Origin of the sequence: Gilliamella sp. Occ4-3 (genome assembly GCF_001690675.1) — a bacterium.
GTDB classification, from domain to species: Bacteria; Pseudomonadota; Gammaproteobacteria; order Enterobacterales; family Orbaceae; genus Gilliamella; species Gilliamella bombi.
In genome coordinates this window covers 1-42442 of sequence record NZ_LZHR01000121.1, presented here as the reverse complement: position 1 = coordinate 42442, position 42442 = coordinate 1, and the positions used below count along the sequence as shown (strand labels likewise).

The 42442-nt window shown below is 34.6% G+C and carries 39 protein-coding genes, 3 tRNA genes and 3 pseudogenes; 28 read left to right on the top strand and 17 right to left on the bottom strand.

The window, feature by feature from the left end; translation table 11 throughout:
* Positions 1-186 precede the first annotated feature (186 nt).
* Both A9G44_RS12865 and A9G44_RS12860 read left to right on the top strand, forming a co-directional pair.
* Entirely contained in the window at positions 187-1818 is a 1632-nt protein-coding gene (locus A9G44_RS12865) for a hypothetical protein (RefSeq protein WP_065611517.1), read from the top strand.
* A gap of 14 nt (positions 1819-1832) precedes the next feature.
* Positions 1833-3965, top strand: coding sequence for an AAA family ATPase (locus A9G44_RS12860; RefSeq protein ID WP_065611516.1), 2133 nt, complete (start codon positions 1833-1835; stop codon positions 3963-3965).
* A gap of 143 nt (positions 3966-4108) precedes the next feature.
* On the opposite strand, the gene A9G44_RS12855 is transcribed toward A9G44_RS12860, so the two are convergent.
* From A9G44_RS12855 to A9G44_RS12845, 3 genes are all read right to left on the bottom strand, one after another.
* On the bottom strand, positions 4109-4684 hold the full coding sequence (locus tag A9G44_RS12855) for a manganese efflux pump MntP (protein ID WP_065611514.1): 576 nt from the start codon (positions 4682-4684) through the stop codon (positions 4109-4111).
* A 61-nt stretch (positions 4685-4745) separates the two neighbouring features.
* Positions 4746-5360, bottom strand: a complete 615-nt coding sequence (locus tag A9G44_RS12850; RefSeq protein ID WP_065611512.1) for a hypothetical protein — start codon at positions 5358-5360, stop codon at positions 4746-4748.
* A gap of 29 nt (positions 5361-5389) precedes the next feature.
* Positions 5390-6523, bottom strand: coding sequence for a bifunctional tRNA (adenosine(37)-C2)-methyltransferase TrmG/ribosomal RNA large subunit methyltransferase RlmN (locus A9G44_RS12845; RefSeq protein WP_065611523.1), 1134 nt, complete (start codon positions 6521-6523; stop codon positions 5390-5392).
* A gap of 160 nt (positions 6524-6683) precedes the next feature.
* On the opposite strand from A9G44_RS12845, the gene A9G44_RS12840 reads away from it, so the two are divergent.
* Complete coding sequence (locus tag A9G44_RS12840) at positions 6684-7433, top strand: M15 family metallopeptidase (protein ID WP_051634180.1); 750 nt, start codon at positions 6684-6686, stop codon at positions 7431-7433.
* A gap of 13 nt (positions 7434-7446) precedes the next feature.
* Here A9G44_RS12840 and A9G44_RS12835 read toward each other — a convergent pair whose 3' ends face one another.
* The gene (locus A9G44_RS12835; protein WP_218837606.1) at positions 7447-8616 is read right to left on the bottom strand and encodes an ATP-binding protein; all 1170 of its coding nucleotides are present in this window, start codon (positions 8614-8616) and stop codon (positions 7447-7449) included.
* Between the two features lie 144 nt (positions 8617-8760).
* Positions 8761-9441 carry a response regulator transcription factor gene (locus A9G44_RS12830; RefSeq protein WP_034910896.1) on the bottom strand — a complete coding sequence of 227 codons (681 nt, stop codon included), beginning with the start codon at positions 9439-9441 and terminating at the stop codon, positions 8761-8763.
* A 320-nt stretch (positions 9442-9761) separates the two neighbouring features.
* On the opposite strand from A9G44_RS12830, the pseudogene A9G44_RS12825 reads away from it, so the two are divergent.
* The 5 genes and pseudogenes from A9G44_RS12825 to asd form a co-directional block, all read left to right on the top strand.
* Positions 9762-10010 (top strand): annotated as a pseudogene (locus tag A9G44_RS12825) (serine dehydratase subunit alpha family protein); the annotation flags it as partial.
* A pseudogene (locus A9G44_RS12820) lies at positions 10006-10296 on the top strand (L-serine ammonia-lyase, iron-sulfur-dependent, subunit alpha); the annotation flags it as partial. The pseudogenes A9G44_RS12825 and A9G44_RS12820, both read left to right, overlap by 5 nt.
* A gap of 123 nt (positions 10297-10419) precedes the next feature.
* Positions 10420-10495: transfer RNA gene (locus tag A9G44_RS12815), tRNA-His, on the top strand.
* Between the two features lie 22 nt (positions 10496-10517).
* A tRNA-Pro gene (locus A9G44_RS12810) sits at positions 10518-10594 on the top strand.
* 205 nt (positions 10595-10799) lie between these two features.
* Positions 10800-11903 carry an aspartate-semialdehyde dehydrogenase gene (asd, locus tag A9G44_RS12805; RefSeq protein ID WP_065574984.1) on the top strand — a complete coding sequence of 368 codons (1104 nt, stop codon included), beginning with the start codon at positions 10800-10802 and terminating at the stop codon, positions 11901-11903.
* Positions 11904-11953: 50 nt separating this feature from the next.
* On the opposite strand, the gene A9G44_RS12800 is transcribed toward asd, so the two are convergent.
* Genes A9G44_RS12800 through nagB form a run of 3 tightly spaced genes read right to left on the bottom strand, consistent with a single transcriptional unit; the run spans position 11954 to position 15180 of the window.
* Entirely contained in the window at positions 11954-13183 is a 1230-nt protein-coding gene (locus A9G44_RS12800; protein WP_065611506.1) for an ROK family protein, read from the bottom strand.
* A 36-nt stretch (positions 13184-13219) separates the two neighbouring features.
* The gene (gene nagA, locus A9G44_RS12795) at positions 13220-14362 is read right to left on the bottom strand and encodes an N-acetylglucosamine-6-phosphate deacetylase (RefSeq protein ID WP_065611504.1); all 1143 of its coding nucleotides are present in this window, start codon (positions 14360-14362) and stop codon (positions 13220-13222) included.
* Positions 14363-14373: 11 nt separating this feature from the next.
* A complete protein-coding gene (gene nagB, locus A9G44_RS12790) occupies positions 14374-15180 on the bottom strand; it encodes a glucosamine-6-phosphate deaminase (protein ID WP_065611502.1) in 807 nt (268 codons plus the stop codon).
* Between the two features lie 249 nt (positions 15181-15429).
* Here nagB and nagE point away from each other — a divergent pair, with 249 nt between their 5' ends.
* On the top strand, positions 15430-16959 hold the full coding sequence (gene nagE / locus A9G44_RS12785; RefSeq protein ID WP_065611500.1) for an N-acetylglucosamine-specific PTS transporter subunit IIBC: 1530 nt from the start codon (positions 15430-15432) through the stop codon (positions 16957-16959).
* Between the two features lie 251 nt (positions 16960-17210).
* Here the strand turns inward: nagE and tusC are convergent, their stop codons facing one another.
* From tusC to fkpA, 3 genes are read right to left on the bottom strand one after another with little or no spacing between them, the layout of a single operon-like run.
* Entirely contained in the window at positions 17211-17564 is a 354-nt protein-coding gene (gene tusC, locus A9G44_RS12780; protein ID WP_065611498.1) for a sulfurtransferase complex subunit TusC, read from the bottom strand.
* Between the two features lie 14 nt (positions 17565-17578).
* On the bottom strand, positions 17579-17944 hold the full coding sequence (tusD, locus tag A9G44_RS12775) for a sulfurtransferase complex subunit TusD (protein WP_442902856.1): 366 nt from the start codon (positions 17942-17944) through the stop codon (positions 17579-17581).
* 4 nt (positions 17945-17948) lie between these two features.
* Positions 17949-18746 (bottom strand): FKBP-type peptidyl-prolyl cis-trans isomerase, encoded by a 798-nt coding sequence (gene fkpA / locus A9G44_RS12770; protein WP_065611496.1) that lies wholly within the window; start codon positions 18744-18746, stop codon positions 17949-17951.
* Between the two features lie 228 nt (positions 18747-18974).
* Between fkpA and fabZ the strand changes: the two genes are divergently transcribed.
* Genes fabZ through rnhB form a run of 4 tightly spaced genes read left to right on the top strand, consistent with a single transcriptional unit; the run spans position 18975 to position 21980 of the window.
* Positions 18975-19421, top strand: coding sequence for a 3-hydroxyacyl-ACP dehydratase FabZ (gene fabZ / locus A9G44_RS12765; RefSeq protein WP_034910827.1), 447 nt, complete (start codon positions 18975-18977; stop codon positions 19419-19421).
* A 44-nt stretch (positions 19422-19465) separates the two neighbouring features.
* A complete protein-coding gene (gene lpxA, locus A9G44_RS12760; protein WP_065611494.1) occupies positions 19466-20245 on the top strand; it encodes an acyl-ACP--UDP-N-acetylglucosamine O-acyltransferase in 780 nt (259 codons plus the stop codon).
* Positions 20245-21396 carry a lipid-A-disaccharide synthase gene (gene lpxB / locus A9G44_RS12755; RefSeq protein ID WP_034910820.1) on the top strand — a complete coding sequence of 384 codons (1152 nt, stop codon included), beginning with the start codon at positions 20245-20247 and terminating at the stop codon, positions 21394-21396. Before lpxA ends, lpxB begins: the two co-directional genes overlap by 1 nt.
* Positions 21390-21980 (top strand): ribonuclease HII, encoded by a 591-nt coding sequence (rnhB, locus tag A9G44_RS12750; RefSeq protein ID WP_034910816.1) that lies wholly within the window; start codon positions 21390-21392, stop codon positions 21978-21980. The genes lpxB and rnhB overlap by 7 nt, the downstream gene beginning before the upstream one ends.
* A 1-nt stretch (position 21981) precedes the next feature.
* Here the strand turns inward: rnhB and A9G44_RS13615 are convergent, their stop codons facing one another.
* Together A9G44_RS13615 and A9G44_RS13860 are read right to left on the bottom strand one after the other, a co-directional pair.
* A complete protein-coding gene (locus tag A9G44_RS13615; protein WP_081298353.1) occupies positions 21982-22152 on the bottom strand; it encodes a peptidoglycan peptidase in 171 nt (56 codons plus the stop codon).
* Positions 22153-22248: 96 nt separating this feature from the next.
* Positions 22249-22703: pseudogene (locus A9G44_RS13860) on the bottom strand (transposase); the annotation flags it as partial.
* A 161-nt stretch (positions 22704-22864) separates the two neighbouring features.
* Between A9G44_RS13860 and recC the strand changes: the two are divergent.
* The 13 genes from recC (at position 22865) to lysS (ending at position 36946) form a co-directional block, all read left to right on the top strand.
* The gene (gene recC / locus A9G44_RS12745; RefSeq protein ID WP_065611492.1) at positions 22865-26074 is read left to right on the top strand and encodes an exodeoxyribonuclease V subunit gamma; all 3210 of its coding nucleotides are present in this window, start codon (positions 22865-22867) and stop codon (positions 26072-26074) included.
* An 8-nt stretch (positions 26075-26082) separates the two neighbouring features.
* Complete coding sequence (locus tag A9G44_RS12740) at positions 26083-26862, top strand: TatD family hydrolase (RefSeq protein WP_065611490.1); 780 nt, start codon at positions 26083-26085, stop codon at positions 26860-26862.
* Positions 26863-26929: 67 nt separating this feature from the next.
* Complete coding sequence (panS, locus tag A9G44_RS12735) at positions 26930-27895, top strand: ketopantoate/pantoate/pantothenate transporter PanS (protein WP_065611488.1); 966 nt, start codon at positions 26930-26932, stop codon at positions 27893-27895.
* Between the two features lie 128 nt (positions 27896-28023).
* Positions 28024-29427 (top strand): DHA2 family efflux MFS transporter permease subunit, encoded by a 1404-nt coding sequence (locus A9G44_RS12730; RefSeq protein ID WP_065611521.1) that lies wholly within the window; start codon positions 28024-28026, stop codon positions 29425-29427.
* Positions 29428-29431: 4 nt separating this feature from the next.
* Entirely contained in the window at positions 29432-30064 is a 633-nt protein-coding gene (locus A9G44_RS12725; RefSeq protein WP_065611486.1) for an MBL fold metallo-hydrolase, read from the top strand.
* A 160-nt stretch (positions 30065-30224) separates the two neighbouring features.
* On the top strand, positions 30225-30812 hold the full coding sequence (locus A9G44_RS12720) for a biotin transporter BioY (protein WP_051634174.1): 588 nt from the start codon (positions 30225-30227) through the stop codon (positions 30810-30812).
* Positions 30796-31371, top strand: a complete 576-nt coding sequence (locus A9G44_RS12715; protein ID WP_034910810.1) for a YiiX/YebB-like N1pC/P60 family cysteine hydrolase — start codon at positions 30796-30798, stop codon at positions 31369-31371. Before A9G44_RS12720 ends, A9G44_RS12715 begins: the two co-directional genes overlap by 17 nt.
* Before the next feature lie 98 nt (positions 31372-31469).
* A tRNA-Asn gene (locus tag A9G44_RS12710) sits at positions 31470-31545 on the top strand.
* 211 nt (positions 31546-31756) lie between these two features.
* Positions 31757-32485: a type 1 glutamine amidotransferase gene (locus A9G44_RS12705; RefSeq protein ID WP_065611484.1), complete on the top strand. Its 729-nt coding sequence runs from the start codon at positions 31757-31759 to the stop codon at positions 32483-32485.
* Between the two features lie 25 nt (positions 32486-32510).
* Positions 32511-33362 carry a VanW family protein gene (locus tag A9G44_RS12700; protein WP_218837605.1) on the top strand — a complete coding sequence of 284 codons (852 nt, stop codon included), beginning with the start codon at positions 32511-32513 and terminating at the stop codon, positions 33360-33362.
* 121 nt (positions 33363-33483) lie between these two features.
* Positions 33484-34110: a Fe-Mn family superoxide dismutase gene (locus tag A9G44_RS12695; RefSeq protein WP_065611480.1), complete on the top strand. Its 627-nt coding sequence runs from the start codon at positions 33484-33486 to the stop codon at positions 34108-34110.
* A 189-nt stretch (positions 34111-34299) separates the two neighbouring features.
* Positions 34300-35398, top strand: a protein-coding gene (prfB, locus tag A9G44_RS12690; protein WP_143426420.1) for a peptide chain release factor 2 whose coding sequence is annotated in 2 segments (ribosomal slippage) — positions 34300-34374 and positions 34376-35398 — 1098 coding nt in all. Because the reading frame shifts where the segments join, the coding sequence is not laid out codon by codon here.
* A gap of 30 nt (positions 35399-35428) precedes the next feature.
* A complete protein-coding gene (gene lysS, locus A9G44_RS12685) occupies positions 35429-36946 on the top strand; it encodes a lysine--tRNA ligase (RefSeq protein ID WP_065561673.1) in 1518 nt (505 codons plus the stop codon).
* Between the two features lie 317 nt (positions 36947-37263).
* Here the strand turns inward: lysS and A9G44_RS12680 are convergent, their stop codons facing one another.
* Complete coding sequence (locus A9G44_RS12680) at positions 37264-38523, bottom strand: uracil-xanthine permease family protein (protein ID WP_081298355.1); 1260 nt, start codon at positions 38521-38523, stop codon at positions 37264-37266.
* 102 nt (positions 38524-38625) lie between these two features.
* Positions 38626-39252: a uracil phosphoribosyltransferase gene (gene upp, locus A9G44_RS12675; RefSeq protein WP_034910795.1), complete on the bottom strand. Its 627-nt coding sequence runs from the start codon at positions 39250-39252 to the stop codon at positions 38626-38628.
* A gap of 248 nt (positions 39253-39500) precedes the next feature.
* On the opposite strand from upp, the gene A9G44_RS12670 reads away from it, so the two are divergent.
* A complete protein-coding gene (locus tag A9G44_RS12670; RefSeq protein WP_065611476.1) occupies positions 39501-39851 on the top strand; it encodes a DUF805 domain-containing protein in 351 nt (116 codons plus the stop codon).
* A 66-nt stretch (positions 39852-39917) separates the two neighbouring features.
* Here A9G44_RS12670 and gntR read toward each other — a convergent pair whose 3' ends face one another.
* Positions 39918-40922, bottom strand: coding sequence for a gluconate operon transcriptional repressor GntR (gene gntR, locus A9G44_RS12665; protein WP_065611474.1), 1005 nt, complete (start codon positions 40920-40922; stop codon positions 39918-39920).
* Positions 40919-41608: a uracil-DNA glycosylase gene (ung, locus tag A9G44_RS12660; RefSeq protein ID WP_034910789.1), complete on the bottom strand. Its 690-nt coding sequence runs from the start codon at positions 41606-41608 to the stop codon at positions 40919-40921. The genes gntR and ung overlap by 4 nt, the downstream gene beginning before the upstream one ends.
* Before the next feature lie 204 nt (positions 41609-41812).
* Between ung and grcA the strand changes: the two genes are divergently transcribed.
* Positions 41813-42196, top strand: coding sequence for an autonomous glycyl radical cofactor GrcA (gene grcA, locus A9G44_RS12655; RefSeq protein ID WP_034910787.1), 384 nt, complete (start codon positions 41813-41815; stop codon positions 42194-42196).
* Positions 42197-42442: the final 246 nt, after the last annotated feature.

The window sequence follows — 42442 nt, the reverse complement described above, 5'->3', positions numbered from 1 at the left end:
GATTTTGTATGACTGTTTTACTTGTCAAAATCAGATGTTAAATAGATAATAACATTATGAAAAGATGAAATTTATCTTTTCTATAAGATCAAATTATTGTTCCAAACTTTATTTTTTATTTAAAATAGAATTCAAAGTAATTAAATAATAAGTGAATATAGAAATAAACAATTAAGGAAAGAAATAATGGGTGTAGCTCCAAGAAAAAAATTAGCCAGTACAGAAGAAAAAGACTATTCGGTTAGACAACGTGAAAAAAAAGCAAAAGTAGAAACTCCACTTGCTAATATTCAAGAAAATACTTTTTTTAAAGTTATTTTTTCAGATAGCCTTTCACTGGAACAAAAAGTAGAAGAAGTTACTAATATTTTAGAATTTTCTGACAATAAGGAAATTGATCGGGTAAAAATTCAAGAATTTGATACATTTAAAGAATATCTTCAATCAATTTCTGAAGAGATGTCTAAACAACGTATTGAGATGACTGATACCGAAGTATTTGCTGAATTACAACGAGTGTATGCTGATTTTAATAATGATCTTAATGATTTTATCGAAAAAATAAAACCACTTACCGAACTCACCGATGCTTTATATAACTTACGCCAAAATGGTGAAACCCGAAATGCATTAGCTCAAATTAAAGCCGATCAAGAATGGGACGAAGAAAAAGTAACGCAAAAAGCAAATGTGCAAAGTGAAATTGTTAGTATTGAAAAACAAATATCTGAATTAAAAAAAGAAATAGAGTTATTACAACAGGATAAAAAGTTTTTTGGCCTAGGGAAAATTAAAGCCGCATCAAAAGCTAAAATTGTGACTAATGAAGAAAAAATAGCTCAATTAAATCAACAAATAAAAAACAAAAATAAAGAATTAGATGATATTCAGATAGAAATTACAAAGCGTCACGAGCAACGCTCTGAATCAATCGATGTTGAAAAATTAAAAGAGTTGCTAAATTTAACTTCAGAACAGCATACATTACGTCAAGCAGATATGGTTGAATCGGCATTAAAATTTGTGAATCAAGGTAAAGAGCGTTTTGGTGCAATTCGTAATCATCTTGAAAAAATGGTTAAACAAATTGAAGGACTTAGTGACAATAATGGCAATATGATACAAATTTATGCCATTATGAACGAAGCGACCAAAAAAGTAGAGAAAGTCCATCGTGAACGTAGACAAGAGCTTGAGAGTAAAGATGTTGGTGATAATTTGTTAGAGTCAATGAAGCTTGATGAAACACGCCGTAATTTGGATGAACACATTGATACTGTATCCACAGCAACTGTCGATACTATGCAAACCTATGGTGAATTAACAACTGAAGCTATTAAAATTCGTAATATGCAAGCAGCAACCAAAAAACAAGTTGAAAGTGCAAGAGCAATGCATTCAAGAGGCATCGCATCGGTTGCTTCACAACTCAGTGTTGTTGTAACAGCAGTTAACTCAGCTGCAATTAATGAAGCACAATCAATGGCCGGTAATACTTTAGCCGAAATGACTCGAGTAACAAATGACATTGCTAAAAATGAAGCTATTCGAATTGCAACTGGTCGTGATGAAATTAATAATGATTTAGAAGCAATGCTACAAAATTTAGCGGAATTTGGTGATACCCAAAAAGAAGCGACGGAAATCACCCGTGCGGCACTAGAAACAATGCGAGCAAATTTGGAAGAAATTGAAAAAATGTCCAAAGATGTTCAAAGTGATACACGAGAATTTATTGCGGTGACAGGTGATGTTTTATCAGAAAAATCTGAAACCAAAAAAGATAGCTCACATACTACTTCACCCTTTAAACTATAACAAAGGAATGCACAATGTATTTAGTTAGAGGGCGTGAATATTTAGCGCAATACCCTAATTTTACTTTAGTAGGAAGAGAACATGATTTAGAGAGAATATCGTCTATTCTCATACGAAAATCATCAAATTCTCTTTTGTTGACAGGTCCCGCAGGTGTAGGTGTTTCAATGCTTACCCTTGGTTTACAAGCGGCTAAAAATAATCCAGATACGCCATTTGATTTGATTGTAAAAAAATTATTTTGGTTAAATTGTGATGCTCTTTTTTCTAGCGGTGATAGTACTAAAATAAATAATGAGTTTCAAAGTATTTTAAAAAAGCTAATGCAAACTCCTGAGTCAGTGCTGATTATTACTGATACGGCTAATTTTTTAGAAGCAGCACATAATACAGGTAATGCTCATTTTATTAATGCTCTAAATAACGCCGATAAATCAAATAATTTTCAAGTTATCCTCGAAGTTCGTGATGATAAACTTAGTAGTGTGCTAAAGGCTAGCACGAATATGCCTGAACTTTACACACTTTACGATGTCAAAGAACCTACTGGGGATAATTTAAATTCTATTGTTACTACTGTTGCAAAGGAGTTATCTGCATACCACAAAATTGAAGTGGATAAAGATGCTATTGATGAAGCGATACATTTAACCTGTAAATATCGTGATAGTTTAGGTTTAGGTGGGGCACAGCCTCAACGTGCTATTTCATTACTTGATCGTGCACTTGCTAGTTATCGTCAACTTACACATAAACAGCATCCAAAAATTGCTGAGTTAATGGGTAAGATCGAAAAAAGTAGCTGTGAAACAGAACAATATGATTTGCGACAGCAGCTTGAACAATGGCAGCAAGATTGGCTGAATTTAAAGTCTGAAATTAGCAAAACATATCAATATCAACGTGATGCTGAAACGTTACGCTTCAAACTGCAAGATGAAATTACCCAGTTACAAGAAGAAGAGGACAACAATAATAAAGATTCAGAATCAGTTGCTATAAAAACATTTGCACAGTTAACAGCTGGAGGATTTGACTCACCAGCAGTTGCTAAATTAAAGGAAAAAATTCGACAAATTGATGCAGAAATTGCACAAAATAATGAACAGCACCAAAAATTGGTGATGCTAGCCAATAAGGATTTGCGACTAAGTCGCCAAGAAGTGATCGCCGAATTTAGTAAAGTTTCAGGTATATCAGCAAACAAATTAGATGAGAATGAAGTTAAAAACTTGATTAATTTGGATGCAAATTTATTATCGCGAATCTTTGGCCAAGATAACATTGTAAAACATGTAGCCAATTCGGTGAAGGTTGCTAAAGTTGACACGCTTGAAGAATCAGGCCCTGCAATGTCTTACCTATTTTTAGGTCCATCTGGTGTAGGTAAAACTGAAATGGCCAAAGCTTTAGCGGAATATGTTTACGGTGACGAAAAATCGTTGGTTCGTTTTGATATGTCAGAATATATGGAAAAACATGCAGTTGCTAAATTAATTGGTGCACCTCCAGGATATGAGGGATTTGAAGCAGGTGGAATTTTAACAAACTCAGTTAGAAAAAAACCAGTTGGAATCTATTTATTTGATGAGATTGAAAAAGCACATCCTGATGTCTTTAATATCTTTTTACAGATCTTATCGGACGGACGATTAACCGATAATGTAGGTCGAACTGTCGATTTTTCTGATATTATGATTATTATGACCTCAAATATTGGACAATCTTACTATTTGGATCCTAATCTTTCTGACGAAGCTGCATGTGAATTAGCGACAAATGAACTGAATAATACTTATCGTTCAGAACTACTTAATCGTTTTAATGGACGAGAAAATATTCTTCATTTTAAACGCCTACCAATGGAAGTTATTGAACGGATTATTCGTCGAGAAATTGACAAATTAAATCAATCATATAGTCATCGTGGCTACACTATCGAAATAAAAGATTCTTGTATCAGTACATTCTGTCACGATCATTATGATATCATTCGTGGTGCCAGAGGATTGCCGGGTTATATAAAAACCAATGTTAGACCATTTATTGTTAATCATATTTTGCAGAATCCTCATGATCAAGGAGTGTTTAAAGCAATTTATAACCAGCAGACACATAGTTTTGATATGGAATTTTATAAAAATTAAAGGAAGATAAGATAGAGTTAGTTTTCTGTAACCTTTATTAAGTAAAGTAATTGGTTTCGGACGTTATTTAAATTTGGATAAAATATATCAATCAATAAAACGTTCGAAACCTAACAGTATAAAAAGTATTTTTATTTGAAACATTAAACAGAAAGATGTTGATAAAGAGTTATTACACCAACAAAAATAAGTACTAACCCGCCTAAAAGCTCAGCCTGTTTACCAATTAAACAGCCAATTTTATTACCCAATAATAACCCAATAGTAACCATTGTACAGGTAGCGAGTCCAATCATTGATGCAGCAAAAAAGATATTAACACTTGCTAATGCTAAGCCAACACCAACGGCAAATGCATCTATACTGGTTGAAATTGCTGTGAAAATTAGCATTAGAAAAGATTTTTTTGATGATGTTAATTCATCTTCTTGGCAATTTCCATCTGATTGTTTCTGGCTGTTATATATCATATTAATGCCTAAAAATAGCATGACAGCAAATACAACCCAATGATCCCATTGTTCAATATATTGCAATGCAATATAACCAACTAACCAGCCAAGCAATGGGGTAATAGCCTCAACAACACCAAATAGAATACCAATTTTGAATGCGCCTAAAATTGGTGTTGATTTAAGTGAAATCCCACGACAAACGGCGACAGCAAAGGCGTCGGTTGACATTGCTAGTGCTAATAATAAAATAGCCCAAAAATTCATGACATATACTCTTGCTTATAATTATTAAAAATTTATTACTATTATAATAATGGGTGATGATTTATTTATTTGTTACTGAAAATAGATAATTTGCTATTTTTTTATCACCTTTATTTTTATAAAGTTCAGCTGTTTTTATAACGTTGTCTCTACGATTAGCATCATATTGAAAAAGTTGCTTAAACATTAAGTCAGCTATTTTTTTATCATTATTTTGGATTGCACAATAACCATATTGTTCATAAGCATCAGCTTTCCAACGATGACGATCGAACTCAATACTCTGTTCAAATTGTTTTTTTGCTTCTTGATAACGATCTCGACCACATAAAAAAGAACCATAATGGACATGATATAATCCATTACCTGGTTGCATTAGAGTAATACGTTTGTAAATCATCTCGGCTTCGTTGTATTCACCAACATGTTGATCAAACATTGCCATGGCTAACATCACTTGGGGATTATTTGGAGAGTATTGTGCAGCTAATTTTAGATTATAATGCGCTATTTTAATATTTTCTTCTGACTCATTTGCTTTAGCAAGATATCCTAATCCAAGTCGCATTCTAGCCAAAGCGGCTTTTTCTGGATCAAATTCATTGTTGTTTTTCATTTGGCAACCTGCGAGTACTATCATCAAAAAATAGCTAGATATAACTAACAACTTCTTCATCTATCTTTCCTTTTTATAAAGTTTTATCCTTATGCTGTTTGTTTAACAAGGTTCTGCCTTTTATAAAGAGTCCTTTTAGTGCGGTCAACAACTTCACCAGCTAGCTGGCCACATGCAGCATCGATATCATCCCCCCGTGTTTTACGAACTATTACGGTAAATCCATATCCCATTAATGTTTTCATGAAGCGATCAATTCGTGTATTTGAACATCTTGAATAAGGCGCACCAGGGAACGGATTCCAAGGAATTAAATTAATTTTGCTAGGTACATTTTTTAGGAATTGAGCAAGCTCATGAGCATGTTCAACGCCATCGTTAATTTGATTAAGTAATACATATTCAATAGTTACTTTTCCGTGATTTGCGTTTGAAGACGAAAGATAACGCAGAATTGAATCACGTAGCATAGACATATTGTATTTTAGGTTAATTGGCATAATTTCACTACGAATTGTATCATTAGGTGCATGAAGTGATATCGCTAGCGCCACATCAATCATACCGGCTAGCTTATCTAAAGCGGGAACAACTCCTGATGTCGATAGTGTTACACGCCTTTTTGATAAACCATAGCCAAAATCATCTAACATAATTTCCATAGCTGGTGCAACATTAGATAAATTAAGTAGCGGTTCACCCATACCCATCATAACTACATTAGTAATGGGCCTATCTGCTAATTTTCCGGTGACACCAATTGCATTTGATGCACGCCATACTTGGCCAATAATTTCAGAAACGGTTAAATTACGATTAAATCCTTGTTGGGCAGTAGAACAAAATTTACACTCTAATGCGCAACCAACTTGAGATGAAACACATAATGTTGCACGATCACGTTCAGGAATATAAACAGACTCAATCAGTTGGTTATTACCAACATCAAGTGCCCATTTTATTGTGCCATCAGAAGAACGCTGTTCTATGGCAATCTTCGGAGCTTTAATTTCTGCTAAAGTCTTTAGTTGTTCACGTAGTTTTTTATTGATATCGGTCATTTGATCAAAATTATCTACACCAAAATGATAGATCCATTTCATTACTTGATCAGCTCGAAACGGTTTTTCACCAAGTGATATAAAAAACTCTCTTAATTGTTGGCGTGTGAAGTTTAGTAAATTTATTCTTTCGTTTATGGAATTAGTTGTATTAAGATTCATTGTATTGGCAGCGTCTAAACAATTTCCAGACGTATTAGATGTAGATGTTGTTAACATAAGGCCTCGTTTTTACACATTATGGCTATTTCATTTTTTAGGAAAAGGATTATACTGTTTTTAACTTAATCTGGCTATATAGAATATTGGCAATGCTTGAAAGATGAAAAAATCAACGATGTTAAAAAAAATAGGTGGTTTAACTTTAAACTTATCTTTACTTCTATTTCCTACTTTTACCATGGCACAACAGATCACATTAAATAAACTGATTGGACAGTTTGACGAAAAAAAAGATAATGGTTTTATTGCGTTAGACTCAACTATACTACCTGTTAATAAAAAAGGGATGTATCTACAAAAAGAGCCAACCGAACAACTTATAAAAGCCTACAATGATTTTAAAAAAGTTCATCCAGATGTTCCTTTTATCATAGTAAGTGCAACGCGGAATTACACTTACCAAAACGGTATTTGGCAGCGGAAATGGGATGCTTTATCAGCTAAAATAAATGATCCAGAAAAAATTGCTGAAGAAATTCTAAAATTTTCGTCAATGCCTGGCACATCAAGGCATCATTGGGGAACAGATATTGATATTACCAGCGTTTCATCAAAATATTTTAAGTATGATAAAAAAGGCATCATTTTATACAAATGGCTTCAAAAAAATCTGCCTAAATATGGATTTTGCCAAGCTTTTAATGAAGGACGCAAAGGAGGATATCAACCTGAAGAATGGCACTGGTCATATAAACCTATTGCTAGCCAATATATTGACCAATACAAAAATATATTGGAAAGTGATCCAGAAGTTATTATGAGATCTTTAAGTTTTATAGGGCGCGATAAAATCAAGCTGGAAAGCCTAGTTAAAGAGTATGTATTAACGGTGAATGCTGATTGTTATTAATATATTTTTATTATTAATGTTTTCTCCAATAAGGCAAACATATTGTTACAATAAGGCCTCCACCATCACGATTAGTTGCTTGGATAGTACCGTTATGCATAATGACGGTCTTTCTGGCAATTGCTAGTCCTAGACCATAACCTTTACCTAATTGTGGAGACTGAATACGGACAAATGGTTCAAAAATACTTGATAACTTATTTTCTTCAACACCAGGACCTCGATCTTTAACTTCAATTTGTAAATACTTACCTGTTTCTTTTAGTGAAACTTCTACGGCTTGCTCAGCTTTTGAAAAGCGAATAGCATTTCGGATAATGTTTTCAATAGCACGACGTATTTGTTCTGAATTACCTTTAACAATTGGATGAGTAATAGATGATAAAGTAAAATGTACTTCAATTAACTGGTGATTAGCTTCATAATTAGCATCATTGATTACTACACTTATTAAGTCTTTTAAATCAAAATATTCATCAGTGCGATTATTCATTTCAGCACGAGAATAATTTAGAATTTCGCCAATTAACTGATCTAAACGTTCTGACTCTAACTCTATTCTAGCTAAAGATGTATCAATATTTTGTTTATTTTGTTGAGCAAGTCCAATTGCTAGTTGCAATCGAGCAAGCGGAGTTCTAAGTTCATGAGAAACATCATGAAGGAGAGACTGACGATCAGAAAGTAATATATTAAGTTGCTCAACCATCATATCAAAATCTTTACCTAATTCGCTAAGTTCGTCACGCCTAGGTTTTAGTTTATTGAATAATCTGACAGAAAGATCTCCCTGAGATACCTTGAAAAAACCTTGCCTTAATAACCTCATCGGTCTAGTTAAATTCCATGCTAGAAAGAGGCTAAAAACAAGTCCAACACATATACCCATTAATACGATGGGCAAGGGCATGTTGAACAATGCCTTTTTAACATGATCCTCTTTATCCTCTTTAAATGAAACAGAATAAAGAGTTCCGTCAGGAGCGACGGTCATGCGTTGATAAGCATATGTAGGTGTTTCTAATTCATCGGTTAAAATATTAACTTGATCATTCAATGGAGAAACTAATTTTATTGACAGTAACGTTCTTTCTCGCTCAGGTAAATGTGCTATGAAATTAAGCGTTTCATCTTCACCAGCTACATGTAATAACTGGGCAATCATATCGACTTTCGTGGGCATATGATTGAGAAATCTTTGATTTTTATTTTCTACATAAATAGAAAACGCAATCCAAGTCAATTGGAAGGTAAGATAAAAGATTACCCCAAACGTAATAAGTATTTTCCAGAATAATCGATGATTCATGTCAAGCCTATTTGTTTGTTAACGAATACGGTAACCGACGGCTCTAATCGTCTCTATTGTCACATCATTTTGTGCAACTTGATGTAATTTTTGGCGAATATTGCTGATATGGACATCAACACTACGATCATAAAGTTCTCTTGCTCGACCAAGCCCAATTTCAGATAATTCTTCTTTAGTTACTACTCGCTCGCTATGTTTCACTAATAAAACTAATAAATTAAACTCGGTTGATGTCAAATCAATTACTTGTCCATTCCACGTACAAAGCCGTTGAGGTAGATCTAACATTAAACCATTAAAATGATATTTTTTATCATCAACCATTTCGACCGAACGTTCATCAAAACGTCGTAAAACTGCACGTAATCTTGCTAATAATTCACGCGGATAACATGGTTTTGGAATGTAATCATCAGCACCTAATTCCAAACCCAAAACGCGATCAATATTATCACCCTTAGCAGTTAACATAATAACAGGCATATTACATTGTTGACGGATGCTTTTCAGGACATCAATACCATTAATATCTGGTAACATCACGTCTAAGATTGCTGCACGATATTTACCTGATAGCGCTTCATCAATACCATCTTTACCTAAATAAACACTTTTGATATTAAAACCTTCATTAGTCAAATATTCGCTAAGCATTTGTGATAATTCAATATCATCATCTATTAATAAAATATTTATCATAATCGCAATCGCCATTGTTATCTAATTATAGGTTTTTATATTATTGCAATAATATAAAAAAAGTCAGGTTCTTTTACTAAAATATTACATATTTTAAACTATTCCTGATTATTTAATTTACTATTAAATAATGTAAAAAGGTTTAAGATATAACTATATGTTTTAATATATCTTTTGACAATAACTATCATATTACTTTCTAATGGTTGTAAATAGGCATTATTCAATTCTTAAGTAAGATAGACTAAAATAGTCTGCTTACTTAACATTAAATGTTTCACCATTTAACATTACTAAAGTTAATATGGAGATAAAAAATGGAACAACAAGTAATATGGCAGCAATTAATTCAATTGGTAAAACATGAAGTTTTACCTGCAGCTGGTTGTACTGAGCCCATATCTTTGGTTGCAACTATTGCGATGCAACATAGTAGCAACAAAATTATTGAAAAAATTGACGCTTATGTTTTGCCTAATTTAATGAAAAATGGTACGGAGGTAACTGTGTCAGGTACCGGTATGGTTGAGTTACCTATTGCGGCTGCCATTGGTGCAATCGGTGGTTGGGTATCATGAGCCTATTGGTATGGCTATTTGTAGTATGATTGGCGATTTATCTGGTATTATTTGTGATGGCGCTTCAAACAGTTGCGCAATGAAAGTATCAACTTCAGTATCTTCTGGATTTAAAGCAGTATTAATGGCATTAAGCCAAGTTAGAGTGACAGGTAAAGAAGGTATTGTTTGTGATAGCGTGGAAACATCAATCAATAATTTTGGTGCAATTGTTAGTCAAAGTATGAAAATAATTGACACACAGATTATTGATATCATGTCGCATAAAACATAAATATTTGCTTAACGCTAAAATATTAGGCTTTTAGCGATTTTAATATAAGCAATCAGCATATTTTTTAAAAAAATTACTGGACAATGTTATTTTTTATGCGTAATATTTCGTCCTGCTTCTATGGTGGCTATAGCTCAGTTGGTAGAGCCCTGGATTGTGATTCCAGTTGTCGTGGGTTCGAATCCCATTAGCCACCCCATTTTATGAAATATAAAATCTAACGGCGAGTAGCGCAGCTTGGTAGCGCAACTGGTTTGGGACCAGTGGGTCGGAGGTTCGAATCCTCTCTCGCCGACCATTTTTAAATAAAAAGCTCGTTCATTTAGTTGAGATTTTGTTTTTCTGTTCGTTATTGTGGTTGTTTTGTCTTTTTAATATATAACGGCATGTTATTATATTCCTACCTACAAAAATTATTCTTATCTTACTTGTTTTATGGTGATATTTTGTTTTAATAGATAAAAATATCTCTTTATATAACCTCTATTTATTGGGAATAAATTATGAAAAATGTTGGTTTTGTAGGATGGCGTGGAATGGTAGGTTCTGTTCTTATGCAACGTATGGTTGAAGAACACGATTTTGATTATATTAATCCTGTTTTCTTTTCTACTTCTCAAGCAGGTCAAGCAGCTCCTATCTTCGGTGGAAAAACAGGTATATTACAAAGCGCAGATAATATTGATGCTTTAAAGGCATTAGATATTATTGTCACTTGCCAAGGTGGTGATTATACCTCAGAGATTTACGCAAAATTACGTGCAACAGGTTGGCAGGGTTATTGGATTGATGCAGCATCGACTTTACGTATGGCAGATGACGCAATTATCGTGCTTGATCCAGTGAACAAAGATAACATTGATACTGCGTTAGATAAAGGCATTAAAACCTTTGTAGGTGGTAACTGTACTGTAAGCTTAATGTTAATGTCTCTTGGTGGTTTATTTGCTGAAAACCTTATTGATTGGATTTCCGTTTCAACTTATCAAGCTGCTTCTGGTGGTGGCGCACGTCATATGCGTGAATTGCTCACCCAAATGGGGATGCTAAATGCTGAGGTGGCAAAAGAGTTACAAGATCCCCATTCTTCTATTTTAGATATTGAGAGAAAAGTGACCCAAAAAATGCGTGATGGTAGTTTACCAACTGATAATTTCGGTGTGCCATTAGCAGGAAGTTTAATTCCTTGGATCGATAAAGCGCTAGATAATGGACAAAGTAAAGAAGAGTGGAAAGGGCAAGCCGAAACCAATAAAATTTTAGGTACCAATCAAGTTATTCCGGTTGATGGGCTTTGTATTCGTATTGGAGCACTACGTTGTCATAGCCAAGCTTTTACCATTAAATTGAAAAAAGATATCAGCGTTCCTGAAATTGAAAAACTGCTTGCAGTTCATAATGATTGGGTAAAAGTCGTGCCGAATGATCGTGATCTTTCGATGCGTGAACTTACCCCTGCAGCTGTAACAGGCACTTTAACAACACCTGTTGGGCGCTTACGTAAATTGAATATGGGCAAAGATTACCTTTCAGCTTTTACTGTTGGTGACCAATTATTATGGGGGGCGGCTGAACCATTACGTAGAATGTTATGCATTTTGGCCTAATTAAAAATAAAATATAAAAAACCGATTTATCGGTTTTTTATAACAATAGATTATGGTTCTTTATCATTCAACAACGCCACTAATAGTGATCCATTAAATAAAGCTTGCTGCACTAATGCAAATGCGCCAATTGCTGAGCTATCGTTAAGGGAAGAACAAGTGATAGTCAGGTTTTTCCGTAATCCCTCTAAACTTTGAGCATTTAATGCACTATTAACAGCAGTTAATAGTATTTCGGGCGACTTGGTAAGTTCTCCTGCTAACACAATTCGTTGAGGGTTAAAGATGTTAACCATAATTGCAACTGCTCTACCAAGATTTTCACCTGCATCCTTAACTAACTTAATAGCTAGTTCATCGCCTTGATTAGCATACTGACAGATATGATATATATCACAGTTTTCTAATGTTAACTTTGATGCATAACCTTGCTCAATCATCTGTTTAGCTCGGTATTCAATTGCTTTATTTACAACTCGGTTTTCCAAGCAGCCGAAGTTACCACAATGGCAACGTTCACCTAATGTATCTACTTGAATGTGCCCAACTTCACAAGCGCTTTGATTGTGGTTTGTAAGCAACTGTTGATTAACGATAACACCAGAGCCTACCCCGCGATGTACACGGATTAAAATAGAATCATCAACATGTTGTGTTGAACCAAAATAACTTTCAGCTAATGCTAGACTTTGAATATCATTTCCTACAAAAATAGATACATTGAATTCCTTTTGCAGTATCTCGCCTAAAGCCCATTCTTCTACTTGAATATGTGGAGTGTATCGAACAATGCCATTAACTGAGTCAATCAAGCCAGGGAGTACAATAGATATTGCAACTAAATATTTTATTTTTTTGCTATTCAACTGAATAAATTCTTTAATTAATATAATTAGATAATCTTGAACTTGTTGTTGAGTAAAATTGGTAAGTGAGCATTTTTTTGACATAAGGCATTTAGCCCCTAAATCAAAAAGCTCTATTGTGACGTGAGATCGACTTAATTGTACGGCAATTGCTTGGTAATATTCAAACTTAGCTTCGATTGAAACTGCAGGCCGTCCCCCCGTTGATTGTTGTGCATCAACTTCTTTAATTAATTTTTTTTTAAGAAGTTGACGGGTTATTTTGGTAATGCTTGCAGGGGCTAATTGGCTGATTTCGGCCAATTGAATACGAGAAACAGGTGCTTGCTGAACAATCAAACGGTAAATCATTGCATAATTTAGCTGTTTGATTAATTCAGCGTTGCCAACTAAGTTCAGATAATTAAATTTCATATATTACTCAATATTTTTCATTAACTATCTGATATTCTAGCGACTCACTTCTCCATTAACAATAGTTTTAATTATTGTAAAGTCACGATTAAATACAACAAGGTTCGCAATTTTACCCTCACAAATACTACCAAGATCTTTATCCACACCGATTGCTTTGGCAGGATAAAGTGTTGCCATTCTTAATGCTTCATCTAATGCAATACCTACATATTCAACAGCATTTTTTACTGCATCAATCATAGTTAATGCTGAACCACCAAGTGTGCCATTTTCATCAATACAGCGACCATCTTTATAATAAATGGTTTTGCCTGCAAATACGCCTGATTCTAAATTAGAACCTGCAAGTAACATTGCATCAGTAACTAAAATTAAATGATTTTGTTTTATTTTGTGACTATTGCGAATATTTGCCCAACTGACATGTTGACCATCAGCAATAATGCCTACATAAACTTCAGGTTCATCATAAATTGCGCCAACTACGCCAGGTTCGCGTCCAGAAATATAAGGCATGGCATTAAATAGGTGGGTACCTAAACGAATGCCATCGTTAAATCCACGACGACAATCATCGTAGTGACCATTCGAATGCCCAACAGATACATGAATACCTGCGTTAACCAATTGCTTAATGAAATGACTTTCAACTTTTTCTGGTGCTAAAGTTATAATTTTAATTACATCAGCATTTTTACATAGAAAATCAATCATTTTTTGTGATGGTTGGCGGATAATATTTTCGTCATGAATACCTTTCTTTTCAGGATTGATGTAAGGTCCTTCAAGGTGTAAACCTAGTGCTTGGTTAGGATGCAAGGTCAAATATTCACGCATCACTTCAACTGCCTTTATCATAAATTCATCAGTTGATGTAATTAATGTAGGCAAATAGCTAGTACAGCCAGAAATAAGATTTGTGACCTGCATGGCTTCTAATGTTTCAACGCACAGTGCATCAAGCGTTTCATTAAATTGCACACCACCACAACCATTAACTTGGATATCAATAAATCCAGGTGCAACAAGTGCACCTTGTAAATTTTCAATTTTGATATCTGTAGGTAATTCGTTTTGTTTACAGACTTTTGTAATTTTATCTCCATCAATAATAACAGCGTGGTTATCAAGGATCTCATAACCTGTATAAAAACGGCAATTTGTTAATGCATACATTGAATTATCCTTTATAAAACGGTCACTTTAAGATTATCAGCTTCCATTTGTTTAAAATATTTTAGTGTTTTCACTTTAAGATCATCAGTACTTGGTTCATCACAAACAATAATTGATGCAGGATGCATTTGTAGTGCAGTGACAGTCCAAAGGTGATTAACAGACCCTTCAACACCAGCTTGTAATGCTAAACTTTTGTTATGACCACAAACTAATAAAATAACTTCCTGTGCATCCATTAAAGTTGCAACACCAATGGTTAACGCATGTTTTGGTACTTGATTCACATCATTATCAAAAAAGCGAGAATTAGCAATGCGTGTATCTTCAGTTAATGTTTTGATGCGTGTACGTGAACAAAGTGAAGATCCCGGTTCATTAAAAGCGATATGTCCATCTTGACCTACCCCCCCAACAAAGATATTAATTTTACCGTAAGCTTTGATCTTCGCTTCATATTGACGGCACTCTTGCTCAATATCTGGCGCATTACCATTTAATATATGGATATTGTTCTTATCAATATCAATATGATTGAAAAAGTTTTCGTACATAAATGAGTGGTAGCTTTGTGGATGCTCTTCTGGAATACCAACATATTCATCCATATTAAAGGTTACAACATGTTTAAAGCTGACGTTACCTGCTTTATATTGTTTAATTAATTGTTGATACATAACTAATGGTGAACTACCTGTTGGCAGCCCCAATAAAAATGGACGATCTGCGGTAGGCTTAAACTCATTAATTTTATTAACAATACGCTGTGCAACCCAGGCACCGACTTCTTGTGCATTTTCTAAGGGAATAAGTCTCATGTGCTGTTACCTCTTGTGATATAATTAAAAACTTTTTTCTTGAAATAAAATATGTTGTCTTTATTTTACTACATTAAACTAATTAATCAAAAAAAACGGTGATTTAAATCACAAAAAAAGAACAATTAATTTGCGAAGTAAAATAAATAATATAAAGTGGAATAATAATACTTAATTATCATCACTTAAAGATGTAAAATTTTATTACTTTTTATTATATACCCCTAATAACTATATGAGGTTAAACTTATGGGAATTTTAGCTTATATGCAACGTATCGGGCGTTCATTGATGGTGCCTGTAGCAGTTCTACCTGCTGCTGCAATACTACTGGGGATTGGTCAATGGGTTAGTCATATAGCGTGGATTAGTCATATAAATTTGTTTGGACTTATGGAATGGGATGCTAGTATTGTTGCTAAATTTTTAGTGACATCTGGTAGTGCGATTCTAAGTAATATGCCAATACTTTTTGCTATTGGTGTTGCTTATGGAATGTCTAAAGATAAAGATGGTGCTGCAGCACTTTCTGGTTTAGTGGGCTTTTTAATTATAACTACCTTATTATCACCAAAATCTATTGCTTTCTTTCAGGGAATTGATATAGAGGTCGTTAAAGATTGGCAAAAACTAGTACCACCAGCATTTAATAGTATCAATAACCAATTTATTGGTATTCTTGTTGGTATTATTGCAGCCGAACTTTACAATCGCTTTAGTCAGGTTGAATTGCATAAAGCACTATCTTTTTTTAGTGGAAAAAGACTGGTACCAATTGTTGTTTCAGTTGTAATGCTATTAGTTTCAGCTGTTTTATATTTTATCTGGCCAACTATTTATGACGCACTAGTTGCTTTTGGTAAATATATTAAAGAATTAGGATCTGTGGGTGCTGGTATTTATGGATTCTTTAACCGCTTACTTATTCCTGTAGGTTTACACCATGCCTTAAACTCAGTATTTTGGTTTGATGTGGCTGGAATTAACGATATCCCTTATTTCTTAGGTGGACAAACTTCTATTGATGCGGGTAATGCTATTGTAGGTATTACTGGTCGTTACCAAGCTGGATTCTTTCCTGTTATGATGTTTGGTCTGCCTGGTGCAGCACTAGCTATGTACCATACGGCTAAAAAAGGTAATAAAGATAAAACTGCATCAATCATGTTTGCAGCTTCTATTGCTGCATTTTTTACTGGTATTACTGAGCCACTAGAATTTGCTTTTATGTTTGTTGCCCCTGTGCTTTATGTTTTACATGCGATTTTAGCGGGTATCTCACTTTATATTGCAGCAGCAATGCAATGGATATGTGGATTCGGTTTTAGTGCAGGTCTGATTGATATGGTACTTCAATCTGGTAACCCGCTTTCTGTTCATTGGTATATGTTAATCCTTCAAGGTCTAGTATTCTTTGTGGTCTACTATGTAGTATTCCGTTTTGTAATTGTAAAATTCAACCTTAAAACTCCAGGCCGTGAAGATGAAGATACGACTGTTTCGTCAACTGAAAGTACCCAGAAAAAACAAGTCATTGGGGATACATCTAAACTTGCTGAACAATATTTAGCGGTTGTTGGTGGGAAAGGAAATCTAACTAACATTGACTCTTGTATTACACGTTTGCGTTTAGGTGTAAATGATTCAGAATTGGTTGATGAACAAGCAGCTAAAGCACTTGGCGCGATGGCTGTGATTAAACTCGGTAAAACAGGTGTGCAAATTATTGTAGGTACTCAGGCCGAAAAAATTGCCGATGAGATTAAAAAACTTGTTTAGTCAATTAGTATAAAATAAGAACCAAATTAAATAAATCTAATGTAACAATCCACTCTATTTAAATAAGCAAAAAATAGAGTGGATTATTTATTTGATTTAACTTTACAGACTCTTTGCTTTATTTATAAACGCTACAGTATATTTTTCATTAAAAACAATGAAAAAACTTAAATAAAATCAATTGTTTTACTGACATATTTTTTAGATATAAGCTTGTTGTTATGGTATAAGGTTTTGCTTTCAATATAAAATTAGAATCGCAAAATCACATCTCTAGTTGTTAATAGTTGATTTAATAACTGGGTATTAATGACTTTACTCGGGATGTTTCTACTTATTTGGATTAAGTTTCTTGATTTAAGTGAAGATTCACAGACATATACATCATCAATATCATAAAGTTCAAGCATGTTTAATGTTGCAATATAATCTCGCATTAAAATGCGATCAGGTTGTTGATTTGGTAATAAGTGAAAAACACCATCATCCACAAAAAAAACAGAAACCTGATTAATAACTGATGTGGCCAATGCGATATCAAGTGCTTCTCGGCCTTTGGCATTTCCGTGAGGTGGTGAGCTAATAATAATTGCTAATTTTTTCATTTCAGTATCTTAAGTTAAAACTGAATAGTTCGATCTGTTGTTGCAATTGATTCACTTAGTTCTCCAAGGCCCGTTAAGTGAAAATAATCCGCGAGATTATTTTTAATAACGCCACGCCTCTGAGCGGCAGCAACACAAACAGTTAAAGTTAAAGGGTATGTTTTTGCTAATTCCTGCCATGCAGAGATTAAATCGAATTCATCATTAGCGGGATCAGTATAACTGTTGCCATTATAAACACCATCAGCATAAAAAAAGATATTTTTAATGGTATGAGGAGTCTGTGACAGTAAAACTTGTGCAAATTGATATGCACAATAAGCAGATTGGGCCCCATAAGCAGGACCCATAACAACAAGAGTATAACTCAATGAATCAATCAAGTTAGTTAGCTTGTTGTTCTTGATTTTGAGCTGGCTCTTGATTTTTATCATTTTTATCATTTTTATCCCCATCAATGCCAAGCAATTCAACTTCAAAAATTAAAGTTGATGCAGGTTGGATTCCAGCTTTACCTTCTTGACCAGGAAGACTTTGGTCACCATAAGCTAAATCAGGTGGTACAACAAGTTTGATTTTTCCGCCAATTCCGATCAATTGAATTCCTTCTGTCCAACCTTTGATAACAGCATTTAGTGGAAATGTTGCGGGTTCACCTCGATCATAAGAACTATCGAATTTACGTCCGTCAGTTAAAGTTCCTGTATAATGAACAATAACTGTATCTTGAGCTGTTGGATGACGATCAGAACCTTCTTGAATGATTTGATAAAGTAACCCTGATTTTGTTTGTTTTACTCCATCTTGTTTAGCAAATTCTGCACGGAATTTCTCACCAGATGCTGTATTTTCAGTTTTTTCTTTTTCAAAACGCTCTTTGCTTTCTTTTTGGATTCTTTTACCAAATTCATCTAAGATGGTTTTCACTTCATCTTTTGAAAGTTGAGAGGCATCTCGGAAAGTTTCATTAAAGCCACTGATTAAATATTCTTGGTCTGGTTTAATTTCATTTTGTTCTAAATTTGACTTCATGTATGTTGCAAATGATGAACCTAATGCATATGCTTCTTTTTGTGCATTAGTTGAAATTGTTACTTTATTTGATGAATTTTTCTCATCACAACCAGCTAATGTTAATACAATTACGCTGCTTACTAACGTCATTTTAATCAATGATTTCATTCTACTTCTCCAGATTATAAACTTTTTGGGTAATTATCTTGGTTATTATATCTGATTTGATATAAGATAATAAGGGTTTACAAATCATTTATTTTATAAATTTATAGTAATCCATTGATAATATATTAAGGAAAGCATCTTTTGCAATTTAAATCATCCTTGAGTGAAAGTGGTATCCTCAGTTATAATGTTAAAAATTTATAGTAATAATGTATAAGGATAGCTATTTTGACTACCGAACTTAATACCCTTGATGTTGAAGAAATCATCAGCCTGTTACCTCATCGTTATCCGTTTTTAATGGTTGATAGAGTTCTTAGTTACGAGAAAGGTAAAACACTAAAAGCGATAAAAAATGTTACTGTGAATGAGCCATTTTTTCAGGGGCACTTTCCAAATAAACCCATTTTCCCTGGTGTTTTGATTTTAGAAGCAATGGCTCAAGCGACTGGGATATTGGCTTTCAAAAGTATTGAAGAGCTATCACCAGGTCAACTTTATTATTTTGCTTCCATTGATAAAGCACGTTTTAAACGCCCTGTAGTGCCAGGAGATCAGCTTATGCTCGATGTTGAATATATTAAAGAACGTCGTGGTATTGCATTATTCCATGGTGTTGCAACTGTCGATGGTAAGTTAGTTTGTGAAGCTGAAATGATGTGTGCCCGTAAATAATCGTTTTTTAGCATTTCCCCCAAAAACAGTATTAAGGAATAATTATGGCAATGGAGATACATCCAAGCTCAGTGATTGAAAAGGGAGCAAAAATTGGCGATAACGTCAGAATTGGTCCGTTTTGCTTTATTGGTGAGAATGTTGAAATTGGTGACGGTACTTTTTTAAAATCACACGTTGTTATCAATGGTCACACAAAAATTGGTAAAGATAACCAAATCTATCAATTTGTTTCGATTGGTGAGGTAAACCAAGATTTAAAATATCGTGGAGAGCCAACACGCACTGAAATTGGCGATCGTAATATGATTCGTGAAAGCGTAACTATTCACCGTGGCACTGTTCAAGGTGGTGAATTAACGCGAATTGGTAGTGATAATTTATTGATGATTAATGCACATGTTGCTCACGATTGTCATATTGGTGATCATTGTATTTTAGCAAATAATGCCACTTTAGGTGGGCATGTTCAATTAGATGATTATGTAATTATTGGCGGAATGACTGCCGTTCATCAATTTTGTGTGATCGGATCACATGTTATGGTTGGTGGTTGTTCAGGTGTTGCTCAGGATGTTCCGCCTTATGTTATTGCCCAAGGTAATCATGCAACACCTCATGGCGTAAATTATGAAGGCTTAAAACGTAGAGGGTTTAGCAAAGATGCTTTGCAGGCGATTCGCAATAGTTATAAAATCCTTTATCGAAATGGCTTAACGTTTGAAGAGGCAAAAGTTGAAATTGAAACCATTGCCAAACAACACTCTGAAATCCAATTGTTTATTGACTTTTTTGCCCGTTCAACGCGTGGCATCATCCGTTAATGGCTAATGAAACACTAGTCATTGCATTAGTCGCTGGAGAAGCCTCGGGCGATATTCTTGGCGCAGGATTGATTTGTGCGCTAAAAAATTACCATTCTAATATTGAATTTGTAGGTATAGCGGGTCCGAAAATGCAAGCCGAAGGCTGTAAAGCTTGGTACGAAATGGATGAATTATCGGTCATGGGAATTGTTGAAGTATTGGGGCGATTACGCCGTATTTTATCTATTCGCCGAGATATCACTAAACGCCTAGTTAAACTCAAGCCCGATATATTTATTGGTGTTGATGCTCCCGATTTTAATCTTTCCCTAGAAGGAAAATTAAAGCAAGCTGGCATTAAAACAATTCATTATGTTAGTCCATCTGTTTGGGCTTGGAAGCAAAAACGCGTTTTCAAAATTAAGCGTAATACTAATCTTATTTTAGCCTTTTTACCTTTTGAAAAAGTCTTTTATGATAAGTTTGATGTTCCTTGTCGCTTTATTGGGCATAAGATGGCGGATGATATTCCTTTAAATCCAGATCAAACAGCTATGCGTCAACAATTAGGTGTTCCCTTAAATAGCCTTTGTTTATCATTATTACCGGGTAGCCGTCATGCTGAAGTGACATTATTATCAGCACCTTTTTTAAAAGCAGCAAAGCTATTACGAGAGCGTTATCCTAATATACATATTCTAGTACCTTTAGTTAATGCTAAAAGACAAAAAGAATTTGAACAAATCAAAGCTCAAGTTGCACCAGAACTTAAAATACAGTTACTACATGGTCAAGCCCGTGAAGCGATGATTGCGAGTAATGCAGCAATCTTAGCATCGGGGACTGTGGCATTAGAATGTATGTTAGCTAAGTGCCCAATGGTAGTTGGGTACAAAATGAAAGCATTAACTTTTTGGTTAGCTAAAAAATTAATTAAAACGCCTTATGTGTCTTTACCTAATATTTTAGCCGGTAAAGAGATTGTACCTGAATTGTTGCAACAAGATTGCACACCAGAAAATATTGCCAACCGTATTATCCCTTTTTTAGAGGGAGATAATTCAGAACTAAAACAGACATTTTTATCTTTGCATAATCAAATTCGTTGTAATGCTGATGAACAAGCTGCTAAAGCTGTACTTGATGTATTAAAGGAGCCACATTGTTAGAGTTTACCTATCCAGATGTCACTTTAATTGCAGGTGTTGACGAAGTTGGGCGAGGTCCACTTTGTGGCGATGTTGTTACCGCTGCAGTTATTTTAGATCCTAACAAGCCCATTAAAGGCTTAACTGATTCTAAAAAACTAACCGAAAAAAAACGAGAACATCTATTTGATATTATCAAACAAGATGCTTTAGCTTGGAGTGTTGCAAGAGCATCTGTGGACGAAATTGATAAATTAAATATATTACATGCTTCCATGCTTGCTATGCAGCGAGCTGTATCTAAATTACCTATTAACCCCAATTTTGTATTAGTTGACGGTAATCGTTGCCCCGATTTTGGTATACAAACACAAGCTGTAGTTAAAGGCGATTTATTAGTGCCAGAAATCAGTGCTGCGTCTATTTTAGCTAAAGTTACACGCGATCGTGAAATGGTTGAGCTTGATAAATTATATCCACAGTATGGACTTGCTAAACACAAAGGTTATCCAACTAAAGCGCATTTGGCTGCAATAAAGGAACATGGTATTAATCATTTATACCGTAAAAGTTTTGGACCAGTTAAGAGTTTAACATTATTTTAATTCACGATTGTTTATCAACCGTTGGCAGCAATGGTGAGTTAAAAATAGAAACTGGTAAAATGACCATTTCTTGATAAGGAATTTTGTTTCCATAACATTTTTTCAATTTCTTCTTCACGGCAGACGATGAAAGATTAAAATCTTTGATAGTTTGTAATTGGCCAATTTTCAATTTAAGTGCCTTATCATAAATTATTTTCCAAACTACTTGTTTTTATTTAGCAATTTCGCTATTAGGGTCTGTTGAACTTTTGTGTTCATATATTAATCAATAATACATTGGTAGCCACATAAGTATAAATACCAGCAATAACATGCAGGCATAATTGCTTTCTAATTTATCATATCTTTTTGAAATTGAACGATACTGCTTAATTCAGTCAAACGCATTTTCAATTAAATGGCGATATTTATACAGATATCAATCCATGCTATTAACAGAAAGGTGGATTTTAGTTGAGTTTCCTCCATAGCTTTTTCCTATCTGTTCTTAATGCTGAGTTGCTGCATTTTGAGCTATGTTGATGCGCTCGTATAATAGAATCATCGAGGAAAGCCCATTCGATATTAGCTATACTTAATAATTTTTTGATAATATATTAATATACCTTTTCTAGACCATAAATTAAAACGTCTATAGACTGTATTCCATTAACCAAATATAGTTGATTAATCTCGCCAAGGAATACCCGTTCTCATTCGGAACAGTATTCCTTCAAATGTCATTATGCCATTTAAAAAATTACCATCAAAGATAAACCCCCATTCATTATTACTCGTTAATGGCTATCTTACTTATAAAATTGATACTAGAATAGCAACTAGATTTATTAATAACGATCAACGATAATCTTAACCCAATCTTACTAATAATTAGTGTTGTTATGTTTACCATTTATCATTCAAATCAAGTCGATTTACTCAAAACATTATTAAGTGAATTGATGCGCAGGCAACCATTAGAGGATGTATTTACACCTGATGTTGTTATGGTGCAAAGTCAAGGCATGGCACAATGGTTGCAAATTGCGTTAGCGGATGAACTAGGTATCGTGGCTAATGTTGATTTTCTTTTTCCAACTCAGTTTATTTGGCAACTTTATCAAGTCTTGTTACCAGAGGCGCCAATTGAAAATAGCTTTAATGTTGAATCAATGAGTTGGCGTTTGTATTATTTATTGCCTCAAGTTATTAAACAACCTGAGTTTAGTGCGCTTAAACATTATCTTGATATTGATAAGCAAGATAAAAAACGATATCAGCTCGCAACGCGTATTGCACGATTATTTGACCAATATTTAGTTTACCGTCCAGATTGGCTAGCAAAATGGGAGGCAAACCAGACTGTTGCCGAATTGAAGCATCATTCTGATGAAACGTGGCAAGCGGAGTTGTGGCGAAAACTAATATCAATTAGCCAACCTTATCATCGCGCTAATATTTATCAACAAATGCTTGAAATGTTATTAAATAATAACTTTGAACGTTCACGTTTAGATGCATTACCTAATCGTATTTTTATTTTTGGTATTACTTCTCTTCCTCCTATTTATCTTTCGCTACTTTCAGCACTTGGGCAACATATTGATGTCCATTTAATGTTTAATAATCCGTGTAAATGGTATTGGGGCGATATTGCTGAAAAACAGTTGTCAGATATATTAAATACACCCGATAAAATACCCAATCCTCTGTTAACCTCATGGGGAAAACTTGGGCGAGATAATCTATTTTTGTTACAAGAATTTAATAATAAGCAAGATATTGAAGCGTTTGCCGATCAGGATCGTTCTTGTCTATTACATGCTATTCAGCAAGATATTTTAGAACTGTATCAAACCGATTTTGATAATAAAACTTTTGCCGTAACAGATAAGTCGATTTCGTTTCATGCCTGCCATAGTGAACAACGTGAAGTTGAGGTATTGTATGACTACCTGCTATCGGTTTTTGATGCAGATCCTACGCTGGAGTTGCGCGATTGCATAGTTATGGTATCAGATATTGATAAGTATGTTCCTTATATTCGAGCCGTCTTTGGTAATGCTGTTGAAAAGCGCTATTTACCTTTTACTATTTCAGATCAAAAAGCACGAAATATCGATCCTATCGTTCAAGGCTTTTTTGCCATTTTAAATTTTCCAAATAGTCGATTTACAGCAGAAGAACTATTTAATTTACTTGAAATCCCTGCTATTGCCGAAAAATTCGCTATTAACGAATCTCAATTAACCTTGTTGCGAACTTGGATTGTTGAGTCAGGCATTCGTTTTGGACTTGATAGTGCACATAGTTGGTTATTTGGGCTTGAGCGGTTATTACTCGGTTACACGATGAACAGTGAACAAGGCGGTTGGCAACAAATATTACCTTATGATGGTGCAACAGGTTTAGATGCCGAATTAATAGGCCAATTAGCCGAATTTATTAAAGTTGTAAGTAAGTGGTTTGCTATCTTAAATGAAGAAAAACCGCTAATTAATTGGCAACCTTGTTGCCTTGAATTAATCAATGACTTTTTTGTAAGTAATGTTCAACGTGAATCCATTTTATTGATGATCGAAGAAGAATGGCAAGAACTGATTAATAGTGGATTATCGGCTTGTTATACAGATAATATTTCTATCACTATTCTACATGATGCTATGCAATCACGCTTAGAGAAAAATCATTTAGCGCATCGTTTTTTAGTTGGTAAGATAAATTTTTGTACCATGATGCCAATGCGTTCTATTCCATTTAAAGTTGTTTGTTTACTTGGTATGAATGACGGCGATTATCCAAGAACGTCTCTTCCACTTGATTTTGATTTAATCGCACAACATCCAAGACGAGGGGATCGTAGCCGTCGCACAGATGATCGTTACCTTTTTTTAGAAGCAATTTTATCTGCGCAAAAACAGTTGTATATCAGTTATATTGGTCGCGATATGAAAGATAATAGTGAACGTTATCCTTCTATACTTGTTGATGAGTTTTGGGAATATATTGGCCAATATTATGGCAAGGCTAAAAATAATACAGATGGCACTACAAATAGCTTAGATTTTTTATGTGTAAACCATACACGCACACCGTTTAACCCCAAAAATTTTTTACAAGAACCCAAAAGCTATGCCGATGAGTGGTTACCTGCAGCATTGCAACAAGGTGAAAGTCAGTTATTTATTAGTGAAATACCAATTATTAGTGTAGATAATATTAATCTTGATGAATTAAAACGATTTTACCAGCACTCTATTAGGCTATTTTTACAAAAACGGTTTAATTTTTATATAAATTATATGGATGATACCTTACCAGATGCCGAAAACTTTAATCTTGATAGCTTAAAGCGCTATCAATTAAACTTACAGATTTTAAATGAATTAATTGCCAATAGATCGCAACAATCAGATGATTTCTATCAACGATTAGCGTTAACAGGTGACTTACCAGATGGTGCGTTTGGTGAAATTATTTATGATAATCAACTTGAATCTCTGCAACCTTTGGCCAATAAAGTTGACCAAAAACGTTTAGTCATGACAACGCAAGAAGTTAATTTAACCATTTCATCTAATGATCAACATTACCAATTACAAGGTTGGTTAACTCACATTCAAGACGATGGTATATTGACATGGCGACCGTCAAAGCTTTCGATTCGCGATGGTATTTCGTTGTGGATTGATCATTTAATTTATTGCATTTTAAATCCTGATAAAATTGATAGTCAAAGTCGTATGTATGGTCGGGACGATAATGAATGGCAATTTTCACATTTAAATGCAGATCTGGCCTTAACTATATTAACTAATTTAGTTGAAGGCTATTTGCAGGGTATCAATGAACCATTATTAATGCCATTAAAAAGCTCGTGGAGTTGGTTAATTACAGCTTATGATAAAAAAACAGGTCAGATTATCGCTAGTGAAAGAGCTATCAGTCAACTTTTAAATTCATGGCAAGGCGGATTTAACCAATCCGCCGAGTGTGACAGTTATTATACTCGTCTTTATCCTGAGTTAACCGATACACTGATTGAACAAATTACATTTACCGCTGAACGATTTTTATTGCCAATTTTATTACATCAAACAACGGCAGAATAAGAGGCATTATGTTTATTGATACACATTGTCATTTTGATTTTCCACCTTTTAGTGATTTTCTTGCTGATTCAATAAATAAGATTCGCCAAGCGAATATTGTTGGATTAATTATACCCACAGTTAGTGCTAACTATTTTGATGCTGTTTTACAACTTACGAATAATTACCATGAACTTTATGCCGCTTTGGGGTTACATCCTATCTATCAACATACTATGGCTGATTTAGAACTATTAACCAATATTGTTAAAATAAAACCTAAAAAATTAGTTGCCATTGGTGAAATCGGGCTCGATCGCTACAATTTAAGTATCGATTGGCAACAACAATTATTATTTTTTAGGTCACAATTAACAATTGCCAAACAGTTTGATTTACCCGTTTTAATACATTCACGCAAAGCGCACGATGTTATGTACCGTGAATTACACAAGGCCAACTTACCTTGTTGCGGCGTAATACATGGTTTTTCAGGTAGTTATCAACAAGCCATGCAATTTGTTAAGCTGGGTTATTATATTGGTGTAGGTGGCGTAATTAGTTATGAACGTGCAAATAAAACTCGCAATACAATTGCTCAATTACCACTTAGCAGCCTAGTACTTGAAACAGATGCGCCCGACATGCCGTTAAGTGGGCGTCAAGGTCAAGCAAATCGCCCTGAATATATCACTGAGGTTTTTAAAATATTGACACAATTACGCACTGAATCACCAGAACACATACTTAACACAATTTTAACAAATACCTTGACGCTATTTAGTGGAATCAATAGAATAAAAATTTAACAAGCAACTAAAATAAATTTACTATTATTATGAGGTTATTTTAGTAAACCAACGACAGTAGGTTTATATGGCTAGACAATTGAATCAACTATTTGCTCAATCTATTTCCTCTCTCACCCGATTATTTCCTTTGTGGGCAGTTTTGTGTGCGGTTATGGCCTATTTTTCTCCTGATACTTTTACACCTATACGTCCCTATACATCACAATTACTCATGTTTGTGATGTTCACCATGGGCGTTACATTAAGTATTGATGATTTTAAACGTGTAGTCACCAAACCTAAAGCGGTGGTTATTTGTACTTTGCTACATTATATTGTTATGCCGTTAACTGCTCTAATTTTAGCAAAACTGTTTACAATGAGACCAGAACTATTGGTTGGCATGGTGTTAGTTGGAAGCGTAGCTAGCGGAACAGCATCAAATGTGATGATTTATCTTGCCAAAGGTGATGTTGCATTGTCTGTTACAATTTCATCTGTTTCGACACTTGTGGGAGTAGTTATAACACCACTGATAACACTACTATTAGTTGGAACAACAGTTGAAGTCCCTGTTTGGGGAATGCTTGTACATATTGTACAGATTGTACTAATACCGATTATATTAGGATTAATTGTTCACCATTTCTTAAATGCTATTGTTAAAAAATGTGAGCAATTTTTACCACTTTTATCAATGATTTGTATTTTATTAATTATTTGTATCGTAGTAGCAGGTAGCCATACTCAAATTGGCCAAGTAGGGGGCACTGTTATTTTTGCAGTTGTGATTCATAATGCGTTAGGATTGCTTGGTGGTTACTGGGGAGGACGTTTATTTGGTTTTGATGAATCAACCTGCAGAACCATGTCACTTGAAGTAGGAATGCAAAACTCTGCCCTTGCAGCTACTTTAGGCACCACCTACTTTTCGGCTTTATCGGCTCTGCCTGCTGCAGTATTTTCTGTTTGGCACAATATTTCAGGCTCATTACTGGCTGGTTATTGGCAAGGTAAACCAGTAAAGAATCAGAAAAAATCCAATCATTAACAAATAATATTGTAAAATAGCATTCATCAGCTCTCTTTCTTAATCAACTCTAAATAAGAGAGCTTAATTTTTTGAGCTTATATCCAACCGCTCCACTAGCATTTAAATTAATTTTAGGCCAAATTAAAATGAATAGCGAATTACAGTTACCACCGTTTGTCTATCGTATATTACCGTGGATTGCGGCGTTTGCATTCTTTATGCAATCACTTGATACCTCGATATTAAATACAGCCCTCCCCACTATGGCTAACGACCTCAATGAGTCCCCATTAAATATGCAATCAGCCGTGATAAGTTATGCTTTGACCCTTGCATTATTTATTCCTGTTAGTGGTTTTTTATCTGATAAATTTGGCACTAGAAATATTTTTGTCATGGCCGTTTCACTATTCACACTGGGTTCATTACTTTGCGCTTTATCTAATTCATTAATTTTTTTAGATATATCACGAGTAATCCAAGGCATTGGAGGCTCCATGATGGTGCCTATATCACGTTTAGTATTGATAAAATCTTTTAAGCGTAGTGATTTTTTAGCTGCTTTAAATACTGCCACGATTCCTGGATTAATTGGTCCCGTTTTAGGGCCTGTATTGGGAGGATATCTGGTTGATATGGTAAGTTGGCACTGGGTGTTTTTTATTAATTTACCCATTGGTATTTTAGGTATAATAATTAGTTGGAAATACATGCCTAACTTAAAAGGCCAACACATGCCTTTTGATTTATTAGGCTTTATATTTATTGTTGTTAGCTTTATTAGCGCCACTTTGAGTGTAGAGATTTTAAACCAAAATCAGACATATTATTGTCCATTACTACTTGCGACAATTAGTCTACTTTTTTTATTTATTTATCGTGAATATGCAAAAAAGAAACAAACTCCATTATTCCCACTATTGCTATTTAAAATCCGTACGTTCAAAATAGGAATTATCGGAAATTTAATTTGCAGATTAGGTATATCAGGTGTGCCTTTTCTTATTCCACTATTATTACAAGTAGGATTTGGTTATTCAGCTATTTTTGCCGGCATTATGTTGATGCCAATGGCCATTGCTTCAATTTGTACTCGAATCTTTATTCCGCATATTTTAGCACGTTTAGGTTACCGTTTCGTACTAGTTACTAATACAATTTTAGCTGGCATAATGATTATTTTAATGTCAGTATTAAATTTATCGACACCACTTATTCTTATCAGTTTATTGCTATTTTGTATCGGTGGAATCAACTCCATGCAATACACAGCCATGAATAGCATAACCTTAGCTAATCTAGAAAACGACAATACAAGTAGTGGAAATAGCTTAATGGCAGTAAATCAACAATTAGCAATTAGTTTTGGTACCGGATTGGGTGCTGTTTTATTACGCTTAATTAGCACCACAACAGGTACTATTCACGCATTTCAGTTAACATTTGTTATACTTGGTATGATTACCGTTTTATCAAGCATTATTTTTGCACAATTAAAAAAAGAAGACGGACGAAATCTAACCAATCATCAGCAAGAAATAAGGAGATAAATCTATGTTTCAGTACCAAATCATCCCAGTTACAACTTTCCAAGAAAATTGTAGTATCATTTGGTGCGATCAAACCATGGAAGGTGCATTTATTGATCCCGGAGGTGAACCCGAACTGCTTATAAAAGCGGTTGAAAAGCTAGGCGTTAATATTAAGCAGATCTTATTAACCCATGGACATTTGGATCATGTTGGTGCTGCAACTATATTGGCTAAACATTATGATGTGAAGATTATTGGACCAAGCCAAGAAGATGAATTTCTATTAACAAGTTTACCACAACAAAGTACACAATTCGGTTTTCCTTATACTGATAGCTTTTTGCCTGATCGGTGGTTAAAAGAAGGTGAGCAGATTCAAGTTGGTAATATTAGACTTGATGTACTTTTTTGCCCGGGTCACACTCCGGGACATATTGTTTTTATTAACCATTTGGATAAGCTGGCTTTTGTCGGCGATGTATTATTTAAAAGTAGTATAGGAAGAACTGATTTTCCACGAGGCAACCATGCCGATTTAATTTCATCAATCACTAACAAATTATTACCACTTGGGGATGACTTTATTTTTGTACCAGGCCACGGACCTATGTCTAGTTTTGGTCATGAACGAGTTAGTAATCCTTACTTAGTTTAAGTAACAAATTATTTTAATTATCACACTCTTTATTTTAGAGTGTGATAAAAATATCCTATATCTTACACACTCCAATGTAAACTAATTAAAAACAAAAGAGTTTACAATAGCAATAGTTGCGCTATTATAGTTCTACTATTTATATAAAAGGTAGAAAATAATGAAACTTCAACCGACTTCGTATTATCCAACATTTATCACTACACTTGTAAATTTATCTTCTTGGCAACGTAAATTATTAACCACAACAAGTGCAGCATTACTTTTAGGATTAGCCGCTAACATTAGTATTCCAACTTACCCTGTTCCATTTACATTACAATCATTGGCTGTATTGTTAATTGGTGCTTTTTTAGGTCGTAAACTAGGTGCATTAGCAATAATCCAATACCTTATTTTAGGTGCAATTGGGTTACCGCTATTTGCCAATGGTAGTGGTGGAATCATGGCGTTAGCATCACCATCTTCAGGTTACTTATATGGCTATGTATTTAGTGCCTATTTAGCAGGGTTTGCAGCAGAAAGAGGTTATGATCGTCACTTTATTTTAGGTTTAATTGCATTCGCTTGTGCGCATCAATTGTTATTTGTATTTGGCGTTGTCTATTTAATGGGCTATTTACACATCACGCTAATTGATGCTTTAAAAGTGGGTTATCTGCCATTTGTTGGTGTGGATGCGCTTAAATTTATTATTGCAACTTGTGTAATGTTTTCGCTATGGCGCTATCGTGCTAAAAAACAATAATATCCAATGTGGAGATATTATCTTCCAAAGCCTAAAAAAAAATAATGCTTTTAATGGCGCTGTAAGCCTTTCAGGTGCATTGCCAAAGATAGATGAAATAACCAAAAGTATTAATCATGTTGGTTTATATATTGGAAATAATACCGTTATTGAAGCAACGCAAAACTATGGCGTAATTGAACAATTGTTGACTAATTTTATTTGTGCAGCTAAGCACAATATCATTGGTAGAATCCATGATTTAGTTGTTATTCAAAATGCATTAAGGCGGGTAAAGAAATGCTTGGGTTCACCTTACAATCACAGCTTTCATCCCAATGCAGATGGGTTTTATTGTAGTGAACTAATTACTTATGCCTTTAAAACTGAGCAAGGTAATGATTATTTCGCATTATATCCAATGAATTTTAAAGATTTAGCGACAAATGAGATTTTATCTTATTGGGTTGATTATTATCGCGAGCTAAATCAGATTATTCCACAACATGAACTAGGATCGCACCCACAGCAATTACTTAGACAGCGCCATTTATTCAAGACAATCCTAACACTTGAATGATAATAAAAGGAGGAAATTTTACACAAAAAAAACATTTAAAATAATTTAACTATTGACATAGCACCATTAAATCTATAATATGCGCGCTACATTTCGGTTCCTCCATAGTTCAGTTGGTAGAACGGCGGACTGTTAATCCGTATGTCACAGGTTCGAGTCCTGTTGGAGGAGCCAATTTTCAGATTTTCTTATTTATCTTTCCCTGTTGTTTCATATTTTAAGTAATTTCTTTTTACCTGTTTTTTATCGTGTTAGTTCAAAATTCTGTATTGCAATTGCAAATAAATTATTCATAATAACTCAAAAATAAATTTATATCCTTTGATATAAATTTTATCAAATCATAATGTTAATAATAATATTTATAGACAAGAAGGAGTTATTAATGCATATACATTTTATTATTCATGAGGATTTTGAAGCGCCCGGAGCTTATGAACAATGGGCGATAAATAATCATCACACTATAACTTATTCTCGCGTTTACCTTAATGAACCACTTCCTAATAGCATTGATGATATCGACTTTCTTATTGTTATGGGCGGTCCACAGTCACCATCAACGACCAAACAAGAATGTGCTCATTTTGATTCTAAAGCAGAACAAGCCATTATTTTATCAGCAATAAAAGCAGAGAAAGTAGTCATTGGTGTATGTCTTGGTTCACAATTAATCGGCGAAGCTCTAGGGGCAAGTTATAGCAACAGCCCAGAAAAAGAAATTGGCAAATTCCCTATTATGTTAACTCAAATCGGTAAAACAAATCCTTTGTTTACTGATTTTGGTAGTACATTAGAAGTCGGTCATTGGCACAATGATATGCCGGGTTTAACCAAAGATGCTCAAATTATTGCTTATAGTGAAGGATGTCCTCGTCAAATCATTGCATACAGTAATTTTGTTTATGGTTTCCAATGCCATATGGAGTTAACACCTGAAGTAGTCGAATTATTAATTACCCATTCACAAAAGGAACTTAGCCAAGCAGGAAAATACCGCTTTGTCGATACACCAGATAAGCTTCGCTCTCATGATTACACTGAAATGAATCAAAAACTTTTCACTTTTCTCGACAAGTTAAGCCAACGCTATCTGTCACCTTTAGAAAAATGACTGATTATATATTGTCGATAAGGGAATGGAAAATATGCAGGATATTATTATCGATAAACCGATAAAACGCAGTAAATTAAGGCTAAAATTAGGCAAAGAATATTTTATCTTAAAACGAAAATTTGATTGGTGGCGACATCGTAACGCATATTGCGCTGTCGACATAAATAATAATACATGTTGTTATTCACACAAAAAACATCAGTCTGTTTTATTAAGACAACTAAAAGATGTTGATATGTATTTACAATATAACAAAATCACTAATCTTAGATTAGCAATTGAAAAACTTAATGGTTCAATCATTAAGCCTAATCAACGTTTTTCGATCTGGCAAAAAGTAGGACGCCCATCCAAAAAACGGGGATTTTTAGAAGGACTATCATTACATAATGGACAGATAGGCAAAGATATTGGTGGAGGATTATGCCAATTAGGTAATTTGATTTATTGGATTGTATTACACTCCGATCTTACAATCATAGAACGTTGGCGTCATAGTTTTGATGTTTTCCCTGATATTAATCGAACGATTCCTTTTGCTTGTGGCGCCACCCTATCTTATAACTATGTAGATTTACAGTTAATCAATAAAACCAATAGCACTTACCGGCTTAATCTTTGGCTTGATGATCAATATTTACATGGCGAATTACTTGCTGATACCCCCTTAAGTAATCATTATGAAATCCTAGAAACCGATCATCGTATTGAACAACAATGGTGGGGAGGTTATACCAGACATAATAAAATATGGCAACGTAAAACACATTTAATTGATAACCATGTTGAAGAAAAGCTCATCAGCGAAAACCACGCAATTATGATGTATACCCCATTTATAGCAAATAATGAAGACGAATTGAAAAAGCAATAGTCATTCTGATAACAGATAGTCACTAACTATCTAAGTGATAGTTTGAGAGCTATACTAATAGCCCGTATACTCATGAAATAAAGTAGTTAATAATACCTAATATATGAAAGGAGCAAATTTCATGGCTTATACTTTACCTCCATTACCTTATGCTTATGATGCATTAGAACCTTATATTGATTCTGAAACTATGCATCTGCATCACGATAAACATCATCAAACCTATGTGAACAATGCAAATGCCATTCTTGAAACTTTGCCAGCTGAATTAAAAGAACTTTGCCCTAGCACTTTGTTAAAAAATTTAGATAAAGTACCTGCTGACAAAATTACGGGTATTAAAAATAACGTAGGTGGTCATGTTAATCACACTCTTTTCTGGGAACTATTAAAAGTTGGTACTGAACTAAAAGGCGATTTGAAAGCGGCCATCGAAAAAGATTTTGGTTCAGTTGATGCATTTAAAGAAAAATTTGCATCAGCGGCAGCAACTCGATTTGGTTCAGGTTGGGCTTGGTTAGTATTACAAAATGGTAAACTTGAAGTTGTTTCTACAGCCAATCAAGATTCACCGATAATGGGCGAAAAATTTGCTGGTGTTTCTGGTACGCCGATTTTAACACTAGATGTTTGGGAACATGCTTATTATTTGAAATATCAAAATCGCCGTGTTGATTACATTGGTGCATTTTGGAATGTAGTTAACTGGGATAAAGTTGCTGAGCTATACGCTGAAGCAAAAAAATAACTTGATTGTACTCATATTCTTTTCACCTTAAAAAGTGGCGCCTAGTGCGCCATCTTTTCTTTTCGAGCAATGCTTTATTTACTGAGTCAAAGTCAAAAATAGTAATTGGCAATTGCTAAATTATGCCCAAATCCGCTACAATGAACGCTTGTTTAATAAATCATAAAACTGAGCAACTCCATTTAAATCATGTTTGAAATTAATCCAGTTAAATCAAAGATAGCAGAACTTACCGAACGCACAGCCGTGATTCGGGGGTATCTTTGACTATGATCTAAAAAAAGAACGGCTAGAAGAAGTCAATGCCGAGCTAGAGCAATCCGAAGTATGGGCCGATCCAGAAAAAGCACAAGCATTAGGTAAAGAACGCGTTGCACTTGATGAAATAATCAATACCATTCATTCATTAACTCAAGGTCTTGACGATGTTGAAGGCTTGCTTGAACTTGCTATTGAAGCTGAAGATCAAGATACTTTCGATGAAACTAATTTTGAACTTGAACAGTTAGAGAAAAAACTGGCTGGACTTGAATTCCGACGAATGTTTTCTGGTAAATATGATAGTGCAGATTGTTATTTAGATATCCAATCAGGCTCAGGGGGAACTGAAGCACAAGATTGGGCAGAAATGTTACTTAGGATGTATTTACGCTGGGCTGAATCAAAAGGTTTTGCAACTGAAGTGATGGAAGTATCGGATGGTGATGTTGCTGGTATCAAATCGGCAACGATTAAAGTATCGGGTGATTATGCTTACGGTTGGTTACGCACAGAAACTGGAGTACACCGCCTAGTTCGCAAAAGTCCATTTGACTCAGGCAATCGACGCCATACCTCGTTTGCTTCTGTATTTGTTTATCCTGAAATTGATGATGATATTGATATCGACATTAACCCTGCCGATCTCCGTATCGATGTATACCGTGCGTCAGGTGCTGGTGGTCAACATGTAAATAAAACTGAGTCTGCTGTACGAATCACTCATATTCCTACGGGTATTGTTACTCAATGTCAAAATAACCGTTCACAACACAGCAATAAAGATCAAGCAATGAAACAGTTAAAAGCAAAACTGTATGAGCTTGAGATGCAAAAAAAGAATGCTGAAAAACAACAAATGGAAGAGACTAAATCTGACATTGGTTGGGGAAGCCAAATTCGCTCTTACGTACTTGATGATTCGCGTATCAAGGATTTGCGTACTGGCGTTGAAACTCGTAATACACAGGCCGTATTAGATGGCGATTTAGATCAATTTATTGAAGAAAGCTTAAAAGCAGGTTTATAAACCGCTTGGTTATAAATAAAAGGTAAAACTATGTCAACAGAGCAGCAAGATCAACAAAACCAAATTGAAGAGTTAAATAATGAACTAAAAGTACGTCGCGAAAAGCTCGCTCATCTTCGCGAACAAGGTATTGCTTTCCCTAATGATTTTCGCCGTGATGCGATTTCTAGTGATCTCCATAAACAATATGGCGATAAAACTAACGAAGAACTGATTGAAAAGAAAATTATTGTAACTGTGGCTGGCCGTATGATGATGCGTCGTATAATGGGTAAAGCCTCGTTTGTTTCTCTACAAGATGTTGCTGGACAAATCCAACTTTATGTTACTCGTGATGATCTCCCTGAAGGTTTTTATAACGAGCAATTTAAAAAATGGGATTTGGGAGATATTGTCGGCGCTAAAGGTTACCTATTTAAGACTAAAACTGGTGAGCTTTCTATCCACTGTGAAGAAATTCGTTTATTAACTAAAGCTCTTCGCCCATTACCTGATAAGTTTCATGGACTTGCCGATCAAGAAATGCGTTACCGTCAACGTTACTTGGATCTTATCACAAATCAAGAATCAAGAGAGACTTTTAAAGCGCGTTCCAAAGTTGTCAGTGAAATCCGCAACTTTATGATTGAAAACCACTTTATGGAAGTCGAAACGCCAATGATGCAGGTAATTCCGGGTGGTGCATCAGCTAAACCATTTATTACGCATCACAATGCGCTTGATTTAGATATGTATATGCGTATTGCGCCAGAACTTTATCTAAAACGATTAGTTGTAGGCGGCTTTGAGCGGGTATTTGAAATTAATCGCAACTTCCGAAATGAAGGCGTATCACCAAGACATAATCCAGAATTTACCATGATGGAAATGTACATGGCTTATGCTGATTACAAAGATCTGATCGTATTAACAGAAACATTATTCCGTCGTTTAGCTATTGCGGTAACAGGTGATGCTGTTGTGCAATATGGTGAACATACGTTTGATTTTGGTAAACCATTTATCAAAATGACCATGCGTGAAGCCATTTGCCATTACCGCCCTGAAACCAATAATGCAGACTTAGATGATTTTGATAAAGCTTGTGCTATTGCACAGTCAATTGGCATTAAAATTGAAAAAGGTTGGGGACTTGGTCGTGTTGTGACTGAAATTTTTGAAGAAGTGGCTGAATCGAACTTAATTCAACCAACTTTTATTACCGAATACCCAGCAGAAGTATCACCGCTTGCTCGCCGTAACGACGAAAACCCATTTGTAACAGACCGATTTGAGTTTTTTATTGGTGGTCGTGAAATTGGCAATGGATTCTCAGAACTTAACGATGCTGAAGATCAAGCTCAACGCTTTGCTGATCAAGTATCACAAAAAGATGCAGGTGATGATGAAGCGATGTTTTATGATGAAGATTATATTACAGCGCTCGAGCACGGTTTACCGCCTACAGCAGGACTTGGGATCGGTATTGACCGTACCGTGATGCTATTTACCAACAGTCATACAATTCGTGACGTAATTTTATTTCCAACCATGCGTCCAATCAAATAAAACGGTTTATCATTAAAAACACACTTATTTTTTGATAAGTGTGTTTTTATACTGAAACACATACTTACCTGAAACTTTTTGACAAAAAACAGCGATAAGCATATAAAAAGAAACAATCCATCCATTGATTATAAAACTGCATAATTCTATACATAGATTTTGTGCTTGCTATGAAGTGTGATAACCACCATATTGATTAAAAATGCAAAAATAGGTTTGCCACAAAAAAATAGAAAGGCTAAAAAGAGTGATAGGTTAATACAGTTATATTATAAATATCGTTGGCTATAAAAATAACCAACGATATAGCAGTTAATTTAGTGGCTATTAGTTGATTTGACTTGATGTGGCAAGATAAGATTTAACACAATAGCTAAAATACCGCATAAACTAATACCTTGCAGTGTATAAGAGCCAAAATCAAAGATCATCCCTCCAATACCAAAGACTAAAACTAATGAAACAATACACATATTACGCGGTACAGATAGATCGACTTTATGTTTAACTAAGATATTAATGCCCACTGATGCAATAGAACCAAACAGTAACACCATAATCCCCCCCATTACTACAGTTGGAATTGAACTTAAAAATGCACCAATTTTTCCGATAAAAGACATTAAAATTGCCCAAAGAGCTGCCCATGTCATTACTCGAGTTTTGAAATTGCGAGTTAGCGTTACTGCACCAATCACTTCTGCATAAGTAATACACGGTGGTCCACCAAAAAATCCTGCCATCGAAGTTGCTAGCCCATCACCAAGTAATGTACGCTGTAAACCGGGATCGCGTGTATAGTCTTTACCTGTTACCGAACCAATCGCCATAATATCACCAACATGTTCAATGGTTGGCGCAATGACAATTGGGATCATATACAAAATGGCTTGCCAGTGAAATTCAGGAAAAGTGAAATCGGGAACTTTAAACCATGGTGCGTCAATAATAGGCAGGAAATTGACAATACCAAACATGCAAGAGAGCGTATAACCAACTACAATACCTGAAATAATAGGTAATAATTTTAAAAAACCTTTTGCCCAAATAGCAACCACTAAAGTTGTTAATAATGATGCCATTGAAATAATAATCAATTGATAATTTTCGGCTTGCAGTCCACTATCTTTACCCATTGCCATACCTATAGTAACAGGTGCCAATGATAAACCAATAACCATAATAATTGGTCCAGTTACAACTGGTGGTAATATACGGTCAATAACATGGCTACCATTGATTTTTACTAAAAAAGCAAAAAACATAAAAACAAAACCCGCAGCCACTAAACCGCCTAAAGTGGCAGGAATGCCCCATTGAGCAACACCAAATGAAATAGGGGCAATAAAAGCAAATGATGACGCTAAAAATACAGGAACTTTACCTTTAGTTGTCAATTGAAATAATAAAGTACCTACTCCAGCAGTAAAAAGAGCTACATTCGGGTTTAACCCTGTTAATAGTGGAACTAACACCAATGCACCAAATGCGACAAATAACATTTGCGCTCCAGTAAAAATATCTTGCCAAGAATGCTTATGCAGTGATGTTATATTTTTTGTTTTATCTGTTGTGATATTGCTCACATCTCGCCTCTCTTACTTAACGAAGTTTATTGTATAACTTACCTGATTAACAGGCATAAAAAAACCGGATTAACCGGTCTAAATTTTGAGATTTTATTTTGTGCCGAAGATTTTGTCTCCAGCATCACCCAGTCCAGGTAATATGTAGCCTTTTTCGTTCAACCTCTCATCAATCGATGCAGTATAAAGTTCAACATCAGGGTGAGCTTGTTCAAGCACTTTAATACCTTCTGGTGCGGCAACTAAAACTAATACTTTAATATTTTTACAACCTGCTTTTTTAAGCAAATCGATTGTCGCCACCATTGAGCCACCTGTAGCTAACATTGGATCAACAACTAAAGCCATTCGCTCTTCAATATCCGAGGTTAGTTTTTGAAAATAAGGAACAGGTTCTAACGTTTCTTCGTTACGGTAAAACCCGACAACGCTAATACGGGCACTTGGCACATGCTCAAGCACACCATCCATCATACCTAAGCCGGCACGCAAAATAGGTACAACCGTAATTTTTTTACCCTTAATACGTTCTACTTGAACAGGTCCACACCAACCGTCTATTGTTACTGTTTCAGTAGGTAGATCAGCCGTTGCTTCATAAGTTAATAAACTGCCAACTTCACTGGCAAGATCACGAAAGTCTTTGGTGCTAATATCGTGTTCACGCATTAATCCAATTTTATGACGTACAAGAGGGTGTTTTACTTCAACTATTTTCATGGAGGGCCTCAGTGTTATTTTCTATAATCTGTTAGCTGGTATAAATAACCACTGAGCGATAATTCTAACATAGTTATCACTTTATGAAAACCTGAAATCAACAGCCTTATAGGCAATGTAAATATTGATAAAAAATAAAAATAAAAAAATTTAACGATAAAAATCAGTTTTATTTTCGTTTTTTTTTCATTAAAACAGCCGTCCCAAATAATTTATTTCAGTAATTAATTTAAAAAAGGAATATAGGAATGAATTGGTTTATTGACTGTATTACAAAAAATTATGCAAATTTTAATGGACGAGCTCGTCGTACAGAATATTGGATGTTCATTTTATTCGCTACTATTTTAACTTTTATCGCAATAATCATTGATAAAATGATTGGAAGTCCTTTAGTGGTAACTATTATCTTAACGTTGGCATTAATCCTTCCTAATTTAGCTGTTACTGTACGCCGCTTACATGATACAAGCAAATCAGGTTGGTGGGTTTTGTTACAACTTATTCCATACATTGGTGGTATTATTATATTTGTATTCTGCGTACTGGACTCAACACCAGGCAGCAACCAATACGGTGAAAACCCTAAAGGGTTATAATTTACTAATAACCTTATCACTAAACGTGATAAGGTTAAATCATTATCAATGTCATCTTCTACCTTATTAAATACTTTCTCCGTTTAAATACTCAACAGGTAAATCAATCACTTTTTTATTAATTTGTTCACCATTAATCCGTTTTAATAACAGCTCAGCTGCAATTTTTCCCATTTCAATTCTTGGTGTTTGTATAGATGCCAATTTGGGATTCATAAATTGACCAATTTGGTGTCCATGAAATCCAACAATCGCTATCTGTTTTGGCACTTCAATCCCCACCCGTTGGCATTCAAGTAATACCCCTAAAGCCAAATCATCATTGGTACTAAAAATACCATCAACACAAGGAAACTCTTTTAAAATTTGATGCAAAAATCTTGCCCCTAATTCATAAGATGATGCTTCTTTAGTCGCTAGCGTCCGAGGTGTCAACCCAACTTCTTCCATAGCCTTTTCATATCCTTTTTGACGTATAATACTTCGTTGATCTTGTCTTGCACTAAAATAGACAATATTACGGCGGCCTTTATCTATCATTTTATCAATCATATTCTTGGTTGCAGTAAAATTATCAAATCCAACAGCCATATCAATACAAGGTGAAACACTGTCCATAATTTCAACTACAGGAACACCCGAAATTTCAATCATCTTTAATGTTGCTGGAGTATGTGTTCTTTCCGTTAAAATTAACCCGTCAATATTATAAGAAAGTAATGAGCGTAAACGTAACTCTTCTTTGTCAGCACTGTATCCGGTATGAGTGATCATGGTTTGATATCCTCTTACATCAGTCACCATCTCAATACCTTTTAAAATATCGGCGAAAACCTGATTGGTTAAAGAAGGGAACACAATACCAATGGCATTACTTTTAGCGTTAGACAGCATATCGGGAGCTTTATTAGGAATATATCCTAACTTATCTATTGCGGCTGAAATTTGTAATTGAAGTGGTTTAGATACAAGATTGGGATTGCGTAAAAAACGACTCACTGTCATTTTACTAATCCCGATTAAATTTGCAATTTCCTGCAAACTTGTTCGGCGTCTTTTATTATTACTCATGTTTGTTTTTCCGCTAGTCTTGGTTGCCAATCTATTGCTTTTTTACCTTGTTGCATAATAAGATCATTCGCTTTGGAAAAGTGCTTACAGCCAAAAAATCCACGATGAGCTGATAATGGTGATGGATGCACCGATGTTAATACATGATGTTTTTGGCGATTAATAAACTGCCCCTTTTTTTGTGCAGGAGATCCCCACAATAAAAAAACCACACCTTCAAGATACTCATCGATTGCCGCTATCACATTATCAGTAAAAGTTTCCCAACCTATTTTTGCATGAGAATGCGCTTGCCCCGCTTCAACAGTCAACACATTATTTAATAGTAATACACCTTGAGCAGCCCAAGAAGCTAAATAGCCATGAGAAGGAATTGTAAAACCATCAATATTGGTTGCCAGTTCTTTATAAATATTAACTAACGATGGTGGTGTCTTAACTCCGGGTAAAACAGAAAAAGAAAGACCGTGAGCTTGATTAGGACCATGATAAGGATCTTGCCCTAAAATCACCACTTTGATTTGATCAAATGGTGTAAAACGAAACGCATTAAACACATCATGCTGAGGCGGGTAAATTATCTTGCCATTAGCACGCTCAGTCTTTACAAATTGCATTATTTGTTGAAAATAAAGTTTTTGTTTTTCTGCACCAATAACTTCATGCCAAGTCAATTTTGTTGTCATATTTTGATATCACTCATCAATAATGCCAGTGTTTCTGGGCAATAACTAATATATTTCTACATAATAACCTATCACAAAAGAAAATAGAAATTAAAGGTATTACTTATCGAAGCAATAGTTTTTTTTGACTTTTATCAAATTTTTAAAGTGCTATATTAACCATAATTATTTTAGGGCAATAAGGCCCCGTTAGGAGGATTTAAAATGATTACAGGTATCCAAATTACTAAAGCAGACAACTCAGCACTTCTAAACTCTTTCTGGTTATTAGACGACTCTACAAAAGAAGCTCGTTGTGTAGCTGCTAAATCAGTTTATAAAGAAGATCAAATCATTCCTACTGCAGAACTTGGTCAATTCGAATATCGCGAAGTTCCATTAGATGTTGCTCCAACTGTAAAAGTTGAAGGTGGTCAACATTTAAATGTGAACGTTCTTCGTCGTGAAACTTTAGAAGACGCTGTAAAACACCCAGAAAAATACCCACAATTAACAATTCGTGTTTCTGGTTATGCAGTACGTTTTAACTCATTAACAGCAGAACAACAACGTGATGTTATTGCTCGTACGTTTACAACTAAAATTTAATAAAATAACAAAAGTTTTTAACCCAGCATTTGCTGGGTTTTTTATAATAAATAAGATATTTATTCCGAATTTAATTTTTCATCTTATCAGATTAACTATTTTATCCTAGTGATGTTAAATATTTCAGCAATACTTCTGTTAATTTCGATGCGTTAGTCCTTTTTATGTAGTTGACATTAATATAAAAAAAAGAATTTTCTTGCCTAGATTACACCATGAAGTGCAATTCTTCTTAACTCCTTAGAA

Excerpts from the sequence above, each read along its gene's own strand:
- panS (WP_065611488.1), top strand. The coding sequence starts at position 26,930 with ATGGCTAGACAATTGAATCAACTATTTGCTCAATCTATTTCCTCTCTC.
- A9G44_RS12845 (WP_065611523.1), bottom strand. The coding sequence starts at position 6,523 with ATGAATCTTAATACAACTAATTCCATAAACGAAAGAATAAATTTACTA.
- gntR (WP_065611474.1), bottom strand. The coding sequence starts at position 40,922 with ATGAGTAATAATAAAAGACGCCGAACAAGTTTGCAGGAAATTGCAAAT.
- A9G44_RS12740 (WP_065611490.1), top strand. The coding sequence starts at position 26,083 with ATGTTTATTGATACACATTGTCATTTTGATTTTCCACCTTTTAGTGAT.
- upp (WP_034910795.1), bottom strand. The coding sequence starts at position 39,252 with ATGAAAATAGTTGAAGTAAAACACCCTCTTGTACGTCATAAAATTGGA.
- A9G44_RS12725 (WP_065611486.1), top strand. The coding sequence starts at position 29,432 with ATGTTTCAGTACCAAATCATCCCAGTTACAACTTTCCAAGAAAATTGT.
- tusC (WP_065611498.1), bottom strand. The coding sequence starts at position 17,564 with ATGAAAAAATTAGCAATTATTATTAGCTCACCACCTCACGGAAATGCC.
- nagA (WP_065611504.1), bottom strand. The coding sequence starts at position 14,362 with ATGTATGCATTAACAAATTGCCGTTTTTATACAGGTTATGAGATCCTT.
- A9G44_RS12800 (WP_065611506.1), bottom strand. The coding sequence starts at position 13,183 with ATGAAATTTAATTATCTGAACTTAGTTGGCAACGCTGAATTAATCAAA.
- nagB (WP_065611502.1), bottom strand. The coding sequence starts at position 15,180 with ATGAGACTTATTCCCTTAGAAAATGCACAAGAAGTCGGTGCCTGGGTT.
- lysS (WP_065561673.1), top strand. The coding sequence starts at position 35,429 with ATGTCAACAGAGCAGCAAGATCAACAAAACCAAATTGAAGAGTTAAAT.
- A9G44_RS12855 (WP_065611514.1), bottom strand. The coding sequence starts at position 4,684 with ATGAATTTTTGGGCTATTTTATTATTAGCACTAGCAATGTCAACCGAC.
- fkpA (WP_065611496.1), bottom strand. The coding sequence starts at position 18,746 with ATGAAATCATTGATTAAAATGACGTTAGTAAGCAGCGTAATTGTATTA.
- asd (WP_065574984.1), top strand. The coding sequence starts at position 10,800 with ATGAAAAATGTTGGTTTTGTAGGATGGCGTGGAATGGTAGGTTCTGTT.
- A9G44_RS12730 (WP_065611521.1), top strand. The coding sequence starts at position 28,024 with ATGAATAGCGAATTACAGTTACCACCGTTTGTCTATCGTATATTACCG.
- A9G44_RS12695 (WP_065611480.1), top strand. The coding sequence starts at position 33,484 with ATGGCTTATACTTTACCTCCATTACCTTATGCTTATGATGCATTAGAA.
- A9G44_RS12840 (WP_051634180.1), top strand. The coding sequence starts at position 6,684 with ATGAAAAAATCAACGATGTTAAAAAAAATAGGTGGTTTAACTTTAAAC.
- A9G44_RS12700 (WP_218837605.1), top strand. The coding sequence starts at position 32,511 with ATGGAAAATATGCAGGATATTATTATCGATAAACCGATAAAACGCAGT.
- A9G44_RS12670 (WP_065611476.1), top strand. The coding sequence starts at position 39,501 with ATGAATTGGTTTATTGACTGTATTACAAAAAATTATGCAAATTTTAAT.
- A9G44_RS12865 (WP_065611517.1), top strand. The coding sequence starts at position 187 with ATGGGTGTAGCTCCAAGAAAAAAATTAGCCAGTACAGAAGAAAAAGAC.
- lpxB (WP_034910820.1), top strand. The coding sequence starts at position 20,245 with ATGGCTAATGAAACACTAGTCATTGCATTAGTCGCTGGAGAAGCCTCG.
- grcA (WP_034910787.1), top strand. The coding sequence starts at position 41,813 with ATGATTACAGGTATCCAAATTACTAAAGCAGACAACTCAGCACTTCTA.
- A9G44_RS12850 (WP_065611512.1), bottom strand. The coding sequence starts at position 5,360 with ATGAAGAAGTTGTTAGTTATATCTAGCTATTTTTTGATGATAGTACTC.
- A9G44_RS12705 (WP_065611484.1), top strand. The coding sequence starts at position 31,757 with ATGCATATACATTTTATTATTCATGAGGATTTTGAAGCGCCCGGAGCT.
- lpxA (WP_065611494.1), top strand. The coding sequence starts at position 19,466 with ATGGCAATGGAGATACATCCAAGCTCAGTGATTGAAAAGGGAGCAAAA.
- A9G44_RS12860 (WP_065611516.1), top strand. The coding sequence starts at position 1,833 with ATGTATTTAGTTAGAGGGCGTGAATATTTAGCGCAATACCCTAATTTT.
- A9G44_RS12720 (WP_051634174.1), top strand. The coding sequence starts at position 30,225 with ATGAAACTTCAACCGACTTCGTATTATCCAACATTTATCACTACACTT.
- ung (WP_034910789.1), bottom strand. The coding sequence starts at position 41,608 with ATGACAACAAAATTGACTTGGCATGAAGTTATTGGTGCAGAAAAACAA.
- A9G44_RS12835 (WP_218837606.1), bottom strand. The coding sequence starts at position 8,616 with ATGCCCACGAAAGTCGATATGATTGCCCAGTTATTACATGTAGCTGGT.
- nagE (WP_065611500.1), top strand. The coding sequence starts at position 15,430 with ATGGGAATTTTAGCTTATATGCAACGTATCGGGCGTTCATTGATGGTG.
- recC (WP_065611492.1), top strand. The coding sequence starts at position 22,865 with ATGTTTACCATTTATCATTCAAATCAAGTCGATTTACTCAAAACATTA.